Genomic DNA, 57036 nt, shown 5'->3' with positions numbered 1-57036 from the left:
TCTGGAACATCCAGCTCCTCCTACTCCCGACCGTCCCGCCGGGGTGGTAGATCGTGCGTGCGGCCAGTGCGGTGGCACACGGTGCCTCGACCCTAGGGACGGGTGATTTCCCGGGCGTGACCCATTTGTTTCGCAGAAGTTAACCGGCCGGGGCGGGGTCACGTCCGTGGACACCCCGGCGGCCGTCCTCCTTCCAGCCTCGCAGTACCGTGGACGGGTGGACAACAGGCAAGCAGTGGGATCGTGGCTCTCCGGACCGCGCGCGGCCATGGAGGACGCGGGCGCCGACTTCGGTTACCGGGGTGAACAGCTCGGACTGCCGGAGCAGGGCCCCGGCTCGATCGCCCGGCCGGGCAGGCGGCTCGCCGCCCTGGCCGTCGACTGGGGCCTGTGCCTCCTGATCGCATACGGCCTCATCGCCGACAGTTACAACGAGGCGGCCCAGGTGTGGGGCCCGCTCATCCTCCTCGTGCTGATGGTGCTCACCCTCGGCACGGTCGGCTGCACCCCCGGCAAGCGGCTGCTCGGGCTGCGGGTGGTCGCCCTCGGCACCGGCCGCGTCCAGCCGCTGCGCGCCCTGCTGCGCACGGTGCTGCTCTTCCTGGCCCTCCCGGCGCTGATCTGGGACCGCGACGGCCGTGGCCTGCACGACCGGCTCGCGGGCACGGTCGAGGTCCGGCTGTAGGGGCTGTGGGGGCTGTGGGGGCTGTGGGGGCTGTGGGGCTGTAGAGCCCCGGCGGCCGCGGCCCGCCCAAGGCGGCACGGCAACGACGACGAGAGGGGCGCCCGGATCACTCCGGGCGCCCCTCTCGTCGTACGTCGCTCGTACGCTGTCCGCTCGTACGGCGGGGAAGGCTCAGCGCGCCTTCGGGCCGCCGCCTCGCGGCATCCGCATGCCCTTGGGCATCGGGCCCTTCGGCAGCGGCATGTTGCTCATCAGGTCGCCCAGGGCGCGCAGCCGGTCGTTGGTGGCGGTCACCTGGGGGCCGGTCAGCACGCGGGGGAACTTCAGCATGGTCGTGCGCAGCTTCTTCAGCTCGACCTGGCCCTCGCCGGTGCCGACGATCACATCACGCACGGGGACGTCCGCGACGATGCGGTTCATCTTCTTCTTCTCGGCGGCGAGCAGGGTCTTCACCCGGTTCGGGTTGCCCTCGGCGACCAGCACGATGCCGGCCTTGCCGACCGCGCGGTGCACCACGTCCTGGCTGCGGTTCATGGCGACGGCCGGGGTGGTGGTCCAGCCGCGGCCGATGTTGTCCAGCACCGCGGCGGCGGCGCCCGGCTGCCCCTCCATCTGCCCGAAGGCGGCCCGCTCGGCCCGGCGGCCGAAGACGATCGCCATCGCCAGGAAGGCGAGCAGGAGGCCCAGGATGCCCAGATAGACGGGGTGGCCGATCAAGAAGCCGATCCCGAGAAGGACACCGAAGACGACGATGCCGACAGCCGCGAGTACGAGACCGATCTTCGGATCGGCCTTGCGGGTCATCTTGTACGTCAGGGCGATCTGCTTCAGTCGCCCCGGGTTGGCAGCCTCGGCTGCGGTTTCCTTCCTCGCCATGCCACGAAGTCTACGTGCCCCCGCGAGTGGCCGACGACGCAGTGCCCGGCCCCCGGCCGCGGGCGCACGACGGGGCGCGGCGCGGGCGTACGGCGGGGCGCGGCGCAGGTGTACGGCGGGGGCGCGCGCTACGGGCGTACGGCCGGGAAGCGGTCGAGGACGCGCTGCGCCTCGACCCGGTCCTTGGCGCGGCGGCGGTCCTCCAGCACGGAGGTCCAGGCGTTGCGGCGGGCGGTGCGCTGGCCGCCGCTCATGAGCAGCGACTCGACCGCACGGAGTGCGACCGAGAAGGACGGGATGGCGGTGGCACGGACGGGCGCGGCCTGCATGGTGGAGGTCCCCCCTCGTAACGGCTCCGGACGCGGATGGTGTGGAACCAGGGTCACTGTCTGGTGTTACCAGGGCGTGACCGACCGGTCAAACAGCGGTGAAGCCCTGACATCGCGGGCCAAAAGGGCGACGCGGCCCCGGTCGGCGCCCTCATCTGCGGGGACGCCCGGGACCGCGTCGTCTCGGCCGCTACTGCGCGGTAAGTTCTTGTGCTCGAATTCACACAGTCCCGGCGGCTCCGTCGGAGGCGGCGGAGCGCGGCGGTTGACGGTGCGTCAGGCGGCGAGGACGGTTCAGACGGCCTGCGCGGCGACGAAGGCGCCCCGCTTCTCGATCGCCATCTGGTACAGCCGCCCGGCGCGGTAGGAGGACCGTACCAGCGGCCCGGACATCACGCCCGAGAAGCCGATCCGCTCGGCCTCCTCCTTCAGCTCCACGAACTCCTGCGGCTTGACCCAGCGCTCCACCGGGTGGTGGCGCACGCTCGGGCGCAGGTACTGCGTGATGGTGACCAGCTCGCAGCCCGCCTCGTGCAGCTGCTTCAGCGCCTCGACGACCTCCTCGCGGGTCTCGCCCATGCCGAGGATGAGGTTGGACTTGGTCACCAGGCCGAAGTCGCGGGCCTCGGTGATGACCTTCAGGGAGCGCTCGTAGCGGAAGCCGGGGCGGATCCGCTTGAAGATCCGCGGGACCGTCTCGACGTTGTGCGCGAAGACCTCGGGCCGGGACTCGAACACCTCGGCGAGCTGCTCGGGGACCGCGTTGAAGTCGGGGGCGAGCAGCTCGACCTTGGTCCGGCCGCCCTCGCGCTCCGCCGTCTGCGCGTGGATCTGGCGCACGGTCTCGGCGTACAGCCAGGCGCCGCCGTCCGCCAGGTCGTCGCGGGCGACGCCGGTGATGGTGGCGTAGTTCAGGTCCATGGTGACCACGGACTCGCCCACGCGGCGCGGCTCGTCGCGGTCCAGCGCCTCGGGCTTGCCCGTGTCGATCTGGCAGAAGTCGCAGCGCCGGGTGCACTGGTCGCCGCCGATGAGGAAGGTCGCCTCGCGGTCCTCCCAGCACTCGTAGATGTTCGGGCAGCCGGCTTCCTGGCAGACCGTGTGCAGGCCCTCGCTCTTCACGAGGTTCTGCATCTTCGTGTACTCGGGACCCATTTTCGCCCGGGTCTTGATCCACTCGGGCTTGCGCTCGATGGGGGTCTGGCTGTTGCGGACCTCCAGGCGCAGCAACTTGCGTCCGTCGGGTGCGACTGCGGACACATCGGCTCCCTGTAACTTCGATTCTTCGGCGTACCCAGCGTACGCCCGTGTTCCTTGCGCCCTGTCGGTGAGGCCAACCTTCGACCCGCGGAGATCATTCCCGTCGCCGGGCGAGTGCCGCGGGTCCGCCGGACCGCGCCGTCAGACGGCCGCCGTCCTCTCGACCGCGCGCGGCCTGAGGTCGGCGTTCTCCAGGACGTCCCGCAGATGCCGCTCGACCACGGGCAGCACCTCGGCGATGGTGACGTCCCGGCCCAGCTCGCCCGCGAGCGAGGCGACGCCCGCGTCCCGGATCCCGCAGGGGATGATCTTGTCGAACCACTTGTTGTCCGGATTCACGTTCAGGGCGAAGCCGTGCATCGTGACGCCCTTGGCCACCCGGATGCCGATGGCGGCGATCTTCCGGTCCTCGCGGCGCTGGCCGGCGTTGGAGGGCGCGTACTCGGGACCGTTCAGCCGGGGGTCGAACTCCTCGTCGGCCAGCCGCGGGTCGAAGTCGAGGGAGAGGCCGCCGAGCGCGGGCCGCAGCTCGACCGGGTCGCCGAGCACCCACACCCCGCTGCGGCCCTCGACCCGGGTGGTCTCCAGGCCGAACTCCGCGCAGGTGCGGATCAGCGCCTCCTCCAGGCGCCGCACGTGCGCCACCACGTCCACCGGGCGGGGCAGCTTCTGGATCGGGTAGCCGACCAGCTGTCCGGGGCCGTGCCAGGTGATCTTGCCGCCGCGGTCCACGTCGACGACGGGGGTGCCGTCGAGCGGGCGCTCGCTGTCCTGGGTGCGCCGGCCCGCCGTGTACACGGGCGGGTGCTCCAGCAGCAGCACGGTGTCGGGGATCTCGTCCGCGAACCGGGCCGCGTGCACCCGCCGCTGCTCGTCCCAGGCCTCCTGGTAGTCCACGGCCTCGGCACCGAATCCCCTGCGGACGAACCGCACCTCACTCACGGCAAGCGCCTCCCTGGAAGGTCGTCAGGCACGTCATGCGCCCACGCCACTGTACGTCCGGCCGCCTCGCGTCAGCCGCGCGGGCAATCCTCACACGATCGGATGAATAGATGCCGAAGAGCGCGGCCGGCTGCTCACTCTCCGCTACATTCGCGCCGTTCATGAGGCCATAAGGGCTGCTCACAGGCAATCCGGGCACCACGCACCCGCGTGCGGGCCCGAAAGGCAGGAGACCGCACCGCAGATGACGGAACGACCCGCGCAGCGCACCCCCAACCGCCAGCTCGCCGCGCTCATCGCAGAAGCGGGGTTCTCCAACGCAGGTCTGGCCCGTCGTGTGGACCAGCTCGGCCTCGAACACGGCCTGGACCTGAGATACGACAAGACCTCGGTCACCCGCTGGCTCCGCGGCCAGCAGCCCAGAGGGACCACCCCCGCCCTCATCGCCGAGGTCTTCACCCGGCGCCTGGGCCGCCGCCTCACCGCGCAGGACCTCGGCCTGGACGCCTGCGCCCCGGTGTACGCCGGGCTGGAGTTCGCCGCGGCCCCCGAGGAGGCCGTCGACATCGTCAGCGGGCTGTGGCGCAAGGACTCCGGCAGCCAGGCCGAACTCCGCAAGATCGCCTTCACCCCGGCCGGGCTCGTGGTGCCCAGCCGCGACTGGCTGATCGGGCGGGCCGACGACCGGGTCGCCCGGACCGAGCAGCCCGCCGTGCCCCGGGTCCCCGCCCAGGGCCGTACGGCCGCCGCGCCCGCGTCCCAGCCCGCGCCGCCGCCCGCGCCCCCGCTCGCCGGGGCCGGGCAGCCGGTCCCCGGCGTGCCCCGCCAGCGCGGTCGGGCCGAGCGGGCCCAGACCGAGCAGGAAACCGGCCGGCGGGTCACCCCCGGGGACATCGCCGCGCTGCGCTCGGTGGGCGAGCTGTTCCGCAGCCTCGACGACATGTACGGCGGCGGGCACGCCCGGCAGGCCCTCGTGCGCTATCTGGAACACGAGTGCGAGCCGATGCTGCGCGGCAGCTACGGCGAGCAGACCGGACGCCGCCTGTTCGCGGCGGCGGCCGACCTCACCCGGCTCGTCGGCTGGACGTCGTACGACATCGCCGCGCACGGCCTCGCCCAGCGCTACTTCGTCCAGGCGCTCCGGCTCGCCCAGGCCGCCGGGGACCGGGCCTACGGCGCCTACGTCCTGGTCACCATGAGCCGGCAGGCCGTCTACCTGGCGCACGGACGGGAGGCCGTCCAACTGGCCCGGGTGGCGCAGCAGGGCCTCGGCGGCTCCGCGCCGCCCGCCGTGCAGGCGCTGCTGCACGCGGCCGAGGCACGCGGGCACGGGGTGCTCGGCGAGGTCCGCGCCTGCACCGCGTCGCTGGCCCGCGCCGAACGCGCCCTGGAGGCGGCCAGGCCCGGCGACGAGGTCCCCTTCTGGGCGCGCTCCTACGACGAGGGACAGCTCGCCGACGAACTGGGGCACTGCCACCGGGACCTCCAGCAGTACCGCGCCGCCGCCCAGCACGCCGAACGCGCCCTCCAGCTGCGCGCCCCGGCGTACGCCCGCAGCCGCCTGTTCAGCCGGGTCGTCCTCGCCACCGCCCGCCTCGGCCTCGGCGACCTCGAACAGGCCTGCCGCCTGGGCGCCGAGGCCGCCGCCCAGGCCGCCGACATGCGCTCGGTCCGCGCCGACGAGTACGTCCGCGACTTCGAACGCCGCCTGGAGCCCTACAAGGACGCGCCCCCGGTCCGCACGTACCGCGACAAGGTGGCGTCCCTGGGCTGAGAAGCCGGGAGCGCGGTGGGGGAGGTGCTGCCGCGCCGTGTGAGCCGGCGCGGCGGTGCCCGGTCGCGGGCGGGGTGGGTGGTGGGTGTTGGTCGGTCGCGGGTGTGGCCGGGTGGCCGGGAGGGGGCGGTGCCGGGTGGCCGGGGAGGGTGCTGCCGCGCCGTGTGGGCTGGTGTGGTGGTGCCTGGTCGCGGGCGGGGTGGGTGGTGGGTGCTGGTCGGTCGCGGGTGCGGCCGGGTATCGGGCGCGGGCGGTGCCGGGAGGGTGCTGCCGGGCGTGTGGGTCGGCGTGGTGGTGCCCGGTCGCGGGTGCGGCGGGCGGTGGGCGTCTGTCGGTCGCGGGTGGTGCCTGCCGCCTGCTCGGCGGAGCGGGCGTGGACCGGCCGCCGTCCTCGCGGCCGGGGCGGCACCGGCACCGTCCGTGTCGCGCCCGGCCGACCGCTCGGCTCCCGTCGGCACCGACCGGACGGCGTCGCCGTGACCGTCCCCGGCCCGGCCGCCCGGTCGTGCCGGCGGCGGTCTCGGGAGGCCCCGCGGGCCGCCGCTGACCCCCGCCGAGGGGCAGGCCCGGGTGCTCTCGGGCGAGCCCGCGGGGTCCAGGGGCGGAGCCCCGGTGGGGTCGAAGGGGCGAAGCCCCTGGGAACGGGACGGGAAGGGGCGGCGGGGGCGAGAACCCTGGGCCCACCGGCCGGTGCCCCGGGCCCACAGGGCTCCGGCTTCTGGGCCACCGGCCACCCGGGCTTTGCCCCCCGGGCCACACCGGCCTCCGACGTACCCGCCTCCGGCTCAACGGCCCCGGCCCGTCGGCCTCCGACGTACCCGCCTCCGGCTCAACGGCCCCAGCCCGTCGGCCTCCGACATACCCGCCTACGGCTCACCGTGCCGTCCGCCGCACGGGCCCGCCCCCGGGGGCCCTTCCCCGGGCCCTTCCCCGGGGCCTCCTCCGTCCACCGCCCCTCCCGAGGGCCCCGTCTCCTCCCGCACCCCCCGGAGGGACCCCCCCTCAGGCCGCCGCCGCCCGTGGCGTAGTCGTCGGGAGGGGATCCGCGCTGTGCATCGGGCGGCCCGTGCCGAGGTCGGCGAGGATCGCGGCGGCGGCGCGGTGGGCCGAGTGCAGGGCGCCCTGGAGGGTGCTGGTGTCGCGGTGGTCGCCGCAGACGTAGAGGCCGGCGAGCAGCCGCACCGGCCGCCGCAGATCGTGCGGCGCGCCCATCGCGGGCACCGCCTCTGCGTGGTGGTGGACGGCGAGCGTCTCCCAGCGGTCGGTCGAGGTGCCGTAGAGGCGGGCCAGATGACGGCGTACGGCGGTGTCGACGTCGGCCGAGGGCGTGCCCAGGACCGTGGAGGAGACCAGGGCGCGCCCGGCCGGGGCGCGGGACGGGTCCACGCGGCTCACCACGGCCGTGTGCGCGACCGGCCCGCCCCGCTCCGCGTCGAGCAGCAGGTGCGCGCCCGTCTCGGGCGGCTCGTCCGTGGTGTGGTGCACCACGGTCACCGGGTGGAAGCCGGGGACCCGCAGTCCGGGCAGCAGCGTGGCGGCGGTCCGCGCGCCGGTGGCCACCAGCACCGCGTGGCAGCGGATTTCGCCGTGCTCGGCCGTGGCCACCGTGTTGGTGGACACGGAGGTGACCCGCACGCCGGTGCGCACGGTGCCCGGCGGCAGCGTGCTCGCGAGGAGTTCCGGCAGCACCTCCGCGCCGCCCTCCGGCAGGCACAGCCGCCCGGTGGCGAAGGCGCGCAGCGCCAGGTCGGCGCAGCGGCTGGACGTGGTGAGGTCCGGGTCGCACAGCAGCGCGGACAGCAGCGGCCGCAGGAAGCCGTCGACGGTGCGGGCGGGCAGCCCGCGCTCCGCGAGGGCCTGGGCCGCGGGCACGTCCGGGCGGGCCAGGAGGCGTTCGACCGGGGTGGCGGCGATCCGGGCCAGGGCGGCGCGCACCCGCAGCGGGGTGCCGATGCCGAAGGGCTGGGCGCGGTCGGCCGCCGGTGCGAAGCGGCCGGGCCGGGCCGGCGCCGCGGAGCCGGGCGCGGCGAAGTCGTCGGGCCGGGCCGCCCGGGACCACGGCGGCGGCACGGGGCGCAGGGCACGGACGCCCCGGCCGCCGGGCAGCGCCGCGGAACGGGGGGCGCTCGCCAGGGCGCGCACGGCATGCAGTGCGCTCCGCGCGCTTCCGCCGCCCGCCGGGGCACCCGCCCGGTGGCGCCGCCCGTCGTGGTGCAGCAGGACCCCCGGCGCGAAGGGACGCAGCACGAGCGCGTCCAGCCCGGGGCTGCGGGCCAGTTGGGGATACGACGTGAACAGCGGCTGCCCGATCCGGTCGAGCCGGAACCCGTCGATCTTCTCCGTCGCCATGCGACCGCCCACGAAGGGGGCGGCCTCCAGGACCACTGTCGTCACTCCTGCGCTGGTCAGCCGATGTGCCGCGGAGAGTCCGGCGACCCCGGCTCCCACCACCACGACATCCACCTGGTACGCGGGCTCAAGCACGTGCCCCTCCTCGAGGTTGCGCGACCGGTGGGGCGGTGATGCCCTCGACCGGCTTGAGGAATACCCGAGTTCGGCACGAGATTAGGGCGCCGTCCGGTCAGGGACAGTCGCGCATGGACAGGGCACGGTCGCACGGCGGTCGCATACGGCCGTACGCGCACGGCGCCCGCCCCGAGGGCACCGCCCCCGGCCCACCCCGCCCGCCCCACCGCGCCCACCGCCTCCCGTACGCCCCTCCCCGCACCACGGCCGCCGGTACGCCCCACCCCGCACCACGGCCTCCCGTACACCCTCCCGGGCCACGGCCGCGCCCGCCCCGGCGCCGCCCCGGCGCCGCGCCCACGACCCGCCACTCCCGGCGACTTCCGGCGGCTCCCGGCGCGGCCGCCTACGGGACCCGGACGTCCCGTCCGCGGGACCGCGCGCGGAGCGGCCTCCGCCCCCAGGACGGTGTCCTCACAGCGCCGCCCGCACCGCGTCCTCGATCCCGGGGAAGGCGAACACGAACCCGGACTCCAGCAGCCGCCGCGGCAGCACCCGCGCGCTGCCCAGCACGTCCCCGGCCATCTCCCCGAGCGCGGCCCGCAGCACCGGCGCCGGGACCGGCAGCAGCGCGGGCCGGTGCAGCACCCGGGCCATCGCCGCGGTGATCTCACGGTTCGTCAGCGGCTCGGGCGCGGTCAGATTGACCGGCCCGGACAGCGACTCGGTGTCGATGAGATGCCGCAGCGCCGCCACCTCGTCGTGCAGCGCGATGAACGACCAGTACTGCCGCCCGTCGCCCATCCGCCCGCCGAGCCCGGCCCTGAACAGCGGGAACAGCCTCCCCCACGCGCCGCCCTCACGGGCCACCACCAGACCGGTGCGCGCGAACACCGTCCGCACGCCCGCCTCCTGCGCCGCGGCCGCCGCCTCCTCCCACTCCACGCACAGCGCGGCCAGGAACCCGTCGCCGGGCGGCGCGTCCTCGTCCACGGCCGTCCCGCCCGTGTCGCCGTAGAAGCCGATCGCGCTGCCGCCGACGAAGACCCGCGGCGGGGTGTCCAGGGCGGCGGCGGCCTCGGCCAGCGCCGCCGTGCCGAGCACGCGGCTGTCGCGCAGCGTCCGCTTGTACGCGTCCGTCCAGCGGTGGTCGCCGACCCCGGCGCCCGCCAGGTCGACCACCGCGTCGCAGCCGATGAGCCCCGCCGTGTCCACGTACTGCCGCTCCGGGTCCCAGCGGACCTCGTCCGCGCCGCGCACCGGCCGGCGCACCAGACGCACCACCTCGTGCCCGTCGGCGGTCAGGGACCGCACCAGCGCGCTGCCGATCAGACCGGACGCCCCGGCCACCGCGATGCGTGAACGTTCCATGCGCCCCATCCTGCCCCGGCGTGCCCCTCCCACCCCCGCGCCCCGCCACGGAAATCCCCGGGACAGCCACCCGGGCCGCCCCTACAGTGCCCCCATGCCCGACAGCACAGACAGCACAGACAGCACCGACAGCACCCGCATATCCGACGGCGCCGTCCCCGCGCCCGGCGCCGCCCCCCACACGCCCCCGGCCGCTCCGCGCATCCGCCGGGCCCGAGCGGCGGACGAAGAGGCCCTGGCCCGGCTCGACGGGGCCACCTGGTCCCCGCTGCACTCGGTGCAGCCGCGTCCCGAGGAGCCGTACCCGCCGTTCTTCACCGAACGCACCGGACCGGACCACCACCTGGTCGCCGAACTCGACGGCCGCCCGGTCGGCTACGTCCGCCTCGGCCACCCCACCGAACTGGCCGCCAACACGCACGTCCAGCAGATACGCGGCCTCGCCGTCGCCGAGGAGGCCCGCGGCGCCGGAACGGGCCGCGCCCTGGTGCGCGCCGCCGTCGAGGAGGCCCGCCGCCTCGGCGCCCGCCGCATCACCCTGCGCGTCCTGGGCCCCAACACCCCCGCCCGCAGGCTCTACGAGTCCGAGGGCTTCGTCGTGGAGGGCGTCCAGCCCGGGGAGTTCTTCCTGGACGGCGCCTATGTCGACGACGTCCTGATGGGCCGTCCGCTGGTCTGAGCCGCACGCGGCCCGGTGCCTCAGGCGGCGACGAGGCGGCCCGTGTCCACCGCCGCCGTGGCGGCCGCCGCCCGCCGCGCGTCCGCGGCGACCTCACCGGCGGTCAGCGCGTACCCCGTCTCGGCGTCCGAGGTGGAACGGGCGAACACCATGCCGTAGACCCGGCCGTCCGTGGTCAGCAGCGGGCCGCCGGAGTTGCCCGGCCGGACCGTGGAGCGGATCGAGTAGATCTCCCGGGTGACGGAGGCGTCGTTGTAGATGTTCCGGCCGGTGGCCCGGATCCGGTTCGCCACCGTCGCCGCCTGGAGATCGAGGCCGCCGTCCTGCGGATAGCCGGCGACCACGGCCGCGTCGCCGCGCCCGGCGGTGTCGTCGAACCGCAGCACGGGGGCGCGCAGCCCGGGGACGTAGAGCACGGCCACGTCCCGGTCCGGGTCGAACAGGACCACCCGCGCGGCGTACGTGTGCCCGACGCCGCCGATCTGCACGTACGGGGTGTCGATGCCCGCCACCACGTGCGCGTTGGTCATCACGCGCTGGCGCGCGAACACGAAGCCGCTGCCCTCGCGGCCCTGGTCGCCCGACGAGCCCTCGATCTTCACCGTGCTGAGCCGGGCGGCGTTCGTCGCGCTCGCCGTGACGCTGTCCCCGGAGGGCCGGGCGACACCGGCCGCCGGTTCGTTCTCGAACGGGTTGAAGACCTGCGGGAAGCCCGCCTCGGTCAGCGCGGAGGTGGCCCGCGAGAACCAGGCCGGGGTGGTGTCCGGCATCGCGTCCTGCACCGCGCCCAGCAGCTTCGAGTCCCGTATCGCCGTCGTCACCAGGGGGGAGGAGGAGGCGCCCAGGACGCTCGCCGCCACCCAGGCCACGATCAGCACCGCCACCGCGTTGGCGGCGGCCCCGCCGATCCCGTCGGCCGCCCGCAGCGAGCCGCCACCGGCGCCCTCCAGCCGGCTCCGCAGCCGCAGCGCGAGGCGCCCCGCCAGTTCGTGCCCGGCGACCGCGGGCACCAGGACCGTGACCACGGCGGTCACCGTCGCCGCCGTGCTCCCGCGCGTGACCAGGTCCATCACCCACGGCAGCACCCAGACGCCGACGGCCGCGCCGCCCACGAAACCGGCCAGCGAGACACAGCCGGCCACCAGACCGCGCCGGTAGCCGGACGCCGCGTACAACACGATGACCAGCAGCAGCACGAGGTCGAGCAGATCCACGCAGGCCGCCTTTCTCTCGGGCCCGGACACGCCCCGGGACGGACCCGGTGAGCGGCGTGACCGGTCACGCACAGGGGGTCGGGAACCGGCCGTGTGTACGTGTATCCGGAGAAACGCCCCGGACCAGGACGATGGTTCCACCAGGTGGCACAGCACACATCGCGGACGGCGCGGATGGGGGTGATCGTGAAGCCATGCGTGGAGTGGGAGATCCCGGGCCGCCCGAGCGTGCCCGAAGACCGTGGCGGTGGAGTGCCGGACGATGGCGAGGGCCCCGGGGCCGGTGGAGCGGGCGGGGCGGGGGCCGGAACCGGAACCGGAACCGGTGGAACGGCGGCGGACCGGACGGGGCGTGGCGGCTGACGGCCGTGCGCCGGCGGACACGGCGCCTGCGACGCGCCCTCGTCGCGCTGCTGTGCTTCCTGCCGGCCGCCGCGGCCGTCGGCGCGCTGCTGCTGGGCGCGGAGGGCGTCGGCCGCATCGTGACCGGACGGGCGCCCGCCGGAGCGCACGCGCAGGAGCCCGGCGCCCGGCCCGAGCAGGCGGCGCCGGCCGGCTCCGCCGTCGCGCACGGAGCGCCCCGGCCGCGCATCGTGCCCCGCTCGGTCTGGCTGGACGCCACCGCGCGGCGCGTGCAGCCGCCGCCGCGCTACGACGACAAGGTCGTCGCCGTCTTCGTCCACCACACCGACTCGCCCAACGGCTACGCCTGCGCCGAGGCCCCGCAGATCATCCGCCACCTCTACGCCGGCCAGACCGGCGCCCGCCGCTGGGACGACATCGGCTACAACTTCCTCGTCGACCGCTGCGGCACGATCTACGAGGGCCGCGCCGGGGGCGTCGACCGGGCGGTCACCGGCGCCCACACCCAGGGCTTCAACCACCGCACGGCGGGCATCGCGGCCATCGGCACGTTCACCGCGGGGACGCCCGTGCCGCGCGCCATGACCGACGCGATCGCCGCGCTGGCCGCCTGGAAACTCGGCCTCGCGGGCGTCGACCCGCGCGGCAGCGTCGCCCTGGTCTCCAGCAACCGGCTCGCCCGCTACACCGCGGGCACCACCGCGCTGCTCCCGGCCCTGGCCGGCCACACCGACGGCTTCCGCACCAACTGTCCGGGCGCCGCCCTCACCGTCCGCCTCCCCGCCATCCGGCAGACGGCGGCCCGCCTCCAGGGCCGTATCTGAATCCGACCCGGTGCGGAGCGCGTGTTCCCGCCCGCCCGGAACCGCCCGCCCGCGCGCCGTCGGTCCCGCGAGCGCGTCTGTCAGTCCCGGAAGCGTTCCCACAGGCGCGGATAGCGCCGGGCCAGCTCGTCGTCGTCCTCGAACGCGACCGGGGTGCCCTCCGGTTCCGCCGGGGCGGGCGGGATGCCCAGGTCGGGGGCGACCGTGCCGGTGAGCTGCTCGTAGGCCTCGTCGGCCGCGTACCCCAGCTCCTCGCCGTCGCCGTCGATCTCCTCGTCGAAGTCGTCGAGCAGACCGGCCAGCGCGTCCGGGTCGTGCAGCGCGCCCTCGAACACCTCCCGCCCCTGGCCGATCAGCCAGCACCGGAAGAAGTCGAAGGCGTCGTCGCTGGCCCCGTCCAGCAGCACCCATGCGGCACCCCACAGGTCCCAGCGGTAGGCGCGGTGGTAGCGGGACTCGAAGTGCCGGGCGAAGTCCAGGACCCGCTCGGGGTCGAACGCGAGCAGCCGCTCCACGAGCAGGTCCGCCTGCTCCTCGGGATCACCCTCGGCGGCCCCGCGCGTCGCGTCGATCAGCTCCCAGAACTCCGTCTCGTCCATCACGGTGTCCAGCATCGGCCCTGCCCCCGCGCGCCGCACGCGGAGCCCGCGGAAGGGCGTCCGCCGCCGCGTCCCCGCCCCCGCCTCCGGGCTCGTGCCCGCCTCCGGGCTCGTGCCCGTCCCCGGGTCCGTACAGCCGCGCCAGGCGCCGGGCGTCGCGGGCGAGGCGGGCGCGCAGGGACGGCGGGGCCAGCACCTCCGCCTCCGGGCCGAGCGCCGTGAGCTGGGCGTGGGCGACCTCCTCGGACTCCACCGGCAGGGTCACCGTGCGCCGGCCGTGCTCGTCGGCGGGAGGGGCACCGGCCAGCGCCGCGCGCGCCGCCACCGGGTCGACCACCTGCGCCAGCCGCCGCGCGCCCTCCTCGGACAGCCGTACGACGGCCTCGGCGCGCAGGATCGAGCGGGCGAACTGCTCGGCGCGCTCCGCCCAGAAGGCGGGCAGGTCGAAGCTCTCGTCCCGCGCGAACCCCGCTCCGTCCCCCTCCCGCGCCTCCACGGCCGTGAAGCGGTCCACCCGGTAGACGCGGAACCCCAAGGGGACGGAAGACGGTTCCCCGCCCGCCGCATGGGCCCCAGCGACCCGCGCGCACAGGTACCAGACCCCCGCCTTCAGCACGAGCCCGTACGGCTCCAGCTCCCGCGCCACCTCGGTCCCGCCGCCGTCCTCGCCCGCCCCGCGCCGGTACCGCACGGTGACGACCCGGTCGGCCCGGACCGCCTCCGCGACGGCGGGCAGCAGCTCGGGCACCTCGGGCTCGCGGAACCAGGCCGGGGCGTCCAGATGGAAGCGCTGTGCCGCCGTGCGCGGGGCGTCGCGCACCGAGGGGAGCAGCGCGGCCGACACCTTCAGCCGGGCGGCCGAGGCGGCGTCCGCCAGCCCCATGTCGCGCAGCGCGTCCGGTACGCCGCTGAGGAACAGCGCCTCCGCCTCGTCGCGCGCCAGACCGGTCAGCCGGGTGCGGTAGCCGCCCACCAGCCGGTAGCCGCCGGCCCGCCCCCGGTCGGCGTAGACCGGCACCCCCGCCTCCGACAGCGCCTGCGCGTCCCGCGTGACGGTCCGCTCCGACACCTCCAGCTCCCGGGCCAGCTCGGCGGCGGTCATCGGCTGCCGCGCCTGGAGCAGCAGCACCATCCTGATCAGCCGGGCGGCACGCATACGGCCATCATGCCGGGCCCCACCGACAACGACGACAACGGCGAGGGCGGCGAGGACGACGGCGGAGGACGAAGACGGCGGCGGAGGGGTACGGCAGTTGCTGCCGCACCCCTCCGCCGCCTGTCGCGTCCGCCGGCCCCTACAGGCCGTACTTCTCGCGGGCCTCCTTGACCGCCGAGGCCTTCACCTCGCTGCGCCGGGCCAGCTGGGCCAGCGCCGCGACGACGATCGACTCGGCGTCCACACCGAAGTGGCGGCGGGCCGCGTCACGGGTGTCCGACAGGCCGAAGCCGTCGGCGCCCAGCGAGGACCAGTCCTGCTCGACCCACTGCGCGATCTGGTCCGGGACCTGGCGCATGTAGTCGGACACGGCCAGCACCGGGCCCTCGGCGCCCTGGAGCGCCTGCCGTACGTACGGCACCCGCTCCTCGCCGCGCAGTAGCGCCGTGTCGGCCTCCAGGGCGTCCCGGCGCAGCTCGGTCCAAGAGGTCGCCGACCACACGTCGGCGGCCACGCCCCACTCCTCGGCCAGCAGCCGCTGCGCGGTCAGCGCCCAGTGGATCGCGGTGCCCGAGCCGAGCAGCTGGATCCGCGGGGCGTTCGCCGGGGCGGACAGACCGGCCGACTCCGCCGTGTTGAAGCGGTACAGGCCCTTGACGATGCCCTCGTCGATGCCGAGACCGGACGGCTTGGCCGGCTGCGGCAGCGGCTCGTTGTAGACGGTGAGGTAGTAGAAGACGTTCTGGTCCTCGCCCTCGGCCGCCTCGCCGTACATCCGGCGCAGGCCCTCCTTCACGATGACCGCGATCTCGTACGCGAACGCCGGGTCGTAGGAGAGCGCCGCCGGGTTGGTCGCGGCGATGACCGGCGAGTGGCCGTCGGCGTGCTGGAGGCCCTCGCCCGTCAGCGTGGTGCGGCCGGCCGTCGCGCCGACGAGGAAGCCGCGGCCGAGCTGGTCGCCGAGCTGCCACATCTGGTCGGCGGTGCGCTGCCAGCCGAACATCGAGTAGAAGATGTAGAACGGGATCATCGCCTCGCCGTGCGTCGCGTACGACGACGAAGCGGCGATGAAGTCGGCCATCGAACCGGCCTCGGTGATCCCCTCGTTGAGGATCTGGCCGTTCTCGGCCTCCTTGTAGTACATCAGCTGGTCGCGGTCGACCGGCTCGTACGTCTGGCCCTTGGGGGAGTAGATCCCGAGGGACGGGAAGAGGCTCTCCATGCCGAAGGTGCGCGCCTCGTCGGGGACGATCGGCACCCAGCGCCTGCCCGTCTCCTTGTCGCGGACCAGGTCCTTGACCAGGCGGACGAAGGCCATGGTGGTGGCCACGTTCTGGGTGCCGGAGCCCTTGTCGAAGGAGGCGAACGCCTTGTCGGCGGGGGCGGGCAGCGGCGCGAGCGGGTGCACGCGGCGGGCCGGGGCCGGGCCGCCGAGGGCCGCGCGGCGCTCCTGGAGGTAGCGCACCTCGGGGGAGTCGGCGCCGGGGTGGCCGTAGGGCACCTGGCCGTCGACGAAGTCGCTGTCCCTGATCGGCAGGTCGAGGCGGTCGCGCATCGCCTTGAACTCGTCCACCGTCAGCTTCTTCATCTGGTGGTTGGCGTTCTTCGAGGCGAAGCCGTCGCCGAGGGTGTGGCCCTTGACCGTCTGGGCCAGGATCACCGTCGGGGCGCCCTTGTGCTCCAGGGCCGCCTTGTACGCGGCGTAGACCTTGCGGGCCTCGTGGCCGCCGCGGGAGAAGTGGAAGCACTCGACGATCTTGTCGTCGCTGAGCAGCTTCGCCATCTCGGCCAGCGCCGGGTCGGCGCCGAAGAAGTCCTGGCGGATGTAGGCGGCGTCCCGGGTCTGGTACGTCTGGACCTGGGCGTCCGGCACCTGGCGCAGCCGGCGCAGCAGCGCGCCCGTGGTGTCGAGCTGGAACAGCTCGTCCCAGGCGGTGCCCCACAGCGACTTGACCACGTTCCAGCCGGCGCCGCGGAACTGGGCCTCCAGCTCCTGCACGATCTTGAAGTTGGCGCGGACCGGGCCGTCCAGGCGCTGGAGGTTGCAGTTGATGACGAAGGTCAGGTTGTCCAGACCCTCGCGGGAGGCGAGCGCGAGAGCCGCCGTCGACTCCGGCTCGTCCATCTCGCCGTCGCCGAGGAACGCCCACACGTGCGAGGACGAGACGTCCTTGATGCCGCGGTTGGTGAGGTACCGGTTGAAGCGCGCCTGGTAGATCGCCGACAGCGGGCCGAGGCCCATGGAGACGGTCGGGAACTCCCAGAGCCAGGGCAGGCGCCGCGGGTGCGGGTAGGACGGCAGGCCGTTGCCGCCGGCCTCCTGGCGGAAGTTGTCCAGGTGCTGCTCGGTGAGCCGGCCGTCGAGGAAGGCGCGGGCGTAGATGCCCGGGGAGGCGTGGCCCTGGATGTACAGCTGGTCGCCGGAGCCGTCGCCTTCCTTGCCGTGGAAGAAGTGGTTGAAGCCGGTCTCGTACAGCCAGGCCGCCGAGGCGAAGGTGGCGATGTGGCCGCCGACGCCGTACTTGGAGCCACGGGTCACCATCGCCGCCGCGTTCCACCGGTTCCACGCGGTGATACGGGCCTCCAGGGCCTCGTCACCGGGGACGGCCGGCTCCGCGGCGGTCGGGATGGAGTTGACGTAGTCCGTCTCCAGCAGCTTGGGCAGGGCGACACCAGTGCCCTCCGCGCGCTCCAGCGTGCGGCGCATCAGGTACGCCGCGCGGTGCGGCCCGGCCGCCTGGGCGACGGCGTCCAGGGAGGCCTGCCACTCGGCGGTCTCCTCGGGGTCGCGGTCCGGGAGCTGGTCGAGCTCGCTCGGCTGGATGGCGTTGGGGTCGGTCATGTCGCCGCCTTCCTCAGTCGAAGGGGGTTCCCTCATCTGGTAAGGGTTCGGGGGTGCCCTAGGTCTTTGGCAGGACAGGGCTGAGGGCCCTGGTCAGAGCCCGTCGCCGACTGTAACCCCCTGATCGATGATCGATCAAAGGGTTGAGGGGGAAAACCTCTCGATTCCGAGAAAGTCGGCACCCGGTGCCTTTCGGGCAGGCACGCCGTGCCGCATTTTCGAACTGTTTCCGCAGGTGAGCGGGGAAGTGCTCGACTGGCGTCAGGGGCGCGGAGCGCACCCCAGGACATGCGCCTTGACCAGTTCCGCGATCCGTGGATCACGCCGCCGGAACGCCTGCACCAGCTCCTCGTGCTCCTCCGCGTACGACTGCTGCACCGTGCCGAGCCAGCGGATCGACAGCGCCGTGAACACCTCGATGCCCAGCCCCTCCCAGGTGTGCAGCAGCACCGAGTTGCCGGCCGCGCGCACCAGCTCCCGGTGGAAGCCCACGGTGTGCCGCACCTGCGCGGTCCCGTCGGCGCGCCGGTCGGCCTCGTAGAGCGCGGACACGTGCGGCTCCAGGGCCGAGCAGTCCTCCGCGAGCCGTCCGGCGGCCAGCTCCGCCGCTATGGCCTCAAGACCGGCCCGGACCGGGTAGCTCTCCTCCAGGTCGGCGGCGGTCAGATTGCGCACCCGGACGCCCTTGTTGGGCGCCGACTCGATCAGCCGCAGCGACTCCAGCTCGCGCAGCGCCTCCCGCACCGGCGTCTGGCTGACCTCCAGCTCGGTCGCGATCCGCCGCTCCACGATCCGCTCGCCCGGCTTCCAGCGCCCGCTGACGATCCCCTCCACGATGTGCTCGCGGATCTGCTCGCGCAGCGAGTGGACGACGGGCGCGGTCATGGAGGCTCCTTAAAACGGGACCGAAGACGGCCCCCGGGGGCATTGACGCTTAGACAATACGGCGGTCCGCGCGCGGCGGAAGGGCGCATACGGGCGCTTTCACGCAGGTGAGACGAGGCTTACACGCCGTGATGGCCAAGAAACGGCAAACGGCGGCGCCCCCGCCCGGAGTGCTCCGGACGGGGGCGCCGCACCAGCTCCCGGCGGGGAGCGGAGAGGTCAGAGACCCAGCTCGACCTCGAACTCGCCCGCCTCCAGGATCGCCTTGACCGCCGTCAGGTAACGGGCCGCGTCGGCGCCGTCCACCAGGCGGTGGTCGTAGGAGAGGGTCAGGTAGGTCATGTCGCGGACGCCGATGACCGTGCCCTCCTCGGTCTCGATGACGGCCGGACGCTTGACCGTGGCACCGATGCCGAGGATCGCGACCTGGCCCGGCGGCACGATGATCGTGTCGAAGAGCGCGCCGCGCGAACCGGTGTTGGAGATGGTGAAGGTCGCACCGGACAGCTCGTCCGGCGTGATCTTGCTGGCCCGCACCTTGCCCGCCAGCTCGGCCGTGGCCTTGGCGATACCGGCGATGTTGAGGTCACCGGCGTGCTTGATGACCGGGGTCATCAGGCCCTTCTCGGAGTCCACCGCGATACCGACGTTCTCGGTGTCGAAGTAGGTGATGGTCCCCTCGGCCTCGTTGATCTTGGCGTTGATGGCCGGGTGGGCCTTCAGCGCCTGCGCGGCGGCCTTGACGAAGAACGGCATCGGGGAGAGCTTGACGCCCTCGCGCGCCGCGAAGGAGTCCTTCGCCTGCGCGCGCAGCCGCATCAGCCGGGTCACGTCGACCTCGACCACCGAGGACAGCTGCGCCTGCTCGTGCAGGGCCTTGACCATGTTGTCGCCGATGACCTTGCGGATCCGCGGCATCTTCACGGTCTGGCCGCGCAGCGGGGAGGCCTCCAGGGCGGGGGCCTTCTTCGCGGCGGGCGCGGCAGCGGCGGCCGCCGGGGCGGCGGCCGGGGTCTTCGCGGCCTCGGCCGCGGAGAGCACGTCCTGCTTGCGGATGCGTCCGCCGACGCCGGTGCCCTTGACGGCGCCCAGGTCGACGCCGTTCTCGGCGGCGAGCTTGCGCACCAGCGGGGTCACGTAGGCACCGTCGTCGGTCGCCTGGGCGGCCGGGGCGGGGGCGGCCGGAGCGGCGGGAGCCTGCGGGGCCGGGGCGGGGGCCGCGGGGGCGGCCGGAGCCTGCGGGGCGGCCGGTTCCGGAGCCGGGGCCGGGGCCGCGGGGGCCGGGGCGGGGGCGGCCGGAGCCGGGGCGGCCGCGGGAGCGGCACCCGGGGCACCGATGACGGCGAGCTTGGCGCCGACCTCGGCGGTCTCGTCCTCGCCGACCACGATCTCCAGGAGCACGCCGGAGGTGGGCGCCGGGATCTCGGTGTCGACCTTGTCCGTGGAGACCTCCAGCAGCGGCTCGTCGGCCTCGACGGAGTCGCCGACCGACTTCAGCCAGCGGGTGACGGTGCCCTCGGTGACGGACTCACCGAGCGCGGGCAGGACCACGTCCGTGCCCTCGGCGCCACCGGCGGGGGCGGCGGGCGCCTGAGCGGCAGGAGCCGGGGCCGGGGCGGCGGGGGCCTCGGCGACGGGGGCCGGGGCGGGCTCGGCGGCCGGGGCGGGAGCGGCCTCGGCGGCGGGCGCCTCGGCAGCGGCGGGGGCGCCCGAGCCGTCGTCGATGACGGCCAGCTCGGCGCCGACCTCCACCGTCTCGTCCTCGGCGACCTTGATGGAGGCCAGCACACCGGCGGCCGGCGAGGGGATCTCGGTGTCGACCTTGTCGGTCGAGACCTCGAGCAGCGGCTCGTCGGCCTCGACGCGCTCGCCCTCGGCCTTCAGCCAGCGGGTGACAGTGCCCTCGGTGACGCTCTCGCCGAGCGCCGGCAGGGTTACGGAAACCGCCATGGTTTCGGTTGCTCCTTACGAAGTACGGAAGTCTGTGTCGTCGCGCCCGTTGACCGAAGGCTCAGTCGTGGGAGTGGAGGGGCTTGCCGGCCAGGGCCAGGTGGGCCTCGCCGAGCGCCTCGTTCTGCGTCGGGTGGGCGTGGATGAGCTGCGCGACCTCGGCCGGCAGCGCCTCCCAGTTGTAGATCAGCTGCGCTTCGCCGACCTGCTCGCCCATGCGGTCGCCGACCATGTGGACGCCGACCACGGCACCGTCCTTGACCTGGACGAGCTTGATCTCGCCCGCGGTCTTGAGGATCTTGCTCTTTCCGTTGCCCGCCAGGTTGTACTTCAGGGCGACGACCTTGTCCGCGCCGTGGATCTCCTTGGCCTTGGCCTCGGTGATGCCGACGGAGGCGACCTCCGGGTGGCAGTACGTGACCCGGGGGACACCGTCGTAGTCGATCGGGACGGTCTTCAGACCGGCCAGACGCTCCGCCACCAGGATGCCCTCGGCGAAGCCGACGTGCGCGAGCTGGAGGGTGGGGACCAGGTCGCCGACGGCCGAGACGGTCGGGACGTTGGTGCGCATGTACTCGTCGACCAGGACGTAGCCGCGGTCCATGGCGACCCCGGCCTCCTCGTAGCCCAGGCCCTGGGAGACCGGGCCGCGGCCGATGGCGACGAGCAGGACCTCGGCCTCGAACTCCTTGCCGTCGGCGAGGGTGACCTTGACGCCGTCCTGGGTGTACTCGGCCTTCTCGAAGAAGGTGCCCAGGTTGAACTTGATGCCCCGCTTGCGGAAGGCGCGCTCCAGCAGCTTGGAGCTGTTCTCGTCCTCGACCGGGACGAGGTGCTTGAGCCCCTCGACGATGGTGACGTCGGTGCCGAAGGACTTCCACGCGGAGGCGAACTCGACGCCGATGACACCGCCGCCGAGGATGATCGCGGACTTCGGCACCCGGTCCAGCACGAGGGCGTGGTCGGAGGAGATGACGCGGTTGCCGTCGATGGTCAGGCCGGGCAGGGACTTCGGCACGGAACCGGTCGCCAGGAGGACGTGGCGGCCCTGGATCCGCTGGCCGTTGACATCGACGGAGGTCGGGGAGGACAGCCGGCCCTCACCCTCGATGTACGTCACCTTGCGGGAGGCGATCAGCCCCTGGAGCCCCTTGTACAGGCCCGAGATGACCTCGTCCTTGTACTTCTGGACGGCCGGGACGTCGATGCCCTCGAAGGTGGCCTTGACACCGAACTGCTCGCTCTCGCGGGCCTGGTCGGCGATCTCGCCCGCGTGCAGCAGGGCCTTGGTGGGGATGCACCCCTTGTGCAGGCAGGTACCGCCGACCTTGTCCTTCTCGATCAGGGCGACGTCCAGGCCCAGCTGCGCCCCGCGCAGGGCCGCGGCGTAACCGCCGCTGCCACCGCCGAGGATCACTAGGTCGAAAACGGTGCTGGCGTCGTTCGCCACGTCACGTCCTCCATGCATGTGCGCCGTGCCGGTCGTCGGTGACCGGCGGGCGGCTTGTGTCCGGCCGCTCGTTCTTCGGCCCTTTGGGTGGGGGCCCTGTCCTGCCGACGCCCATCTTCGCACTTGTCGGGGGTGAACGAGACGCGGGGCCGGGGTGTGAGACATACCACCCGCCACGCGCGCCGGGACACGGGGGCGCGCCGCGCGCCGGACGCGGCGGCCCCGGGTGCGCCGGGCACCCGGGGCCGCCGCGGTGCGGGAGCGGGCCTCAGCCCAGGTCGCCCGCGGCCGTCAGCTCGGCCAGCCGGACCAGGGTGCGCACCGCGCTGCCCGTGCCGCCCTTGGGGGTGTAGCCGAAGGGGCCCTGCTCGTTGAAGGCCGGACCGGCGATGTCCAGGTGCGCCCAGGTGATGCCCTCGCCGATGAACTCGCGCAGGAACAGACCGGCGACCAGGCCGCCGCCCATCCGCTCGCCCATGTTGGCGATGTCGGCGGTCGGGGAGTCCATGCCCTTGCGCAGGTGCTCGGGCAGCGGCATCGGCCACGCCTCCTCGCCGACCTCCTCGGCGGCCTCGTGGATCGCGGAGCGGAACGCGTCGTCGTTCGCCATGATCCCGAAGGTGCGGTTGCCGAGCGCCAGCACCATCGCGCCGGTCAGCGTCGCGACGTCCACGATCGCGTCCGGCTTCTCCTGCGAGGCGGCCCACAGCGCGTCCGCGAGCACCAGCCGGCCCTCGGCGTCGGTGTTGAGCACCTCCACCGTCTTGCCGCTGAACATGCGCAGCACGTCACCGGGGCGGGTGGCGGAGCCGGAGGGCATGTTCTCGGCCAGCGCCAGCCAGCCGGTCACGTTGACCTCCAGGCCCAGCCGGGCGGCGGTGACGACGGCGGCGAAGACCGCGGCGGCACCGGCCATGTCGCACTTCATCGTCTCGTTGTGACCGGCCGGCTTGAGCGAGATGCCGCCCGAGTCGTAGGTGATGCCCTTGCCGACGAGCGCCAGGTGCTTCTTCGCCTTCGAGCTGGTGTACGACAGCTTGACCAGGCGCGGCCCGGCCGCCGAACCGGCGCCGACGCCCAGGATGCCGCCGTAGCCGCCCTTGGCGAGCGCCTTCTCGTCCAGCACCTGGATCTTCAGACCGTGCGCCTTGGCCGCGTCCTGCGCGACGGCGGCGAACGAGGCCGGGTTCAGGTCGTTGGGCGGGGTGTTGATGAGGTCGCGGGCGCGGTTCAGCTCCTCGGCGAGGGCGGTGGCGCGCTCGATCGCCGCCTTGAACGCCTTGTCGCGGGGCTTGCCGCCGAGCAGCACGGCGTCGGCCAGCGGCGCCTTGCCGCCGCGGTCCTTGGCGTCCTTGCCCTCCTCCTTGTACGTGTCGAAGGAGTACGCGCCCAGCAGCGCGCCCTCGGCGACCGCGCCGGCGTCGGCGGCGTCCGCGAGCGGCAGCGCGAACGCGGCCTTCTTCGCGCCGGTGAGGGCGCGGGCGGCCACACCGGCGGCCCGGCGCAGCGCCTCGGGGTCGAACCCGGCGTCCTTCTCGGGCGCGGCGCCCAGGCCCACCGCGAGGACGAGCGGGGCCTTGAAGCCGGACGGCGCGGGCAGCTTCGTGACCTCGCCCTCGGCCCCGGAGGCGCCGAGGGTCTCCAGGACGGCGGCGAGCTTGCCGTCGTAGGCCGCGTCGACGGCCTCGGCACCCGGTGCGAGGACCAGGGCCCCGGACCTGGATGTGCCCTTGGCGACACCGACGACGATCGCGTCGGCGCGCAGGCCGGGCGCCGCGGCGGTGCTGAGAGTGAGAGCAGTCACGGTGGTGATTTCTCGCTTCCCTGTGAAAGGTGGTTGGCCGAATACGGGTGGGTCGACCGGGCCCGACGACCGACCTCAGGCCCTGTCGGACCCGACTCCATCTGCGGTGCGGTCTGCACCCGGGCAGGCAATCACCCGGCACGAGCCTACGCGCGTCCGCGCGCCGGTCCGTCGCGTGGTCTTCACCCGGCGGCGGCACGGCCGTCACCGGATGCCCCGCGCGCCGCCGCACCATGCGTGCGCGGGACGCCGCCGGGAAGCCAACTGCCCTGGCGGCGGGGTGCGGTGGGGCATCGGCGATGATCGAATGGTGCACACCCCCACGGATCACCCCACCACCCGTCCTGCCCGCCGTCCCGCCGCTCCCCCCGGATTCCGGTCCGCGGCCCGCCCGGCCGCCCTCGTCGCGCTCCTCCTCCTGCTGCTCGCCGGATGCGGGAGCGGCACGCGCGACGACGGCGACGGCGGTGGGGGCGGTGGGGGCAAGGCGCGTGCCGGGAAGGCCACCGCGTCCCCGGCGGACCGCTGGCGCCCCCGGCCGGGCACCAGTTGGCAGTGGCAGCTCAGCGGCCGGCTCGACACCTCGGTGGACGCGGCGGTCTACGACATCGACGGCTTCGACCACTCGAAGGAGACGGTCGCCGCACTGCACCGCGCGGGCCGCAAGGTCATCTGCTACGTCTCCACCGGCGCCTGGGAGGACTTCCGGCCCGACGCCGCCCGCTTCCCCGCCTCGGTGCTCGGCGAGGGCAACGGCTGGAAGGGCGAGCGCTGGTTCGACATCCGCCGCACCGACGTCCTTCAGCCCCTGCTGGCGGCCCGCCTCGACATGTGCCGCGACAAGGGCTTCGACGCGGTGGAGCCGGACAACATGGACGGCTACAAGAACCGCACCGGATTCCCGCTCACCGCCGCCGACCAGCTCCGCTACAACCGCCTCGTCGCCTCCCTCGCCCACGCGCGCGGCATGTCGGTCGGCCTGAAGAACGACCTGGACCAGATCCCCGAGCTGGTGGGCGACTTCGACTTCGCGGTCAACGAACAGTGCGCACAGTACGGCGAGTGCGCCCGGCTCAAGCCGTTCGTCGCGGCCGGCAAGGCGGTCTTCCACACCGAGTACGAACTGCCCACCGGCCGCTTCTGCGCGGAGTCCCGCGAGCTGGAACTGAGCTCCCTGCTCAAGAAGTACGAGCTGGGGGCGTGGCGCCGGGCGTGCTGAACCCCGTGCCCGACGCGGGGAACCCCGGGCCGGGCGGGGGAGGGAACCCCGGGCCGCCGCCGGGCGGCGGGAACCCCGGCGCGGCGGGCGGCGGAAAGCCGGGACCGCCGCCCGGCCGGGGGAGCCCCTGCCCGCCGCCGGGCGCGGGGAAGCCCGGCGCGGCGACCGGCGGGTACCCCGGGTCCGCGGGCGGCGGGAACGCCGGGCCGACCGGTGCGTCCGGCGCGGTGGCGAGGTCCGCTGCCGTGCGGAGCGGCGCGCCGGGGGCGCCCAGCCACAGCCCGGTGACCGAGGTCCGCGCCAGCCGGTCGGCGAGCGAGCGCCGGCCGCGGAACAGCACCGGCAGCGCGTTGACCAGGAAGAGCAGCACGGCCACCGCCCACACCAGCACCGACAGCAGGAAGTGCCCCTCGATCAGCAGCACGCAGGCCACCGCGTAGACGGCGACGTCGGCCGCGGTGGTGACGGCGGCCCGGACCGCGGCCGAGCGGCCCCGCCGGGACAGCGGCGAGAGCGGGGCGACCTTCAGCCCGAGCAGCGCCTTGCCCGCCGTGCGCCCGGCCAGGGCCAGGCAGGCCCACTGGTAGAGGAAGGTGGCGAGCACCAGCAGCGCGAAGCCCTGCTCCACGTACAGCACGGCCTTGTTCCACAGCGAGAGGCCCAGGTGCTCGGAGCTGCCGACGACGTCACCGCGCGAGCCGAGCAGATCAAGGCCGCCGCGGGTGGCCAGCTCGGGCACGTCGGTGACCAGGGCGGCGATCCGGTGGAAGGTGAGCACGGCGAGCGCGGAGGCCGCCGCGACCACCAGCGCGAAGTCGATCAACCAGGCCATGACACGGCGCAGCTTCGGCACAGACGTCCCCCGATCCCGTCACCCGTTGTCTGTTCCGCCGTTCAGACTAGCGAGCGGGGGGCGGGCGGCCGAAGGGTCCGGCGGGAATCGTTTCAGCCCAGTGACACGACGAGCAGCGCGCAGGTCGCCGCCGTCTCGGCGAGACCGCCGAAGACGTCGCCGGTCACTCCGCCGAAACGGCGCGTGCAGTGCCGCAGCAGCAGCTCCGCCGCGCACAGCGCGGCGAGCACCGCACCGGCCGCGCGCCAGGCGGTGCCCGTGCCGAGGACCGCGCCCGCCGCGCCCGCCGCCAGTGTGACGGCGAGCGCCACGCCCAGCGCGGCGGGCACCGGCACCACCCCGGCGACGGCCGCGCCCAGCCCCTCGGGCCGGGCGGCGGGCACCCCGGTGCGCGCGGCCAGGGTCAGCGCCAGCCGGGCGGCGACCGCGGAGACGACGGCCGCGAGGGCGCCGCGCGCCCACGAGCCGGAGTACGCCTGGGTGAGGGCGGCCACCTGGGCGAGCAGCACGAACAGCAGCGTGATCACGCCGAAGGGGCCGATGTCCGACTGCTTCATGATGCGCAGCGCGTCCGCGGCGGGCTTGCCGCTGCCCAGTCCGTCGGCGGTGTCCGCGAGCCCGTCCAGATGCAGACCGCGGGTCAGGACGGCGGGCACGGCGGCGGTGGCGACGGCCGCGAGCAGCGGGGCGGCCCCGAGCAGGTGCAGCAGCAGACCGGCGCCCGCCGCGGCCACGCCCACCACGAGCCCCGCGACCGGAGCGCACAGCATCCCCCCGCGCGCCGCCCCCCGGTCCCAGCGGTGCACCCGGACCGGCAGCACGGTCAGCGTGCCGAAGGCGAACCGCGGCCCGTGCGTCCACGAGCCCGGCGGGGGAGAGGACGGGGAGGAGGAAGCGGGCGACGGGGACGAGGGGGACGAGGGGGACGAGGGGTCGGACACGCGGGCAGACTACGGGAGGGGCGTACGCGGCGGGCCGGTGGGCGGGCGACCGCCCGGCGGACGGGGCAGACTGCTGTCCATGGGGCACTGGCTGTACCGCAACATCGTCGAACCCGGCAAACTGCCCCTGCTCCTGGCCCTGGGCGCGTTCGTCGCCACCTTCCTGATCACCCGCGTCATCACCCGTCTCATCCGGGCCGGCCGCGGCCCCTTCGGGAACGTCAAGGCGGGCGGGCTGCACATCCACCACGTCGTCCCCGGAGTGGTCCTCGCCGTCCTGGGCGGCTTCGGCGCGATCGCCACCAGCAGCAGGCACGGCGTGGGCGCCTCGGTGTTCGCGGTGATCTTCGGTACGGGCGTGGGTCTCGTCCTGGACGAGTTCGCGCTCCTGCTGCACCTGGACGACGTCTACTGGACCGAGGAGGGCCGCAAGAGCGTCGAGGTGGTCGTCCTCACCGCGGCCCTGGTCGGACTGGTCCTCGCCGGGTTCTCCCCGTTCGGCGTCAACGACGTCACCCCCGGCGAGCTCCAGGACCGCGGGACGGTCATCGCGGGCGTGGCCGCGAACTTCCTCCTCTCCCTGGTGGCGCTCGGCAAGGGCAAGCTGCGCCTGGCGGTCTTCGGCGTGATCGTGCCCTTCGTCGCCCTGGTCGGCGCCGTCCGGCTGGCCCGGCCCGGCTCCTACTGGGCCCGGCACCTCTACCGCCACCGCCCGCGCGCCCGCGCCCGTGCCGCCCTCCGCGCCCACCGCCACGACCGCCGCTGGACGGCACCCCGCCGCGCCTTCCAGGACTGGATCGCCGGCAAACCGACCACGCTCCCGCCCGCCCTCCCGACGGCGGGCCCGCCCCCATTGACAGAACCGCGACCCACCCCGGAGACGGAGCCCACCCCGGAGACGGAGCCCACCCCGGAGACGGACCCCGCCCCGGGCGCGGAGCCGGCCCGAGAAGTGGAATCCGCCCGGGGAACAGAACCCGCCCCGGGCGCGGACCCCGCCTCGGGCCCGGAACCGGGCGGAGCCCCCGGCCGGGACGCGGAGCCGGGAACGGGCCCGGGGGAGGGACGAGGCTGGGGGAAGGGCCGAGATCCGGGAGATTCGGGTGGGGGTGCGGCGCGGACCTGAGGCCGGTCCTGGGCGGGACGTGGCGCGAGCGGTGCGGCGGGGGCCGGGTTCGGGTGGCCTGGTTCTGGCGTGGTCCGGCGTGGGTGCGGCCTGGTTCGGGCGGGATGCGGCCGGGACACGGAGCCGGGACCGGGTCTGGGGGAGGCCGGGGCGGGACCTGGCGCCGTCCTGAGGTCCGGCTCGGGTGAGGTCCGGCTCGGTTCGGCCCGGTCAGGGCGGAGGCTGTGGCCCGGACGCGGAGTCGTGGGGCCGGGTGCGGGGTGAGGTTCGGCTGGGGGGGGGTGCGGCGCGGGCCTTGGCCTGGGGTCGGACTCGGGCGTGGCCCGGCGCGAGCGGTGCGGCGGGGGCCTGGTTCGGGTGGCCTGGTTCTGGCGTGGTCCGGCGCGGGTACGGCCTGGTTCGGGCGGGAGTTCCGGCCGGGACTGCGGAACCGCGACCGGGCGCGGGTTGAGGGCAGGGTGGGCCCGGCTCGGGCAGGCGGCCCGGTTTGGGTGCCGGTCCGGCTCGGGCGCTTTGGCCCGGACGCGTCCTGGCCAGGGACTCGGAGCCCGGCGTCTGCCGCGCGTGGTGCGGCGCCGGGTCAGGTGTCACGGACGCGGCCGGACGCCGGGCCCGCTCCGGGCATCGGCCTGCCCCAGGCCCCGGCGGTGTCCCGCGCGCCTTTCCCGGCCCGGACCCAGATGACGGGCCCGTGCCCAGACGCCGTCCCGGGCCCCGGCTTGGCGGCCGCGGCCGCAGACCCTGGCTCCGCCCCGTCGCACGCCCCGCCCGCTCGACCGGATCCACCGCCCCAGCCGACCCGGCCTCCGGGACCACGACCGGTGACGCCACCTGGCCCGGCCTCGGGTCTGGCCCCGGGCCCAGCTCCTGGCCTGGCTTCCGGTCCGGTCCCTGGCCTGGCCTTCGGTCTGGCCTCCGGTCCGGTCCCGGGTCCGGCCTCCGGTCCGGTTCTCGGTTCGGCCCCTGACCCGGCTGCCGGACGGAGCCTTGGTCCGGTCCTTGGCCCGGTCCCCGGTCTGACCTCCGGTCCGGTCCCTGGCCCGGCCCCCGATCCGACCTCCGGTCCGGTCCTCGGTTCGGCCCCTGCCCCGGCCCCCGGTTCTGCCGTCGGCCGTGCCCCCGGCCCTGCCCCCGTCTCCGCCCCCGCGCGGGAAGCGGTGCCGCAGGCGGCCGCTGCCGTCGTCGGCGGGCGAGGCGGTGGGCGGCGGGGGGTGCGGCGCAGGAGCGCCGGGGCGGCGTACAGCAGGGCCGCGCCCGCGATCGCGGCCAGGTGCTCCTTTCCCGCGAGGTTGTCCTTCAGGGCGGCCTCGGCGGCCATGGCCGCGGTCACCGCGCCCGCCGTGAGGTACGCGCCGTGGCGCAGGCCGACGTACACCGCGAGCCCGACGACGGCCGCCGACGGGCCGGTGTCGACGACGTGCGCGTCGGCGGGCGGCAGGCCCAGCGGGCGGTGCGGGCCCAGGGCGAGGCCGAGCCGCGCGTACAGCGTGCCGGTGAGCGTGGCGGCGTAGGCGACGGCCAGGGTGCGCGGCCGGCCGAGGCAGACCTCGGCGACGCCGAACACGCACAGGACCTGCGCCAGCGCGCCCCACACCGGCAGGTCGGGCGCCGGGACGCACAGCGAGAGCGGGGTGTGCAGCAGGGCCCGCCACAGCGGGTCGTCGGCCCGTACGACACCGGTGCGCCGCGCCAGGGCGTCCCCCCACGGCCGGTGCTGCGCGTAGTACAGCAGCGCCGTCAGGCAGACGGCGGCCAGCGTCATCGGCACCGCACGCGGCCCGCGCCCCAGCAGCGGGACGCGTACGGTGCCGTACACCCGCGCCCACTCGGCGCCGACCCGGCGGACGGCGCGCCCCATCAGGCCCGTACGCCTTGCCCGGCGCACCGCTGCCGCGACCCCGACGGTCCAGGCGGTCCAGGCGGTCCGAACGATCCCGGTGGTCGCGGCGGCCCCGCCCTCACCGCCGGGTCTCCAGCCGCCCCCGGCGGCGCAGCCGCTCCGGCAGCCCGCGCACCGCCGGACCGGTGGTCAGGAAGCCCTCGGCGCGGGCCGCCGCGAGGCCGATGCGCGGCAGGTCCGCGCTCTTCTCGAAGAGCAGGAACCGCGGCTCCCACACCGGCCGGTACTTGGCGTTGGCGCGGTACAGCGACTCGATCTGCCACCACCGGGAGAAGAAGCCGAGCAGCGAGCGCCACACGCGCAGCACCGGACCCGCGCCCAGGCGCGCCCCGCGTTCGAAGACCGAGCGGAACATCGCGAAGTTCAGCGAGACCTGGGTGACCCGGACCTCCCGCGCCCGGCCGAGGAGTTCGATGACCATGAACTCCATGAGGCCGTTCTCGGCGTCCCGGTCACGGCGCATCAGGTCCAGGGACAGCCCGTGCGGCCCCCAGGGCACGAAGGAGAGCAGAGCCCGCAGAGCGCCGTGCGCGTCGCGGCACTCCAGCATCACGCAGCGGCCGTCGGCCGGGTCGCCGAGCCGGCCGAGCGCCATGCTGAAGCCGCGTTCGGTGGGCCCGTCCCGCCAGTCGTCCGCCCGCCGCACCAGGGAGGCCATCTCGTCCGCCGGGATGTCCTCGTGCCGCCGTACGCGCACGGTGTACCCGGCCCGCCGCACCCGGTTGTGGGCCTGCCGCACGGTGCGCATGGCCCGGCCCTCCAAAGTGAAGTCGGCGACCTCCACCACCGCCTCGTCGCCCAGTTCCAGGGCGTCCAGGCCGTGGCGCGCGTACACCGTGCCCGCCTCCTCGCCCGCGCCCATCACGGCCGGGATCCAGCCGTGCGCCCTGGCCTCGGCCAGCCACGGCCCGATGGCGCCGGGCCACGCCTCCGGGTCGCCCAGCGGATCCCCGGAGGCCAGCGACACCCCGCCCACCACCCGGTAGGCGACGGCCGCCTTCCCGGTCGGCGACCACACGACGCTCTTCTCGCGGCGCAGCGCGAAGTAGCCGAGCGAGTCCCGCTCGCCGTGCCGGTCCAGCAGCTCGCGCAGCCGCTTCTCGTCGTCCTCGGTGAGCGGGTCGACGGCGCGCCGGGAGCGGAAGGCGGCGTACAGGACGGCGAGGACCAGCGCCGTGGACAGCACGTTGACGGAGACGTCAGCCCAGGGCGGGGTGGCGATTGCGGGGAACCTGGCCTCCGGCGCGGCCACCGAGACCAGCCGCAGCGTGCCGTAGTGCCAGCGCTCCGGCCAGGTCGAACGGGCCGCGTCCGGCGCCTGGTTGGTGACCGTCACCAGCAGGGCCGCCAGCAGCGAGGCGGCCGGCAGCCCGGCCATCGCGACGAGGGCGGCGAGCTTCGGGTTGGCGCGGTCGCCCTTGGCGTAGAACTCGCGCCGCCCGAGCAGCAGGGCGGCCACGAAGGCGGCGGTGAGGATCAGCGAGACCCAGTTCTGCGCGGAGCCGCGGATCTCGGGCAGCGTCATCGCGACGGCGAACAGTCCGAGGAACGGCGCGCTCAGACCGAGGTTCAGGATCCAGGCGGCCCGCTTGCGCCGCCGCATGGTGACGGCCAGGAAGGCGGCGAACACCCCGGAGGCGAAGCCGGCGGTGAGCAGGTACGGGGTGAACAGGTTCTCCTGGTTGTGCCGCCGCACGTCCTGGCCCAGGGAGACCCACACCGCGCTGAGGAAGTTGACGAACGCGACCGCCCGCAGATACCAGACGGCCCCCGCGGCGGCCCGCCGCGAGGCCGCGCCGCCCCGGCCGCCCGGACCACTCCGCTCGCCCGGACCACTCCGCTCGCCCGGACTGCCCGGACTGGCGGAACGGGCGGGTGCAATGCGGGCATATCCCATGAATACGGATCATATGCATGGCATCGCGGCACGGTACGGACGCGCGTCACGCCGCACCGCGCCGTGTCCCGCTCCCCGCGCCCGGCGCGTCAGTCCAGGCCGGAGTAGTCCATGGGCTCGTCCTCCGGAGCGGCGGCGGCAGCGCCGGTCCCGGCGGCGCCGTCGGTCTCGTCGTCGGCGGCGGGCGCCGTCTCGGGAAGCTCGGCCGCCAGGTCCGCGGCGGCCCGCACCAGCGGGAGCGCCAGCAGCGCGCCCGCGCCCTCCCCGACCCGTACGGCGTGGTCGAGCAGCGGCTCCAGCGCCATCCGGTCCAGCGCCTTGGCCTGTCCGGGCTCCCCGCTGACATGCCCGGCCAGCCACCAGTCCGGCGCCCGGAAGGCCACCCGCTGCGCCACCAGCGCGCACGCCGCCGAGACCACGCCGTCCAGGATCACCGGCAGCTTGCGCACCGCGCACTGGAGCAGGAAGCCGGTCATCGCCGCCAGATCGGCCCCGCCGACCGCCCCGAGCAGCGCCAGCTGGTCCCCGAGCACCGGCCGCGCCCGGCGCAGCGCGTCCCGGATCGCGGCGCACTTGCGCATCCAGGCCAGGTCGTCGATCGCCTCGCCGCCGCGGCCGGTCACCACCGACGCGTCCGTCCCGCACAGCGCGGCGATCAGCACCGCCGCCGCCGTCGTCCCGCCCACGCTGACGTCACCGAGCACCACGAGGTCCGTACCGGAGTCGGCCTCCTCGTCGGCCACCGCGACCCCGGCCCGGAACGCGGCCTCGGCCTCCTCGGGGGTCAGCGCGTCCTCGATGTCGATACGTCCGCTGCCGCGCCGCACCCGGTGACGCACGACGTCCTCGGGCAGCGCCCCGGGCTCGCAGTCCAGGGCCATGTCCACCACCCGCACCGGCACACCCTGGCGCCGGGCCAGCACGGACACCGGCCGCGCGCCCTCCAGCACCGCCCGGACCGACTGCGCGGCGGTGCCCGCCGGGCGGGCCGACACGTCGAGCGCGGCGATGCCGTGGTCACCGGCGAAGAGCACGACGCGCGGCTGTTCGACCGGCCGCACCGGTACGGCACCCTGGGCCGCGGCCAGCCACTCACCCAGGTCGTCGAGGCGGCCCAGCGCACCGGGCGGCACGGCCTGACGCTCCCGGCGCGCCTCGGCGTCACGCCGCACTCCGCCGTCGGGGCGCTCGATCAGATCGGAGAAGTCGTCGAGATTCAGCGAGCTCATTCGCCGAACAGTACCGGCCCCGGCCGAACGGGACCGACCCACGTCCCGATGCCGCCGCCACCCCCCGCACGCCGGCGCCGCCACCCCCCGCAGGCCGGCGCCGCCACCCCCGCACGCCGGGCCGTCGGCACACCCGTACGGCGTCTTCCCGGCCGCGACACGGATCCCATACGTTCCCTTTTGCAGGGAATTGTCGACAGTGGCCGCACGAGAGGCCGCCCCCGGCCGCTCCCCGCCGTACGCCCGCCCGCCCACCGGGAGCCGACCATGCCGCCCCTGCCGTACGCCCCGCGGGTCTACGACCCGCGCCGCATCGGGTACGCCGCCGAACTCGCCCAGGGCACCGACCGGTTCCACGAGCCGCGCCGCGCGGACTGCCCCTGGTGCGGCTCCGCCCGGCTGCGCACCCGGCTGAGCGCGCCCGACCTGCTCCAGCGCAAGCCGGGCAGGTTCGCGCTCGACCAGTGCCGCGACTGCGGGCACGCCTTCCAGAACCCCCGGCTCACCCCGGCCGGACTCGCCTTCTACCACCGCGACTTCGACGAGAGCGACCCGCAGGCACTGCCCGACCCGGTGCTCGCCGCCCGCCGCAGCCACCGCAGGCACCGCTGGGACGCCCACCTGATGCGCAACGTGGGCGAACCGGAGAGCTGGCTCGACGTCGGCACCGGCCACGCCCACTTCCCCGCCGCGGCCCGGGAGATCTTCCCGTACACCTCCTTCGACGGGCTCGACCCCACGCCCCGGGTGGAGGCCGCGCGCGCGGCCGGGCGGATCGAGGAGGCGCACATCGGGCATCTGTCCGACCCGCGCGTGGCCGAACGGCTGCGCGGACGCTACGACGTGGTCAGCATGTTCCACCACCTCTCCCACGCCCCCGACCCCCGGGCCGAGCTGCGCGGCGCCCTCACCGCGCTGCGCCCCGGCGGCCACCTCCTGATCGAACTGCCCGACCCGCGCAGCGCGTTCGCCCTGCTGCTGGGCAAGTGGTGGCTGCCGCACGGGCAGCCGCGCCATCTGCACCTGCCGCCCGCGCGCAACCTGCGCGCCGCGCTGGAGTCCGCGGGCTGCACGGTCCTCGTCACCGACCACCGCACCCCGCACACGCCGAACGACCTGTCGGCGGCCCTCGCCCTGGCCCTGGCCCGCCTGCTGCCCGCCCCCGACGCCCCCTGGCGGCAGACCCCGCCCAGCACCCCGCGGCGCGCGCTGCGCGCGGTCCTCGCCGCCGCCACCAGCCCGCTGGTCGACCTGGCCGCTCTCCTCGACCTGGCCCTCGCCCCGCTGCTGCGCCGCACCCCGGGCTGCTCGAACACCTACCGGCTCGTCGCCCGCCGCGACACGGCCGGACCCGTCTGACCCGTCTGACCCGTCTGACCCGTCTGATCCGTCCGGCCCGTCCGGCCCGTCCGACCCGCGCGGATTCGCCCCGCCCCGGCGGCTTCCGCCACTTCAGCCGCGCAGACGCAGCGCCTGGCCCGCCACCACCAGCAGCACCTGTTCGCACTCGGCGGCGAAGGCCGCGTTCAGCCGGCCCAGTTCGTCACGGTAGCGGCGGCCCGAGGCGGTGGCCGGGACGATGCCCGAACCGACCTCGTTGGAGACGGCGACCACGGTCCGCCGGGCGGCCCGCACCGCCGACGTCAGCGCGGCCGTCCGCCCCCGCAGCGCCCGTTCACCGCCGTCCGCCCACTCGGCGTCGTCCCAGGCGCCCACGGAGTCCATCGCGTCCGTCAGCCACAGCGACAGGCAGTCGATCAGGAGCGGCGGACCGTCCTGCGCGAGCAGCGGCACCAGGTCGCACGTCTCGGACGTACGCCACGAACCCGGCCGCCGCTCCCGGTGCAGGGCCACCCGCGCCGCCCACTCCGTGTCCCCGCCCCGGGTGCCGCCGGTGGCCACGTACAGCACGTCGGGAAAGGCCGCCAGCCGCCGCTCGGCCTCCACCGACTTGCCCGAACGCGCCCCGCCCAGCACCAGCGTGCGCCGGGGCACGTCCGGTACGGCCGCCATGTTCTCGTACGCCCCGATCACCAGCGTGCTGCCGTCCGGCACCGCCCGCGCCCCGGCCGCCGCCAGCCGCCGGGACAGTTCGGGGCCCGGCGGCACATCGTGGTCGAGATGGACCGCGACGACATCGGTCGCCCGCCCCACCGCCCCCACGGCCCGCAGCTTCGCCAGCGCGTCCGGCCGCCCCGTCACATCCGCGACGACCATGTCGTACGCCGGTACGGAACCCTCCTCCAGACCGGCCGGGGCGCCGCCCGGCGGCAGATACAGCAGCCGCTTGCCGTCCGGCCCGGTCACCGCGTACCCCGTGCCCGGCGCGTCCAGCGCCACCGCCCGCACCCGATGCCCGGTCAGCAGCGCCAGCTCCCGCCCGTCCGGCACCCGGCCCGGCTGCGGCAGCCCGGCGGGCACCTCCACGGTCGGACCGTCGTGCGGATGGGACAGCAGCACCTGGGCCACCTGCCCCAGCGACTGCCCGGCCCGAGCGGCGGCGAACGCCACGCCGGGCGTCAGGTCCAGCAGCAGCGACCCGTCCACGAGCAGCGCCGTCGCGGCGCGGGCCTGCGCACCGAGAGCCGTCGCGCAGGCCGCGCACGGGCAGTGGGGGCGGGGCAGCCCCGCGGGGGCGCCGGTACCGAGCAGTGTCACGTCCACGGACCCGATTTTCCCGTGCCGGTGCGGGTCGTGCGCATCCGGCTAGGCTGCTGCGGGCGGAACCGGATCATGATCCGCGTGATCCGGCTGCCGATGGGCAGTGTGTGCAGTGGGCGCGCGGTGCGCCCGCAGACGTGTGCCCGTACTCGTGTGCTCGCATCAGGGAGGCGTACATGGTGGCATGGACGTGGCGGTTCGAGACGGCCGACGGGACGGAGGTCCAGCCCGCGGTGCAGCCGGAGGAGTTCACCACGCAGGGCGACGCCGAGTCCTGGATCGGGGAGAACTGGAAGGCTCTGGCCGACGGCGGCGCGGACCAGGTGCGGCTGTTCGAGGACACCGCCGAGATCTACGGTCCGATGAGCCTGCACGCCGACCAGGCCCAGGCGTAGGGCCTTCGGCCGGTCCGGAGCGTTCCGGGGTTCCGGGCCGGTCCGGGGCGCCGCCGAACCGGACGAAGGCTGACGAGAGCTTCGGGGGCCGGGCCACCGCGCCGGGCTCCCGCATCGGGCCCCGCGCCGGGCCGCCCGAGGCGCCCCGCTCACTGCTCGCCCAGCGTCACGTCCACCGTCCGCTCGGCGCCGTCGCGGGAGTACGTCACCTTCGTCCGCTGCCCCGGCTTGTCCCCGGCCAGCGCCTCCGACAGCGAGGTGATGTCGGTGATGCCGGCGCCGCCGACCTTGAGGATGATGTCGCCGGGCCGGATCCCCGCCCGGTCCGCCGCGCCACCGGACTTCACCTCGACGACCGCGACCCCGGCGGGCTGGTACGAGGTGTCGATGACGGTGCGTCCGGTGATGCCGAGCGCGGCCCGCCCCGAGTCGACGACCTTGCCGTACTTCACGATCTGCCCGGCGATCGTCCTCACCATGGACGAGGGGATCGCGAACCCGATGCCGGGCGCCGCGCTGCCCCCGAGCTGCGGGTCGGTGGCGGCGAGCGTCGGGATGCCGATGACCTGGCCGTCCAGGTTCACCAGCGCGCCCCCGCTGTTGCCGGGGTTGATCGCCGCCGAGGTCTGCACCATGTCGGCGATCGTCGCCCCCGTGCCGCCGCCGCTCTGCCCCTCGCTGACGGTCCGCCCGGTCGCCGACACGATCCCCTGGGTGACGCTCGACGAAAGGCCCAGCGGCGACCCCATGGCGAGCACGATCTGCCCGACCGCGACCTTGTCGGAGTCCCCGAAGGTGGCCGCCTTCAGCCCGTCGGGCACCTTGTCCAGCTTGACGACGGCGAGGTCCTGCTCCGGATAGGCGGACGCCAGGGTCGCGGTGAGCGTCTCCTCGCTGCCCGCCGTGGTGACGCGGAAGCGCTTCTCGTTCCCGACGACGTGCGCGTTGGTGACGATGTGCCCCTTGTCGTCGAAGACGACCCCCGAGCCGAGGTCGCGGCTCGCCTGGATCTGCACGACCGAGGGCAGGACCTCCTTGATCACCCGCTGGTAGTCGCTCTGGAGGCCGTCCGCCGCCGCCGGGGCGGCCACCTGCCGCCCGCCCGAGGAGGGCGTCGGGGCGCCGGAGGCCGCCGTCTCCTCGGGCCCGGTGGGACCGCTGCACCCGGCCAGCGCGGCGGCACAGCACACGAGCGCGACCAGCGGACCGGCCGTCCGGCGGCCCCGGACACACGGACGGCCACGGGTGCGCGTACGGCCGGGCGCGGCACCGCTGGTACGGCTGACGGAGCTGGTACGGCTACGGAAAGCGTCCATGAGCCGAGTCTGTCGCCGAGACGGACGCCGGGCCCTGCCGACGCACCCGATCGGGCGGCCGGGGCGGCCTGCCCGGGGGAGTGCTAGCCCCGCACCCCGCACAGATGCAGCAGCGCCGCCACCGCGCGGTACGGGTCGGTCCGGCCGGCCCGCTCCTCCGTGTCCAGCAGCGTCGCCACGTCCGCCGGCGGCTCGGCGCCGTCCGCAGCCGTGTCCGTGAAGACCCGCACCCCGTACCAGGCGTGCAGCGGCGCGCCGATCCCGGCGAGGGTCGCGGTCAGATCGGCGAGCCGGTCCGCCCGTACGTCCAGGCCCAGCCGGTTGCGGTACACCGTCGAGTCGAACGCGGCCAGCGCGGTCGGCCAGTCGCCCATGAGCCCCGGCCGCAGCGCCAGCGCGTCGGCGTTGCGCACCAGCAGCGACAGCAGACCGCCCGGCGCGAGCATCCGGGCCAGCCCCGCCAGCAGCGGGTCGGGCTCCTCGACGTACATCAGCACGCCGTGGCAGAGCACGACGTCGAAGCTGCCGGGCAGGAAGTGCACCCCGGTGTCCTGGCCGTCGCCCTCGACGATCCGCATCCGCGCCCGGATGCCCTCGGGCTCGGCGGCCAGCGCCTCCCGCGCCACGGCGATCATCTTCTGGTCGCGCTCCAGGCCGGTGACCTGGTGCCCCGCACGGGCCAGCCGCAGCGCCTGCGTGCCCTGGCCCATCCCGACGTCGAGCACCCGCAGCCGCTGCCCGACCGGGAAACGCCCCGCTATCTGCTCGTCGAGCTGCCGGGCGACCAGCTCCTGCCGTACGACGTCACGCAGCCCGCCCAGCTTCTGCAGCCAGGCGTCGGCCGCGCCTCCGGAGAAAGCGGTCGTACTCAGGGCCGCTCTCCACGCTTGACCTGCGGCTTGGGCAGACGGAGCCGGCGCATCTGGAGGGAGCGCATCAGCGCGTAGGCGACGGCGCCCTTGCGGCTCTGGTCCGGGAAGCGCTCCGCCAGCCGCTTCTTCAGCCGGAAGACGCTGAGGACCGAGTCGAGCACGATCAGCACGATCACCACGAGCCACAGCAGCAGCGCGAGGTTCTGCAGATAGCCGACGCGCACCATGCTCAGCACCAGGATGACCACGGCCATCGGCAGGAAGAACTCCGCGATGTTGAACCGCGAGTCGATGAAGTCACGCGCGAACTTGCGCACCGGGCCCTTGTCACGGGCCGGGAGGTAGCGCTCGTCGCCGCTGGCCAGCGCCTGGCGCTGGCGCTCCATCTGGACGCGGCGCTCCTCGCGCTGCCGCTTGGCGGCCTCCTTGCGGTTGGTCGGCGTGTTGGCGACGCTGCGGCGCTGGCCCTGGGCCTCACTCCTCTTCGGCGTGGGGCGACCCTTGGGCGCCTGCGGGTCACGGGGCTGCTTGGAGATGCTCACCGTCGTCTTTTCGGCGACCGGCGCCTTCTCTTCCTTGGCACGGCTACGGAACACAAATCCCAAGGGTACGGGCTCGACCCGCATGGACCCCAGCCCGGTGGGGAACGATCCGGCAACACCGGACGTCTTCAGGGGACAGGGGGAAGACGGTCCGCACTCCGGCCGGGCCCACAGGGGGTCACCTACTCCCTACGCCGGATCGGAAACGCGGTCAGTCGTCCTTGGGGATGACCGCATCCGTTCCCGAACAGTGCGGTAATGGTTGCAGGGCCCGTACTGTGGGTTCTGTCGCAGAGCTGTGAGCTGGAGTCCGTCAGAAGGGGGCGCGCGAAGCCCATGAGCGGTGTCATGAAGCGTATGGGGATGATCTTCCGCGCGAAGGCGAACAAGGCCCTTGACCGGGCCGAGGACCCGCGCGAAACCCTCGATTACTCGTACCAGAAGCAGCTTGAGCTGCTCCAGAAGGTCCGCCGCGGCGTCGCCGACGTGGCGACCAGCCGCAAGCGCCTGGAGCTCCAGCTGAACCAGCTCCAGCAGCAGTCCGGCAAGCTGGAGGACCAGGGCCGCAAGGCGCTCGCGCTGGGCCGTGAGGACCTCGCCCGCGAGGCGCTGTCCCGCCGTGCCGCGCTCCAGCAGCAGGTGACGGACCTGGAGACGCAGCACTCCACGCTCCAGGGCGAGGAGGAGAAGCTCACTCTGGCGGCCCAGCGGCTCCAGGCGAAGGTGGACGCCTTCCGCACCCGCAAGGAGACCATCAAGGCGACCTACACGGCGGCCCAGGCGCAGACCCGGATCGGCGAGGCGTTCTCCGGCATCTCCGAGGAGATGGGCGACGTCGGCCTGGCCATCCAGCGCGCCGAGGACAAGACCCAGCAGCTCCAGGCGCGCGCCGGCGCGATCGACGAACTGCTCGCCTCCGGTGCCCTGGACGACCCCACCGGCATGGCCAAGGACGACATCGCCGCCGAGCTGGACCGCATCTCCGGTGGTACGGATGTGGAGCTGGAGCTTCAGCGCATGAAGGCCGAGCTGGCCGGCGGCTCCTCCGCGGACCGCCAGGCCATCGAGGGCAGCCAGGGCCAGGCCGAGACCCAGCAGCAGCCGCAGGACACCCCGCGCTTCGACAAGCAGTGAGCACCGTGGCCCCGGCCACGCCGCCGAGGAGGGCGACATGATCGTACGGATCATGGGGGAGGGACAGGTGAGGCTGGCCGACGGCCACCTCGCCGAACTGGACGAGCTGGACGACGAGCTCCTGGCCGAGATGGAGAAGGGCGACGGCCCCGGCTTCCGCCGGACCCTGTCCGCCCTGCTCACCAGGGTCCGGGAGCTGGGCGAGCCCCTCCCGGACGACGCCCTGGAGCCCTCCGAGCTGATCCTGCCCGCCCCGGACGCCAGCCTGGACGACGTACGCGCCATGCTCAGCGACGACGGCCTCATCCCCAACTGAACCCCGCCCCGCGACCGGCCCCCGCCAGACCGCGGGGCCCGACCGCCGGGCCGGGCACGCCGCCCCGCCACCCCCCGGCCGCCCGAGCGCGCGCCGGTCCGCGCACCGGTCCGCGCACCCGGCTTGCGGCCCGGTGCCGGTCGGGCCGGGGGGTCCACCGCTCCACCGCCGGTCTGCGCTGATCGCTTGCGCCGAGCCCTGCGCCGGGTCGGTCGGGTGTGACGGTCGCCGGGTCCTCGTGCCGCAGCGGCCTAGGAGACCTGGGCCGGTTCGCGGGCCCCGTCCCCGGCCCGCTCGGCGCGTCCGCCGCCGCCGTGCGTCGCGCCCTGCGCCGGGTCGGCAGGCGCGCCCTTCGCGACGGTCGCCGAGCCCCGTATCCGCAGCGCCCTGAGAGGCCCTGAGGCTGTCCACGGGCTCCGCGTCCCCCCACCGGTCGCTCGCGCCAGCCCACGGGCCCCGTGCCAGCCCACGGGCCCGGCTCCGCCCCACGGGCCCCGTGCCAGCTCACGGGCCCGGCCCCGCCCCACCGGTCGCTTGCGCCGGGCGTACGCCCGCGAGTTCTGGCGGCCGGGCCCCGGCCGCCCGTACGCCGCCCTCTCCCCTCGGCACCCCGCGGGCGCGGCAGCGTACCCCGCTTCCCGTCGGGCGTCCCCGTGTCCGGTGTCGGCCCCGTACCGTTGGCAGGCGTGAGCCGACTCGACCGCATGCGCAGCCGCCTGACCGCGCACCCTTGCGCGCTGGACGCCGCCATCGCCGCGGGCGCCCTGGTCTGCATGGTCGCCGGTTCCTTCGTGGAGCCGCGCGGCGAGCACGGCGTCAGCTGGGCGGTGCGCCATCCGGAACCGATCAGCCTGGTGCTGATGGCCCTCGGCGCCGCCGCGCTCGTCTTCCGCCGCCGCGCCCCGCGCGCCGTGCTCGCGGTCACCGGCGCCGTCTCGCTGGCCGGCTGCCTCACCGGCGACCCGCGCGCCCCCGTCGCCATGGCGGCCGTCATCGCCCTGTACACCGTCGCCGCCACCACCGACCGCCCCACCACCTGGCGCCTGGGCCTGTCCACCATGACCGTGCTGACCGGGGCCGCCATGCTCGGCGGCCCCGAGCCCTGGTACGCCCAGGAGAACCTCGCCATCTTCGCCTGGACCGGCATGGCCGCCGCGGGCGGCGACGCCGTCCGCAGCCGCCGCGCCTTCGTCAGCGCCATCCGCGAACGCGCCGAACGCGCCGAACGCACCCGTGAGGAGGAGGCCCGCCGCCGCGTCGTCGAGGAGCGCCTGCGCATCGCCCGCGACCTGCACGACGTGGTCGCCCACCACATCGCGCTGGTCAATGTGCAGGCCGGGGTCGCCGCCCACATCATGGACAAACGCCCCGACCAGGCCAAGGAGGCCCTCGCCCATGTCCGCGAGGCCGGCCGCTCCGCGCTGAACGAACTGCGCGCCACGGTCGGGCTGCTGCGGCAGTCCGACGACCCCGAGGCCCCCACCGAGCCGGCCCCCGGCCTGGACCGGCTCGACGACCTCGTCGGCACCTTCCGCAGCGCCGGCCTGCGCGTCGAGGTCGCCCGCTCCGACGGCGGCGCCCCGCTGCCCGCCGCCGTCGACCTGGCCGCGTTCCGCGTCGTCCAGGAGGCCCTGACCAATGTGCAGAAGCACGCGGGCAGCGGGGCCGCGGCCGAGGTCAGCGTCGTACGGGTCGGACCGAACGTGGAGATCACCGTGCTGGACGACGGCGCGGGCGCGGACGGCGCCCCGGGCGCCGACGGCGGCGGCCACGGGCTGCTCGGCATGCGCGAGCGGGTCACCGCCCTGCGCGGCACCCTCACCACCGGCCCCCGCTACGGCAGCGGCTTCCGCGTCCATGCGATCCTTCCCGTCAGGACCGACACCGGCACCACCGCCCGTACCGCCGACACCACCGCCCGTACCGCCGGCACCGGCACCACCGCCCGTTCCGGTGGCACCGGAACCACCGGAACCCGCACCCCCGGTGAGCCCGGCACCGGTCCCCGCACCGCCCGCACCCGCACCCGCGCCCCGGGGGACGCCGTATGACCATCCGTGTCCTGCTCGCCGACGACCAGGCACTGCTGCGCAGCGCCTTCCGCGTGCTCGTCGACTCCGAGCCCGACATGGAGGTGGTCGGCGAGGCGACCGAGGGCACCGAGGCGGTGCGCCTGGCCAAGGAGCGGCGCGCCGACGTCGTCCTCATGGACATCCGGATGCCGGGCACCGACGGCCTCGCCGCCACCCGCCTGATCAGCGCCGACCCGGCCCTCGACCAGGTACGCGTGGTCATCCTGACCACCTTCGAGGTCGACGACTACGTGGTGCAGTCGCTGCGCGCGGGCGCCTCCGGCTTCCTCGGCAAGGGCAGCGAGCCCGAGGAACTGCTGAACGCCATCCGCATCGCCGCCGCCGGGGAGGCCCTGCTGTCCCCGGCGGCCACCAAGGGACTCATCGCCCGCTTCCTCGCCCAGGGCGACGGCACCGACGACGGCCGCGACCCCATCCGCTCCGCCCGCCTCGACGCGCTCACCGGCCGCGAACGCGAGGTGCTCGTCCAGGTCGCCGGCGGCCACTCCAACGACGAGATCGCCGAACGCCTCACGGTCAGCCCGCTGACCGTCAAGACACACGTCAACCGGGCCATGGCCAAGCTGGGCGCCCGCGACCGCGCCCAGCTCGTCGTGATCGCCTACGAGTCCGGTCTGGTCCGCCCCCGGGTGGACTGAGCCCCCTCCACCCTCGGTACATCCAGGGGTGGAGCGGCCTCTACCCGGGCGTACTGCGGCCGGAGTAGGCGTACCGCGCGGAATTGGACCAGGGGGTTACGGATCACCGGGTGTCCATGCCTGAGGGTGTAAGGGTGGGCGCTGCTGCGCGCCCGTGCCGCTCCTGCCGCTCCCGGCGCTCACAGAAGAGAGACCCTGACCCATGTCCTGGCTGTCCAGATTCAGCCTCGCGCAGCGGGCGCTGATCGGGCTGATCTCGATCGTCGCGCTCGTCTTCGGGGCCATCGCGATCCCCCAGCTCAAGCAGCAGCTGCTGCCCAGCATCGAACTTCCCGTGGTGTCCGTCCTCGCGCCCTACCAGGGTGCCTCCCCGGACGTCGTGGAGAAGCAGGTCGTCGAACCCCTCGAGAACAACATCAAGGCCGTCGACGGCATCACCGGCGTCACCGCCACCGCCAGCGAGGGCAGCGCCGTGATCACGGCGTCCTTCGAGTACGGCAACGACACCCAGCAGCTCGTCGCCAACGTCCAGCAGGCCGTCAACCGCTCCCGCGCCCTGCTCCCGAACGACGTCGACCCGCAGGTCGTCGCCGGTTCCACCGACGACATACCCACCGTGGTCCTCGCCGTGACCTCCGGCAAGGACCAGCAGGCGCTCGCCGACCAGCTCGACAAGACGGTCGTCCCGGCCCTGAAGAACGTCGACGGCGTCGGCCAGGTCACCGTGGACGGCGTACGCGACCTCCAGGTCACCGTCACCCCCGACGACGCGAAGCTCGCCGGTGCGGGCCTCACCACCGCCGACCTGGCCCAGGCGCTCCAGGCGGGCGGGGCCACCGTCCCGGCCGGATCCTTCGACGAGGGCGGCGCCGGCCGGACCGTCCAGGTCGGCGGCGGTTTCACCTCGCTGAAGCAGATCGAGGACCTGCGGATCGCCGGGCAGACCGGAACCGGGCAGGCAGGCGCCGGCACGGGCAAGGCACCGGCCCGTCTCGGCGATGTCGCCACCGTGCGGCAGCAGCCCGCCAAGGCCGACTCCATCACCCGCACCGACGGCCGGCCCAGCCTCGCCGTCGCGGTCACCCTGGACCACGACGGCAGCGCGGTCGCCGTCTCGGACGCCGTCCGGGACAAGCTGCCCGAGCTGCGCAAGAGCCTCGGCTCCGACGCGAAGATCACCACGGTCAGCGACCAGGGCCCGGCCGTCTCCAAGTCCATCGAGGGCCTGACCACCGAGGGCGCGCTCGGTCTGCTCTTCGCCGTCCTGGTCATCCTGGTCTTCCTGGCGTCGCTGCGCTCCACGCTGGTGACGGCGGTCTCGATCCCGCTCTCCGTGGTCATCACCCTGATCGTCCTGTGGACCCGCGACCTGTCGCTGAACGTCCTGACCCTGGGCGCCCTGACCATCGCCATCGGCCGCGTCGTCGACGACTCGATCGTGGTCCTGGAGAACATCCGCCGCCACCTCGGCTACGGCGAGGAGCGCCGCGAGGCCATCCTGGGCGCCGTGCGCGAGGTGGCCGGGGCGGTGACCTCCTCGACGCTGACCACGGTCGCCGTGTTCCTGCCGATCGGGCTGGTCGGCGGTCTGGTGGGCGAGCTGTTCGGCCCGTTCAGCATCACCGTGACGGTGGCGTTGCTGGCCTCGCTGCTGGTGTCGCTGACGGTCGTGCCGGTCCTGTCGTACTGGTTCCTGCGCGCCCCGAAGAACACGCCGGCCGATCCGGAGGAGGCCCGCCGCAAGGCGGAGGAGAAGGAGGCCGGCAGCCGTCTCCAGCGCTTCTACGTGCCGGTCCTGCGCTTCGCGACCCGCCGCCGCCTCACCAGTGTGCTGATCGCGGTGGTCGTGCTGGTCGGCACCTTCGGCCTGGCCCCGCTGCTGAAGACCAACTTCTTCGACCCGGGCGACCAGAAGGTGCTCAGCGTCAAGCAGGAGCTGAAGCCGGGCACCAGCCTGGCGGCCACCGACGCGCAGGCGAAGAAGGTCGAGAAGCTGCTCTCCGGCACCGAGGGCGTCAAGGACTACCAGGTGACGGTCGGTTCCTCCGGCTTCCTGGCGGCCTTCGGCGGCTCCACGGATGCCAACCACGCCTCCTACCAGGTGATGCTGGAGGACTCCGCGTCCGCCGAGGACGTGCGCAAGGACATCGAGTCCGGGCTGCACAAGCTGTCCGGCATCGGCACCACCACCGTCAACGCCGGTGACGGCTTCGGCGACCAGGACCTCAAGGTCGTCGTCAAGGCGCCGGACGCGAAGTCGCTGCGGGACGCGGCCGAGCAGGTCCGCAAGGCGGTCGCCGGACTCGACGACGTCAGCGACGTCACCAGCGACCTGTCGCAGAGCGTGCCCCGCGTCTCGGTGCGGGCCAATGACAAGGCGGCCGCGGCCGGTTTCACCCAGCAGACCCTCGGCGCGGCCGTCGCCCAGGCGGTGCGCGGCACCACGGCCGCCAAGGCGGTCCTGGGCGACACCGAGCGGGACATCGTGATCAAGTCGGCGAAGCCCGCCGAGACCCTGTCCCAGCTGCGGAACCTGCGTCTCGGACCGGTGAAGCTCGGTGACATCGCCACCGTCGAACTGGTCGACGGGCCGGTCTCCATGACCCGTATCGACGGACAGCGCGCGGCGACCGTCACCGCCAAGCCGGTCGGTGACAACACCGGCGCGGTCAGCTCCAAGCTCCAGTCGAAGGTCAAGGCGCTGGACCTCCCGGCGGGCGCGACCGCCGAGATCGGCGGTGTCACCTCCGACCAGGACGACGCCTTCAAGAACCTGGGCCTGGCCCTGCTGGCGGCCGTCGCCATCGTGTTCATGCTGCTGGTGGCGACCTTCCGCTCGCTGGCCCAGCCGCTGATCCTGCTGGTGTCCATCCCGTTCGCGGCCACCGGCGCGCTCGGCCTGCTCATCGCCACCGGCACCCCGCTGGGCGTGCCCGCGATGATCGGCATGCTGATGCTGGTCGGCATCGTGGTCACCAACGCGATCGTGCTGATCGACCTCATCAACCAGTACCGCAGACAGGGTTACGGCGTCGTCGAGGCCGTCGTGGAGGGCGGCCGCCACCGCCTCCGCCCGATCCTCATGACGGCCCTGGCGACGATCTTCGCCCTGCTCCCCATGGCCCTCGGCGTCACCGGCCAGGGCGGCTTCATCGCCCAGCCGCTCGCCGTGGTCGTGATCGGCGGCCTGATCACCTCCACCCTCCTGACCCTCCTCCTCGTCCCGACCCTCTACGCCATGCTCGAACTCCGCAAGGAACGCCGGGCGAAGAAGCGCGCGGCGAAGCGGACCACCAGGACGGAGACGGAGGACCTGGAACCGGCGGGCGTCTGACACCCCCTCACCACAGGAAACGGCCGGGCCTCCGCGGAGGCCCGGCCGTCTCGTTTCGCGCGTGCGCCCGCCCGCCTACGCCTTCAGGGAGCGGACGAAGGCGTCCCAGACACCGTCCGGGACGACGATGACGGGACCGTGGGGGACCTTGCTGTCACGGACGGGGACAGTGCCGGGGAAGTCCTCGGTGATCTCGACGCAGCTGCCCCCGTTGGCGTTGCTGTGACTGCTCCGTCGCCAGCGGGCGGAACTCAGTTCGGGGGTGTGTCGCATGGGCGGTAGTCCTCCATTGCCTTTCGGATCAGCTCCGCCGAGGCGGCCGGGGAGAGAGCGCGGGCGCGGAGTACGTCGTACCGCCATCGCCACTTCTTGGCCGAATCCCGGTCCTCATAGAGGCGGCTGACCTCGATGCCCTCTTCGTAGGCCAGGGTGGAGCCGTTGGGAAGAGTCAGCAGGTTCAGCACGCCGCCCATCAGGTAGTGCGCACCAGCACTGAACGGCATCACCTGGACCTTGCTGTGCGCAGTATCCACCTGCCTGAGCAGCGAGGCCAGTTGATTGTAGGTGCACTCCCGGCTGCCCATCTGCCACCGGAGCACGGACTCGTCGATGATGGCCCAGTGCAGCGGAGGATGAGCGGAGTTGAGCCGCTCCTTACGGAACATGCGCGCGTCTACGAGCGCCGCCTGCCTCTCCGCGGGAAGTTCCTCCTGGAGGCTGAGCTGTGCCTGTGCGTACTGCCTGGTCTGCAACAGTCCGGGGACGACCTGTGAATCGTAGGTCTCGATCACCTCGGCCTGCGCCTCGAAGTCCATGAACCGCCGGTACTGGTCGGGATGGGCCTCGCGCTTGGCGAGTTCGTACAGCCCGCGGAGGTCCGGCCCCGCAGCCGAACGGCCGGACCTCACCGGAGGGAGCGACGCGATGATCCGCGAAGGACGGGACGGCACACCACTGCGGCTGCTGCCGTGGACGAGGCCGGACGGTGCCCCGTGCTACCTGAGCACGGACAAGCCGGACAGCCGCCTGTCGCGCCTGGCCGACCGGCTGGAGGCGGACCTGCTGGACTCGGCCGAGTTCGTCCTGACCGAGGGGAGGGCGCTGCTCGCGGACGCGGCCACGGAGGCGGGCGAACTGCGCTTCGTGGGAGCCCAACTGGCAGCGGCCCTGGCGGACACCCTGAGGATCGCGGCGAGCCGGGGAGCGCGGTTGCCGGGGGCCTGAAGGCGACCGGAGCGCCGGACGGACATATCGTGGCGTCAGTTGTGGTGTGGGACCCGCACGAATCGGCGAAGTCCCGCCGGGAACAGGAGAGGTGATGCTGCGTTTCGTATGGGCTGTGGCGATCTTTGTTCTCGGTTCACTGACAGCCCTGGACTACCGCGATCCGGCCCTCCGCGTCTACGACCTCATCGCGACGGTCATGCCGGGCGGCCCACCCGGCCCCCGGTTCACCCCGGACCACCTGAGGCTCGTGTGGGGCTGCCTCGCGGCGGTCGGCGCGGTGGTGTGCTGCTTCTCGGGGGATCGGTCGGTTGCGACGTGGCCGGTCTGCACTCCGCCGAGCACGCCGGGCCGTTCCCGCACGAGTCCCCGGCGGACACCGCGGACGTCAGCCTCGAACAGGCGCTGTCCGACTACGAAGTACGCCTTCCGAAGACGGCCGAGGACATCACGTACGGCGCCCTGAAGGCGCTGGACGGCTATCCGTTCCGGGTGGAGTTCTCGATCCCGTGCGACAGTGTTCCGGCGTTCGTACGGGACAACAGGCTCGCTCCCAGGGGGACGGAGACTCCCGACGCGGTGCGGGTGGACGCGACGGACGCGGGGTTCGCCCTGGACTTTGGCCCCGTCTACGGCCGGGCGGCCGGATCGAAGCTGCCCGAGATCGCCGGGGCGGTCTTCGAACGATCCGGTTCGTGCGCAGTGCTCCTCGCCTCGTGACGCCGAGCATCGGAGAGCGGGGATAATCCGGTGCCGCCGTGACAGGCGGATGGCCGTGACGGGCGGACGTCAGAGCAGGTCCGTCGTCTCCAGTTCGAAGGCGAAGGGCTCCGGAAGGGCCAGGGGCTTGCCGAACGGGACGGTGCAGAGCTGCCGGTAGTCCTCGTGCTCGGGGGCGCTGAACAGCGTGACGGAGGAGGCGTCCCGGTCCACGAGCAGGTACAGCGGGATGCCCGCGCGGGCATAGCCGTGGCGCTTGGCCTCGCCGTCCCTGCGCGGCTTGGTCGAGGTCACCGCCAGGACCATGGCGACGTCGTCCGAGGGCATCCAGGGGTCCGCGTCGCGGTAGAGGTCCAGGTGGGCGGGGGCGAAAGTGCCGTCCGGGATCACATGGTCCTTCGGGCAGGCGGCCGCGCAGCGCAGTTCCAGGCCCTTGTTGCCCGAGAAGTCCATGTCGGTCCGTGACCGTCTGATCACCTGCTTCGCGAGCCGGGTGATGAAATGCTCGTGCTCCCCGTCCGGCGGCGGCGTCACGACGATCTCCCCCTCGATCAGTTCGGCCCGGAAACCCTCCGGGGTGTCGAGGGACAGGAAGATGTCCAGCAGTCCCTCCGCCGGCGTGGTGGGCTCATGAGCCACGGCAGTCATGTCACGCCCCTTCTTCGGCCGTTCGCAAGAATGGGACATCGCGAGACCACCTGCCCTCGGTATCGGGAACCGTTCCCTCGATCGTGGCACGAAAGGGGCGCCCCTGGCCGCCGGAAGCGGTCGGGGGCGCCCCTTGTCGTCTCTCGGGTCCCTACGGCAGCGCCAGCATCCGTTCCAGCGCCAGCTTCGCGTAGGTCTCCGTCTCCTTGTCGACCTGGATGTGGTTGACGAGGGTGCCCTCGGCCAGGGATTCGAGGGTCCAGACGAGGTGGGGGAGGTCGATGCGGTTCATCGTCGAGCAGAAGCAGACCGTCTTGTCGAGGAAGACGATCTCCTTGCCCTCGGGGGCGAAACGGTTCGCCAGACGGCGGACCAGGTTCAGCTCCGTGCCGATGGCCCACTTGGAGCCGGCCGGGGCCGCCTCCAGCGCCTTGATGATGTATTCGGTCGAGCCGACGTGGTCCGCGGCGGAGACCACCTCGTGCCTGCACTCGGGGTGCACCAGGACGTTCACCCCGGGGATGCGGGCGCGGACGTCGTTCACCGAGTCCAGGCTGAAGCGGCCGTGCACCGAGCAGTGGCCGCGCCACAGGATCATCTTCGCGGCGCGCAGCTCCTCGGCGCTCAGCCCGCCGTTCGGCCGGTGCGGGTTGTAGACGACGCAGTCGTCCAGGGACATGCCCATGTCCCGCACCGCCGTGTTGCGGCCCAGGTGCTGGTCGGGCAGGAAGAGGACCTTCTCGCCCTGCTGGAAGGCCCACTCCAGGGCCCGCTTCGCGTTCGACGAGGTGCAGATGGTGCCGCCGTGCCGCCCGGTGAACGCCTTGATGTCGGCCGAGGAGTTCATGTACGAGACGGGGACGACCTGCTCGGCGACGCCCGCCTCGGTCAGCACGTCCCAGCACTCGGCGACCTGCTCGGCCGTCGCCATGTCGGCCATCGAGCAGCCGGCCGCCAGGTCCGGCAGGACCACCTTCTGCCCGTCGTTCGTCAGGATGTCCGCGGACTCCGCCATGAAGTGCACACCGCAGAAGACGATGTACTCGGCCTCCGGCCGCGCCGCCGCGTCCCGGGCCAGCTTGAAGGAGTCGCCCGTGACGTCGGCGAACTGGATGACCTCGTCGCGCTGGTAGTGGTGGCCGAGGACGAAGACCTTGTCCCCGAGCTTCTCCTTGGCCGCGCGGGCGCGCGCCACCAGGTCCGGGTCGGACGGGGCGGGGAGGTCGCCGGGGCACTCGACGCCGCGCTCGCTCCTCGGGTCGGCCTCGCGGCCGAGCAGCAACAGGGCGAGGGGCGTCGGCTGAACGTCGAGCTCCTGGGTCTGGGCGGTGGTCACGACACGCACCCTTTCTACTTTTCGTCTAATTGACGCTATCTATCATAACCGCTTCACGTCACTTTGACGATGGCCATCATGTCGATGTGACGTGAATCCCGGCGCCCGGCCACTGCGCGCACTTTCGGGTATGTGCGAGCATGAAGTGGACGAGCGGGACGAGCAGCACGCGCGTGGAACCGCGTGGAACACCGAAAAGCACGCGCCCGGCCCGGAATGAATGCGCGGCCCCACCGGTTGAACTCGTCGGCAAGCAGTCTCCGTACAACCCGGGAGAGATGTAGATGTCCGTATCGGACGAGACCACCACCGTCACCGACGGCATCGTCCTGACCGACGCCGCAGCGGCGAAGGTCAAGGCCCTGCTCGACCAGGAAGGCCGCGACGACCTCGCCCTGCGGGTCGCCGTCCAGCCCGGCGGCTGCTCCGGCCTGCGCTACCAGCTCTTCTTCGACGAGCGCTCCCTCGACGGGGACGTCGTGAAGGACTTCGGCGGCGTCAAGGTCGTCACCGACCGCATGAGCGCCCCCTACCTGGGCGGCGCCACCGTCGACTTCGTGGACACCATCGAGAAGCAGGGCTTCACGATCGACAACCCGAACGCGACGGGCTCGTGCGCCTGCGGCGACTCCTTCAGCTGAGCCGCACCCCCGCCGCGACGGGAAGCGAACAGACGAACGACGGAAGGCGGCAGCCCCCTCAGGGGCTGCCGCCTTCCGCTGTTCCTTCCCGCGCCGCACCGCCCGGCCCGGCGCTCCGGTCACCGCACCGGCGTCCCCGACTGGGGCAGTCCGGCGCCCGCGGCCCGGGACGGGATCGCCCGGCCGTCCGGGCCGACCACCGTCCGCTCCCCGAGCGGCCGGTCCAGGTGCACGGTCCGGTGGTACACCTTGGCGATCATGATGCAGACCTTGCCCTGCCAGGGCGTCTCGGTCACCGTGACGGTCACCCGCCCGGCGTCCTCCTTCGCCGACACCCGGTAGTCGGCGCACACACCGCCCTCGAAGGTCACCGTCAGTTCGTCGCCACTGGCGCTGTACCCGGCCGGGTGCACCTCGCGGGTGGCCGGGGCAGTGGTCGCGCCCGGTCCGCTCGGCCGGGGCTCCGGCTGCCCGGACGGCGGGGCGGGCGAGGCCAGATACTTCGGGTCGACCGCCGGATACGTCACCGTGAACGGGGACTGCCCGGCCGCCCCGCGCACCTGGAACAGCCAGGACGGCACCAGCGTCTGCCGCCCCCCGGAAGGGTGCGCCGCCAGCCCGAACACGGCCTTCTCGACGGTCAGGGTGGTCCGCGTACCGCCGCCGCCCGGAGCGGAGGAGGAGCCGCCGGCCGCCTTCCCGCCCGTGGCGGACGAGTCGCACGGCGCCGCCGGCCGGTCCTTCGTACGGTCCTTCGCCGAGTCCTTCAGCGGTACGGGAGCGGCGCACCCGCCGATGCCCCCGCCCCCGCCGGTGCGCGGCGCCGCGTTCAGCAGCTCCAGCGTGCGGCGGGCGTCCAGCACGGGGTACGTGTCGCCCTTCACCGGTGCCTTGAGCTGTCCGCCGGCGGCCAGTACCTCGCCCTGGGGACCGAGGGTCAGGCTGGTCGTCCAGCCCCGCGTGGGCAGCCCGCCGACCACCGGATCGGCCTCGACCACCCGCTGGGCGCCCTGCGTCCGGCTCGCGTCCACCGCCGCGCCCTCCTGCCCCGCCGCCTTCAGCACCGGGGCCGCCGCCTTGCGTGCCGCTGCCTCGCTCACCGGGTGCGCGGCGGGCGCCGCCGGATCGTGCCGGCACATCAGGCCCTTGCAGTCGTCGGTGCCCGGCAGATAGCGGTTGAACGTCCAGGTCCCCGGCGCCGCCCGGCCGACCCGCAGCACCGGCCCGGCGCCGTCCTTGACGTTCCCGATCCGCCACCCCTGCGCGTCGGCCACCGGGGCGCCCGCCACCCCGAGCGCCGCGGCGAGCCGCGCCGCCTCCTCGCGGGTGACCTCGCCCCGCGCCGCGTACACCGGCGCCGAACCGGGCCCCTCGGGCAGGGCGCCCGCCGCCCGGTACGTGGTGCCGTACGGGTCGGGCTCGCCGGGCGCGATGCCGTTCGAGCCGCCGTTCGGGCCACCGGTGGCGGGGCCCGAGCCGTCCGTGCCCGGTCCCGACCGGGTGACGGTCGCGGTGTGGTCGTCCAGCGCCAGCGGCGGGGGAGTGCCGTGGCCGCCGGACGCCGCGGCGTCCGTACGGCCGTCGCCCGAGCCGCCCGTCGCGCCCATGGCCAGATACGCCCCGCCGCCGCCCGCCAGCAGCACCGCGGCGGCCACCGAGGCGGCGACCAGCGGCGGACGGCCCCGCCGGAAGCGCCCGCCGTCCTCGTCGTCCGGGCTCCGCCCGCCGTCGCGGTCACCGCCTCCGCCGCCGCCCCTGCCGTCGTCACCGCCGCCGTGGTCGTCGTGCCCGCCGCCGGCACCGCCCGCGGGCCCCGCGGCATCCGCGGTCGCCGCCTTCGCCGCGTCCTCGTGGTCCGGTCGCTCGGTGTTCACCGCATCGCTCCTTCGCCTGCGCAGCCGTCCCGGTGACCCTGACCCGGCCCTGACAAAGTCGACGGCCGACGGGTCGTGTCCCGTATCCCCCTCACGGGGGACGGCCATGGGACGCGCCGGGGGAGCGCCCGGTTCCACCGGCCGCGACGGACACCGCGACGGATCCCGCGGCCCGCGACGGATCCCGCGGCCGCGCGGCCGCCGTACTCCGCTCAGTCGCCGTACTCCGACATCCCCTCCAGCAGCCGGGCGGACGTGTCCGGGACCGACACGCCGTGGATACGGGCGGCGGACACCGCCGCCGGGGCCGCTCCGGTCCTCCGGGCGGGAGCCGACCAGCGCGGGGCCATCCGGGCGCCGTCCCCGCGCAGCGACGCCAGATCGCCGTCCAGGTCGCCGCCCGGATCGCCGCCCGGGGCGGTACGGACGGGGGCGGCATGGATCTCTTCGTTCGTCATGAGGGAACCGTAAGCACGGCACACCCCGCCGAGAAAGATCTACTATCGGGTAGTTTCGCCCGCTTCAGCGCTCCGCGCCGAACGGGTAGCGTGAACTGTCAGTCCCTCCGCCCACCAGGAGCGTCCACGCCGTGCGCATCGCAGTCACCGGCTCCATCGCCACCGACCACCTCATGACCTTCCCCGGCCGTTTCGCCGACCAGCTCGTCGCGGACCAGCTGCACACGGTCTCGCTCTCCTTCCTGGTCGACCAGCTGGACGTGCGGCGCGGAGGCGTCGGCGCCAACATCGCCTTCGGCATGGGCCAGCTCGGCACCGGCCCGGTGCTGGTCGGCGCCGCCGGATCCGACTTCGGCGAGTACCGCGCCTGGCTGGACCGGCACGGCGTCGACACCGCCTCGGTCCGCATCTCCGAGACCCTGCACACCGCCCGCTTCGTGTGCACCACCGACGCCGACCACAACCAGATCGGCTCCTTCTACACCGGCGCGATGAGCGAGGCCCGCCTCATCGAGCTGAAGACCGTCGCGGACCGCGTCGGCGGCCTCGACCTGGTGCTGATCGGCGCCGACGACCCGGAGGCCATGCTCCGGCACACCGAGGAGTGCCGCTCGCGCTCCATCCCCTTCGCCGCCGACTTCTCCCAGCAGATCGCCCGGATGGACGGCGACGAGATCCGGATACTGCTGGACGGCGCCACGTACCTGTTCTCGAACGAGTACGAGAAGGGCCTCATCGAGACCAAGACCGGCTGGAGCGACGCCGAGATCCTGGACCGCGTCGGCCACCGGGTGACCACCCTCGGCGCGCGCGGCGTGCGGATCGAGCGCACCGGCGAGGACCCGATCGAGGTCGGCTGCGCGGACGAGGAGCGCAAGGCCGACCCCACCGGCGTGGGCGACGCCTTCCGCGCCGGATTCCTGTCCGGTCTCGCCTGGGGCGTCTCCCTGGAGCGCGCCGCCCAGGTCGGCTGCATGCTGGCGACCCTGGTCATCGAGACCGTGGGCACCCAGGAGTACCAGCTGCGCCGGGGCCACTTCATGGAGCGCTTCACCAAGGCGTACGGCGACGAGGCGGCCGGCGAGGTCCGCACCCACCTCGCCTGACCGCACCCGCGCCGGTCCGCCCGCGCGGCGGACAGCCCGTCAGGAGACCCGGCGGACGACGTAGGCCGAGCCCTCGTCCGCCGGCTCCTCGCCGGCGTACTCCTGCCCCCGCATCTCGCACCACGCCGGGATGTCCAGACGCGCGGCCTCGTCGTCCGAGAGGACCCGGACCGTGCCGCCGACCGGCACGTCCCCGATGACCTTCGCCAGCTCGATGACGGGGATCGGGCAGCGCCTGCCGAGCGTGTCGAGGACCAGCTCCCCGGCGCGGGTCCCTTCCGCGGCACGCGCGCCCGGCGCCTCCCGCGGCCCCGGCGCCTGCGCCTGCGGCACCGCCCCCAGCTTCTCCCGTACGCCCGCCACCACGCCCGGCAGCACCGACAGGAACCGCTCGACGTCCTCGGCCGCCGTCCCGGCGGGCAGCGACACCCGCACGTTGCCCTCGCTCAGCACCCCCATCGCCCGCAGCACATGACTCGGGGTCAGCGTGCTGCTGGTGCAGGAGGAGCCCGAGGAGACGGAGAAGCCCTCCCGGTCCAGCTCGTGCAGCAGCGTCTCCCCGTCGACATAGAGACAGGAGAAGGTGACGATCCCCGGCAGCCGGCGCACCGGGTCGCCCACCACCTCCACGTCCGGCACCAGTTCCGGCACCCGCGCCCTGATCCGCTCGGTCAGCTCCCGCAGCCGTACCGCCTCGGCCGCCGCCTCGGCCCGCACCGCCCGCAACGAGGCGGCCGCCGCCACGATCGCCGGCAGGTTCTCGAATCCGGCCGCCCGGCCCGACTCCCGCTCGTCGGCCGGTTCCCGCGGGGCGAACCGCGCGCCCTTGCGCACCACCAGCAGCCCGGTCCCGGACGGCCCGCCCCACTTGTGGGCGCTCGCCGTCAGCAGCGACCAGTCGCCGCCGACCGGCCCCCAGCCGAGCGACTGCGCCGCGTCCACCAGCAGCGGCACCCCCGCGGCGCGGCACACCTCGGCCACCTCGGCGACCGGCTGCTCGGTGCCCACCTCGTGGTTGGCCGACTGGAGGCACGCCAGCGCGGTGTCCGGGCCGAGCGCCGCCGCGTAGGAACCGGCGCTCACCGCGCCGTGCCGGTCGACCGCGACCCGGCCGACGGTCCCGCCCCCCGCCTCGTGGACCTCCGCCGAATGGAGCACCGAGGAGTGTTCGACCGCTGACACGATCAGGTGACGTCCGACCCGGCGCCGCCCGGCCAGCGCCCCCGCGACGCCGGTGTGCACGGCCCGGGTGCCGGACGAGGTGAACACCAGCTCGTCGGCCCGGCAACCCACCCCCTCCGCCGCCGCCTGGCGCGCCGCGTCCAGCAGCAGCCGCGCGCGCCTCCCCTCCTTGTAGAGCCGTGCGGGATCGGCCCACCCCTCGTCGAGCGCGGCGAGCAGGGCCTGACGGGCGACGGGGTGCAGGGGGGCGGCGGAAGCGGCGTCGAAGTAGGGCACGGGTTCACGCTAAGCGCCCCGCCGGGCGCCGGGGAACCGCGGGGCGGCACCACGGCCGCCCCGCGCCCACCATGGAACGCCTGCCTCGCCCGTACCGGCCCGCGCCCGCCGTCGAACCGCCGTGCCGGTGCGGAACACCCGCCTCCGCCCCGACCGGTCCCCGCCTGTCCCGCGCCACCCGCGCCCGCTGCCGCGTCACCGCACCCGCCACACCGCACCCGCCACACCGCACCCCCACCTCCGCCCGCCTCGCTCGCCTTGCTCGCCCCGCACCCGCCACGAACGGCCTACGCCCGCCCGGTTGGGCACCCCGGTGCGCGCCCGGCACGCCCCGGCGAAGCGCCCCACTTCAGGGCATCCCACCCGTCGGCGTGACCCGCGGCGCGTTGGGCCCCCCTCCCCGCGACCCGCCGGAAGGCGTCCAGTAGGGTTTGGTCCGCATAAACATCCAAACCCCTGCCCGACGCAGGGCGGCGACCGACCAGCGAGAAGGCAGGCCGCAGCCAACCGCGCGGGCGAGACTCTCGGGAAGGCGCTACGTGAGTCCCAACGGCTCCGACCGCTCGCCGCGGCGCCCGATGCGGCGGAAGCTGCTGCAGGCACTGACTGCGGGCCTGGTCCTGGCGACCGCAACCGGTTGCACATACAAGGACTTCCCCCGGCTGGGTATGCCCACCCCGGTCACGGAAGAGGCTCCGCGGATCCTCTCCCTGTGGCAGGGGTCCTGGGCCGCCGCGATCGCGGTCGGCGTGCTGGTGTGGGGTCTGATCCTGTGGAGTGCTTTCTTCCACCGGCGCAGCCGCACCAAGGTCGAGGTACCTCCGCAGACCCGGTACAACATGCCCATCGAGGCCCTGTACACGGTGGTCCCGCTCATCATCGTCTCGGTGCTCTTCTACTTCACGGCCCGCGACGAGTCGAAGCTTCTCGACGAATCGAAGAAGCCCGACGTCACGGTCAACGTGGTCGGCTACCAGTGGAGCTGGGCCTTCAACTACGTCACGCCGGTCGCCGGTTCGGCGGGTGACGCGAAGACCGACAAGAACCTGACGGCCATTCCGGACCGGTTCAAGAAGGACTTCCCGGCCGCCGCCGGCGGTGTCTACGACTACGGCACCCCGGGCACCCGGAACCCGCAGACCGGCAACCCGGGCCCGACCCTGTGGCTGCCGAAGGGCAAGACCGTCCGCTTCATCCTCACCTCGCGGGACGTGAACCACTCCTTCTGGGTGGTCCCGTTCCTGATGAAGATGGACGTCATCCCCGGCCACACCAACTCCTTCCAGGTGACCCCCAACCAGGAGGGCACCTTCAAGGGCAAGTGCGCCGAGCTCTGCGGCCAGGACCACTCCCGGATGCTGTTCAACGTGAAGGTCGTCTCGCCGGAGCGTTACGAGCAGCACCTCAAGGACCTCGCTAAGAAGGGGCAGACCGGTTACGTTCCCGCCGGCATCGCGCAGACGAGCCACGAGAAGAACCGGGAGACGAACAACCTGTGAGCATCCTCAACGAACCTCAGGGTGCCGCGGCGGCTGCGGGCTCATACGAGAGCGAGCTGCCGGTCCGGCGCAAGCAACCCGGCAACGTCGTGGTGAAGTGGCTGACGACCACCGACCACAAGACGATCGGCACGCTC

48 protein-coding genes and 2 pseudogenes (2 of these 50 running past the window's edge) are annotated in these 57036 nt (G+C 74.1%); 19 read left to right on the top strand and 31 right to left on the bottom strand.

The window, feature by feature from the left end; translation table 11 throughout:
- On the bottom strand, nucleotides 1–10 hold the 5' end (the start) of the coding sequence (gene glnA, locus R4Z62_RS08610; RefSeq protein WP_018567364.1) for a type I glutamate--ammonia ligase. It extends 1400 nt beyond the left edge of the window; 10 of the gene's 1410 nt are visible here — the first part of the coding sequence; the start codon lies at nucleotides 8–10; its stop codon lies off the left edge, out of view.
- Nucleotides 11–217: 207 nt separating this feature from the next.
- Between glnA and R4Z62_RS08605 the strand changes: the two genes are divergently transcribed.
- Nucleotides 218–685, top strand: coding sequence for an RDD family protein (locus R4Z62_RS08605; RefSeq protein WP_078509958.1), 468 nt, complete (start codon nucleotides 218–220; stop codon nucleotides 683–685).
- A 171-nt stretch (nucleotides 686–856) separates the two neighbouring features.
- On the opposite strand, the gene R4Z62_RS08600 is transcribed toward R4Z62_RS08605, so the two are convergent.
- The 4 genes from R4Z62_RS08600 to lipB all read right to left on the bottom strand — a co-directional run bounded on the left by R4Z62_RS08600 (nucleotide 857) and on the right by lipB (nucleotide 4092).
- Complete coding sequence (locus R4Z62_RS08600) at nucleotides 857–1561, bottom strand: DUF4191 domain-containing protein (RefSeq protein ID WP_064532707.1); 705 nt, start codon at nucleotides 1559–1561, stop codon at nucleotides 857–859.
- Between the two features lie 128 nt (nucleotides 1562–1689).
- A complete protein-coding gene (locus tag R4Z62_RS08595) occupies nucleotides 1690–1890 on the bottom strand; it encodes an SCO2195 family GlnR-regulated protein (RefSeq protein ID WP_018567367.1) in 201 nt (66 codons plus the stop codon).
- A 294-nt stretch (nucleotides 1891–2184) separates the two neighbouring features.
- Complete coding sequence (gene lipA, locus R4Z62_RS08590) at nucleotides 2185–3150, bottom strand: lipoyl synthase (protein WP_018567368.1); 966 nt, start codon at nucleotides 3148–3150, stop codon at nucleotides 2185–2187.
- 141 nt (nucleotides 3151–3291) lie between these two features.
- Entirely contained in the window at nucleotides 3292–4092 is an 801-nt protein-coding gene (lipB, locus tag R4Z62_RS08585) for a lipoyl(octanoyl) transferase LipB (protein WP_064532705.1), read from the bottom strand.
- Between the two features lie 244 nt (nucleotides 4093–4336).
- Here lipB and R4Z62_RS08580 point away from each other — a divergent pair, with 244 nt between their 5' ends.
- Nucleotides 4337–5866: an NsdA family TPR-like regulatory protein gene (locus R4Z62_RS08580; RefSeq protein WP_064532704.1), complete on the top strand. Its 1530-nt coding sequence runs from the start codon at nucleotides 4337–4339 to the stop codon at nucleotides 5864–5866.
- Nucleotides 5867–6868: 1002 nt separating this feature from the next.
- Here the strand turns inward: R4Z62_RS08580 and R4Z62_RS08575 are convergent.
- Both R4Z62_RS08575 and R4Z62_RS08570 read right to left on the bottom strand, forming a co-directional pair.
- The gene (locus R4Z62_RS08575; protein WP_385489743.1) at nucleotides 6869–8350 is read right to left on the bottom strand and encodes an NAD(P)/FAD-dependent oxidoreductase; all 1482 of its coding nucleotides are present in this window, start codon (nucleotides 8348–8350) and stop codon (nucleotides 6869–6871) included.
- 456 nt (nucleotides 8351–8806) lie between these two features.
- Nucleotides 8807–9703 carry a TIGR01777 family oxidoreductase gene (locus tag R4Z62_RS08570; protein ID WP_064532700.1) on the bottom strand — a complete coding sequence of 299 codons (897 nt, stop codon included), beginning with the start codon at nucleotides 9701–9703 and terminating at the stop codon, nucleotides 8807–8809.
- A 94-nt stretch (nucleotides 9704–9797) separates the two neighbouring features.
- On the opposite strand from R4Z62_RS08570, the gene R4Z62_RS08565 reads away from it, so the two are divergent.
- Nucleotides 9798–10382: a GNAT family N-acetyltransferase gene (locus R4Z62_RS08565; RefSeq protein WP_385489740.1), complete on the top strand. Its 585-nt coding sequence runs from the start codon at nucleotides 9798–9800 to the stop codon at nucleotides 10380–10382.
- Between the two features lie 20 nt (nucleotides 10383–10402).
- Here R4Z62_RS08565 and R4Z62_RS08560 read toward each other — a convergent pair whose 3' ends face one another.
- Nucleotides 10403–11596 (bottom strand): MarP family serine protease, encoded by a 1194-nt coding sequence (locus tag R4Z62_RS08560; RefSeq protein ID WP_385489737.1) that lies wholly within the window; start codon nucleotides 11594–11596, stop codon nucleotides 10403–10405.
- Nucleotides 11597–11964: 368 nt separating this feature from the next.
- On the opposite strand from R4Z62_RS08560, the gene R4Z62_RS08555 reads away from it, so the two are divergent.
- Nucleotides 11965–12783, top strand: coding sequence for a peptidoglycan recognition protein family protein (locus tag R4Z62_RS08555; protein ID WP_107440786.1), 819 nt, complete (start codon nucleotides 11965–11967; stop codon nucleotides 12781–12783).
- Nucleotides 12784–12863: 80 nt separating this feature from the next.
- Here the strand turns inward: R4Z62_RS08555 and R4Z62_RS08550 are convergent, their stop codons facing one another.
- From R4Z62_RS08550 to R4Z62_RS08520, 7 genes and pseudogenes are all read right to left on the bottom strand, one after another.
- Complete coding sequence (locus R4Z62_RS08550; protein WP_355482247.1) at nucleotides 12864–13382, bottom strand: DUF4240 domain-containing protein; 519 nt, start codon at nucleotides 13380–13382, stop codon at nucleotides 12864–12866.
- Nucleotides 13383–13509: 127 nt separating this feature from the next.
- Nucleotides 13510–14538 (bottom strand): annotated as a pseudogene (locus R4Z62_RS08545) (helix-turn-helix transcriptional regulator); the annotation flags it as partial.
- A 139-nt stretch (nucleotides 14539–14677) separates the two neighbouring features.
- Nucleotides 14678–17380, bottom strand: coding sequence for a pyruvate dehydrogenase (acetyl-transferring), homodimeric type (gene aceE, locus R4Z62_RS08540; RefSeq protein ID WP_385489734.1), 2703 nt, complete (start codon nucleotides 17378–17380; stop codon nucleotides 14678–14680).
- A gap of 261 nt (nucleotides 17381–17641) precedes the next feature.
- On the bottom strand, nucleotides 17642–18265 hold the full coding sequence (locus R4Z62_RS08535; protein ID WP_018567379.1) for a GntR family transcriptional regulator: 624 nt from the start codon (nucleotides 18263–18265) through the stop codon (nucleotides 17642–17644).
- 219 nt (nucleotides 18266–18484) lie between these two features.
- Nucleotides 18485–20215, bottom strand: coding sequence for a 2-oxoglutarate dehydrogenase, E2 component, dihydrolipoamide succinyltransferase (sucB, locus tag R4Z62_RS08530; protein WP_385489730.1), 1731 nt, complete (start codon nucleotides 20213–20215; stop codon nucleotides 18485–18487).
- A gap of 61 nt (nucleotides 20216–20276) precedes the next feature.
- Nucleotides 20277–21665 carry a dihydrolipoyl dehydrogenase gene (gene lpdA / locus R4Z62_RS08525; RefSeq protein WP_018567381.1) on the bottom strand — a complete coding sequence of 463 codons (1389 nt, stop codon included), beginning with the start codon at nucleotides 21663–21665 and terminating at the stop codon, nucleotides 20277–20279.
- A 268-nt stretch (nucleotides 21666–21933) separates the two neighbouring features.
- Complete coding sequence (locus R4Z62_RS08520) at nucleotides 21934–23469, bottom strand: leucyl aminopeptidase (protein ID WP_064532688.1); 1536 nt, start codon at nucleotides 23467–23469, stop codon at nucleotides 21934–21936.
- Nucleotides 23470–23776: 307 nt separating this feature from the next.
- Between R4Z62_RS08520 and R4Z62_RS08515 the strand changes: the two genes are divergently transcribed.
- Nucleotides 23777–24688 carry an endo alpha-1,4 polygalactosaminidase gene (locus R4Z62_RS08515; RefSeq protein ID WP_385489725.1) on the top strand — a complete coding sequence of 304 codons (912 nt, stop codon included), beginning with the start codon at nucleotides 23777–23779 and terminating at the stop codon, nucleotides 24686–24688.
- On the opposite strand, the gene R4Z62_RS08510 is transcribed toward R4Z62_RS08515, so the two are convergent.
- On the bottom strand, nucleotides 24648–25520 hold the full coding sequence (locus R4Z62_RS08510; RefSeq protein ID WP_355482226.1) for an RDD family protein: 873 nt from the start codon (nucleotides 25518–25520) through the stop codon (nucleotides 24648–24650). The two genes, R4Z62_RS08515 and R4Z62_RS08510, sit on opposite strands and share 41 nt — an antisense overlap.
- A 113-nt stretch (nucleotides 25521–25633) precedes the next feature.
- Nucleotides 25634–26482 carry an adenosylcobinamide-GDP ribazoletransferase gene (locus R4Z62_RS08505; RefSeq protein WP_491519462.1) on the bottom strand — a complete coding sequence of 283 codons (849 nt, stop codon included), beginning with the start codon at nucleotides 26480–26482 and terminating at the stop codon, nucleotides 25634–25636.
- 79 nt (nucleotides 26483–26561) lie between these two features.
- On the opposite strand from R4Z62_RS08505, the pseudogene R4Z62_RS08500 reads away from it, so the two are divergent.
- Nucleotides 26562–27317, top strand: a pseudogene (locus R4Z62_RS08500) (hypothetical protein); the annotation flags it as partial.
- Between the two features lie 871 nt (nucleotides 27318–28188).
- On the opposite strand, the gene R4Z62_RS08495 reads toward R4Z62_RS08500, so the two are convergent.
- The 3 genes from R4Z62_RS08495 to cobT all read right to left on the bottom strand — a co-directional run bounded on the left by R4Z62_RS08495 (nucleotide 28189) and on the right by cobT (nucleotide 32634).
- A complete protein-coding gene (locus R4Z62_RS08495; RefSeq protein ID WP_385489722.1) occupies nucleotides 28189–29466 on the bottom strand; it encodes a hypothetical protein in 1278 nt (425 codons plus the stop codon).
- A gap of 100 nt (nucleotides 29467–29566) precedes the next feature.
- Nucleotides 29567–31405, bottom strand: a complete 1839-nt coding sequence (locus R4Z62_RS08490) for a phosphatidylglycerol lysyltransferase domain-containing protein (protein WP_385489719.1) — start codon at nucleotides 31403–31405, stop codon at nucleotides 29567–29569.
- Nucleotides 31406–31494: 89 nt separating this feature from the next.
- Nucleotides 31495–32634, bottom strand: coding sequence for a nicotinate-nucleotide--dimethylbenzimidazole phosphoribosyltransferase (cobT, locus tag R4Z62_RS08485; protein ID WP_491519461.1), 1140 nt, complete (start codon nucleotides 32632–32634; stop codon nucleotides 31495–31497).
- A 267-nt stretch (nucleotides 32635–32901) separates the two neighbouring features.
- Between cobT and R4Z62_RS08480 the strand changes: the two genes are divergently transcribed.
- Nucleotides 32902–33993 carry a class I SAM-dependent methyltransferase gene (locus tag R4Z62_RS08480; protein WP_491519460.1) on the top strand — a complete coding sequence of 364 codons (1092 nt, stop codon included), beginning with the start codon at nucleotides 32902–32904 and terminating at the stop codon, nucleotides 33991–33993.
- A 93-nt stretch (nucleotides 33994–34086) separates the two neighbouring features.
- Here the strand turns inward: R4Z62_RS08480 and R4Z62_RS08475 are convergent, their stop codons facing one another.
- On the bottom strand, nucleotides 34087–35298 hold the full coding sequence (locus R4Z62_RS08475) for a bifunctional adenosylcobinamide kinase/adenosylcobinamide-phosphate guanylyltransferase (RefSeq protein WP_491519459.1): 1212 nt from the start codon (nucleotides 35296–35298) through the stop codon (nucleotides 34087–34089).
- Nucleotides 35299–35471: 173 nt separating this feature from the next.
- Between R4Z62_RS08475 and R4Z62_RS08470 the strand changes: the two genes are divergently transcribed.
- A complete protein-coding gene (locus tag R4Z62_RS08470; RefSeq protein WP_064532674.1) occupies nucleotides 35472–35690 on the top strand; it encodes a hypothetical protein in 219 nt (72 codons plus the stop codon).
- 149 nt (nucleotides 35691–35839) lie between these two features.
- Here the strand turns inward: R4Z62_RS08470 and R4Z62_RS08465 are convergent, their stop codons facing one another.
- The 3 genes from R4Z62_RS08465 to R4Z62_RS08455 form a co-directional block, all read right to left on the bottom strand.
- Nucleotides 35840–36880 (bottom strand): S1C family serine protease, encoded by a 1041-nt coding sequence (locus tag R4Z62_RS08465; RefSeq protein WP_491521853.1) that lies wholly within the window; start codon nucleotides 36878–36880, stop codon nucleotides 35840–35842.
- A 209-nt stretch (nucleotides 36881–37089) separates the two neighbouring features.
- A complete protein-coding gene (locus R4Z62_RS08460; RefSeq protein WP_064537320.1) occupies nucleotides 37090–37794 on the bottom strand; it encodes a class I SAM-dependent methyltransferase in 705 nt (234 codons plus the stop codon).
- An 80-nt stretch (nucleotides 37795–37874) separates the two neighbouring features.
- Nucleotides 37875–38504: a DUF3043 domain-containing protein gene (locus R4Z62_RS08455; RefSeq protein ID WP_078509960.1), complete on the bottom strand. Its 630-nt coding sequence runs from the start codon at nucleotides 38502–38504 to the stop codon at nucleotides 37875–37877.
- A gap of 252 nt (nucleotides 38505–38756) precedes the next feature.
- Between R4Z62_RS08455 and R4Z62_RS08450 the strand changes: the two genes are divergently transcribed.
- The 5 genes from R4Z62_RS08450 (at nucleotide 38757) to R4Z62_RS08430 (ending at nucleotide 45935) form a co-directional block, all read left to right on the top strand.
- A complete protein-coding gene (locus tag R4Z62_RS08450) occupies nucleotides 38757–39554 on the top strand; it encodes a PspA/IM30 family protein (protein ID WP_173860815.1) in 798 nt (265 codons plus the stop codon).
- Nucleotides 39555–39591: 37 nt separating this feature from the next.
- On the top strand, nucleotides 39592–39870 hold the full coding sequence (gene pspAA, locus R4Z62_RS08445; protein WP_064532669.1) for a PspA-associated protein PspAA: 279 nt from the start codon (nucleotides 39592–39594) through the stop codon (nucleotides 39868–39870).
- Between the two features lie 686 nt (nucleotides 39871–40556).
- Nucleotides 40557–41921, top strand: coding sequence for a sensor histidine kinase (locus R4Z62_RS08440; RefSeq protein ID WP_491519458.1), 1365 nt, complete (start codon nucleotides 40557–40559; stop codon nucleotides 41919–41921).
- Complete coding sequence (locus R4Z62_RS08435; RefSeq protein ID WP_064532664.1) at nucleotides 41918–42601, top strand: response regulator; 684 nt, start codon at nucleotides 41918–41920, stop codon at nucleotides 42599–42601. The genes R4Z62_RS08440 and R4Z62_RS08435 overlap by 4 nt, the downstream gene beginning before the upstream one ends.
- Before the next feature lie 202 nt (nucleotides 42602–42803).
- On the top strand, nucleotides 42804–45935 hold the full coding sequence (locus R4Z62_RS08430) for an efflux RND transporter permease subunit (RefSeq protein WP_491519457.1): 3132 nt from the start codon (nucleotides 42804–42806) through the stop codon (nucleotides 45933–45935).
- Between the two features lie 75 nt (nucleotides 45936–46010).
- Here R4Z62_RS08430 and R4Z62_RS08425 read toward each other — a convergent pair whose 3' ends face one another.
- The gene (locus R4Z62_RS08425; protein WP_355482212.1) at nucleotides 46011–46208 is read right to left on the bottom strand and encodes a DUF397 domain-containing protein; all 198 of its coding nucleotides are present in this window, start codon (nucleotides 46206–46208) and stop codon (nucleotides 46011–46013) included.
- A complete protein-coding gene (locus R4Z62_RS08420) occupies nucleotides 46187–46750 on the bottom strand; it encodes a DUF5753 domain-containing protein (protein ID WP_491519456.1) in 564 nt (187 codons plus the stop codon). Before R4Z62_RS08420 ends, R4Z62_RS08425 begins: the two co-directional genes overlap by 22 nt.
- A gap of 109 nt (nucleotides 46751–46859) precedes the next feature.
- Between R4Z62_RS08420 and R4Z62_RS08415 the strand changes: the two genes are divergently transcribed.
- Nucleotides 46860–47159: a hypothetical protein gene (locus tag R4Z62_RS08415; RefSeq protein WP_491519455.1), complete on the top strand. Its 300-nt coding sequence runs from the start codon at nucleotides 46860–46862 to the stop codon at nucleotides 47157–47159.
- 318 nt (nucleotides 47160–47477) lie between these two features.
- Nucleotides 47478–47879 (top strand): hypothetical protein, encoded by a 402-nt coding sequence (locus tag R4Z62_RS08410; RefSeq protein WP_385498794.1) that lies wholly within the window; start codon nucleotides 47478–47480, stop codon nucleotides 47877–47879.
- 69 nt (nucleotides 47880–47948) lie between these two features.
- On the opposite strand, the gene R4Z62_RS08405 is transcribed toward R4Z62_RS08410, so the two are convergent.
- Together R4Z62_RS08405 and nadA are read right to left on the bottom strand one after the other, a co-directional pair.
- Nucleotides 47949–48527, bottom strand: a complete 579-nt coding sequence (locus tag R4Z62_RS08405; protein WP_491519454.1) for a Uma2 family endonuclease — start codon at nucleotides 48525–48527, stop codon at nucleotides 47949–47951.
- A 151-nt stretch (nucleotides 48528–48678) separates the two neighbouring features.
- Nucleotides 48679–49863, bottom strand: coding sequence for a quinolinate synthase NadA (gene nadA, locus R4Z62_RS08400; protein WP_064532653.1), 1185 nt, complete (start codon nucleotides 49861–49863; stop codon nucleotides 48679–48681).
- A gap of 284 nt (nucleotides 49864–50147) precedes the next feature.
- Between nadA and erpA the strand changes: the two genes are divergently transcribed.
- The gene (gene erpA, locus R4Z62_RS08395) at nucleotides 50148–50504 is read left to right on the top strand and encodes an iron-sulfur cluster insertion protein ErpA (protein WP_018567404.1); all 357 of its coding nucleotides are present in this window, start codon (nucleotides 50148–50150) and stop codon (nucleotides 50502–50504) included.
- 119 nt (nucleotides 50505–50623) lie between these two features.
- Here erpA and R4Z62_RS08390 read toward each other — a convergent pair whose 3' ends face one another.
- Together R4Z62_RS08390 and R4Z62_RS08385 are read right to left on the bottom strand one after the other, a co-directional pair.
- On the bottom strand, nucleotides 50624–52378 hold the full coding sequence (locus R4Z62_RS08390; RefSeq protein ID WP_491519453.1) for a hypothetical protein: 1755 nt from the start codon (nucleotides 52376–52378) through the stop codon (nucleotides 50624–50626).
- 212 nt (nucleotides 52379–52590) lie between these two features.
- A complete protein-coding gene (locus R4Z62_RS08385; protein WP_491519452.1) occupies nucleotides 52591–52836 on the bottom strand; it encodes a hypothetical protein in 246 nt (81 codons plus the stop codon).
- A gap of 131 nt (nucleotides 52837–52967) precedes the next feature.
- Here R4Z62_RS08385 and R4Z62_RS08380 point away from each other — a divergent pair, with 131 nt between their 5' ends.
- Nucleotides 52968–53942, top strand: a complete 975-nt coding sequence (locus tag R4Z62_RS08380; RefSeq protein WP_064532646.1) for a carbohydrate kinase family protein — start codon at nucleotides 52968–52970, stop codon at nucleotides 53940–53942.
- A gap of 39 nt (nucleotides 53943–53981) precedes the next feature.
- Here R4Z62_RS08380 and R4Z62_RS08375 read toward each other — a convergent pair whose 3' ends face one another.
- Nucleotides 53982–55400, bottom strand: a complete 1419-nt coding sequence (locus R4Z62_RS08375; RefSeq protein WP_491519451.1) for a cysteine desulfurase/sulfurtransferase TusA family protein — start codon at nucleotides 55398–55400, stop codon at nucleotides 53982–53984.
- 539 nt (nucleotides 55401–55939) lie between these two features.
- On the opposite strand from R4Z62_RS08375, the gene ctaC reads away from it, so the two are divergent.
- Both ctaC and ctaD read left to right on the top strand, forming a co-directional pair.
- A complete protein-coding gene (gene ctaC / locus R4Z62_RS08370) occupies nucleotides 55940–56899 on the top strand; it encodes an aa3-type cytochrome oxidase subunit II (protein ID WP_018567409.1) in 960 nt (319 codons plus the stop codon).
- On the top strand, nucleotides 56896–57036 hold the start of the coding sequence (gene ctaD / locus R4Z62_RS08365; protein ID WP_018567410.1) for an aa3-type cytochrome oxidase subunit I. 1605 nt of this gene lie beyond the right edge of the window; the window shows 141 of its 1746 coding nt (coding positions 1–141); the start codon lies at nucleotides 56896–56898; its stop codon lies off the right edge, out of view. The genes ctaC and ctaD overlap by 4 nt, the downstream gene beginning before the upstream one ends.

Source organism: Streptomyces sp. PL-25 (assembly GCF_058344915.1).
This window is presented reverse-complemented; position numbering and strand designations above follow the sequence as displayed.

Excerpts from the sequence above, each read along its gene's own strand:
- R4Z62_RS08600 (WP_064532707.1), bottom strand. The coding sequence starts at position 1,561 with ATGGCGAGGAAGGAAACCGCAGCCGAGGCTGCCAACCCGGGGCGACTG.
- R4Z62_RS08595 (WP_018567367.1), bottom strand. The coding sequence starts at position 1,890 with ATGCAGGCCGCGCCCGTCCGTGCCACCGCCATCCCGTCCTTCTCGGTC.
- R4Z62_RS08580 (WP_064532704.1), top strand. The coding sequence starts at position 4,337 with ATGACGGAACGACCCGCGCAGCGCACCCCCAACCGCCAGCTCGCCGCG.
- R4Z62_RS08570 (WP_064532700.1), bottom strand. The coding sequence starts at position 9,703 with ATGGAACGTTCACGCATCGCGGTGGCCGGGGCGTCCGGTCTGATCGGC.
- R4Z62_RS08565 (WP_385489740.1), top strand. The coding sequence starts at position 9,798 with ATGCCCGACAGCACAGACAGCACAGACAGCACCGACAGCACCCGCATA.
- R4Z62_RS08550 (WP_355482247.1), bottom strand. The coding sequence starts at position 13,382 with ATGGACGAGACGGAGTTCTGGGAGCTGATCGACGCGACGCGCGGGGCC.
- aceE (WP_385489734.1), bottom strand. The coding sequence starts at position 17,380 with ATGACCGACCCCAACGCCATCCAGCCGAGCGAGCTCGACCAGCTCCCG.
- R4Z62_RS08535 (WP_018567379.1), bottom strand. The coding sequence starts at position 18,265 with ATGACCGCGCCCGTCGTCCACTCGCTGCGCGAGCAGATCCGCGAGCAC.
- sucB (WP_385489730.1), bottom strand. The coding sequence starts at position 20,215 with ATGGCGGTTTCCGTAACCCTGCCGGCGCTCGGCGAGAGCGTCACCGAG.
- R4Z62_RS08515 (WP_385489725.1), top strand. The coding sequence starts at position 23,777 with ATGGTGCACACCCCCACGGATCACCCCACCACCCGTCCTGCCCGCCGT.
- R4Z62_RS08510 (WP_355482226.1), bottom strand. The coding sequence starts at position 25,520 with ATGGCCTGGTTGATCGACTTCGCGCTGGTGGTCGCGGCGGCCTCCGCG.
- R4Z62_RS08495 (WP_385489722.1), bottom strand. The coding sequence starts at position 29,466 with ATGGGGCGCGCCGTCCGCCGGGTCGGCGCCGAGTGGGCGCGGGTGTAC.
- R4Z62_RS08490 (WP_385489719.1), bottom strand. The coding sequence starts at position 31,405 with ATGGGATATGCCCGCATTGCACCCGCCCGTTCCGCCAGTCCGGGCAGT.
- cobT (WP_491519461.1), bottom strand. The coding sequence starts at position 32,634 with ATGAGCTCGCTGAATCTCGACGACTTCTCCGATCTGATCGAGCGCCCC.
- R4Z62_RS08480 (WP_491519460.1), top strand. The coding sequence starts at position 32,902 with ATGCCGCCCCTGCCGTACGCCCCGCGGGTCTACGACCCGCGCCGCATC.
- R4Z62_RS08470 (WP_064532674.1), top strand. The coding sequence starts at position 35,472 with ATGGTGGCATGGACGTGGCGGTTCGAGACGGCCGACGGGACGGAGGTC.
- R4Z62_RS08455 (WP_078509960.1), bottom strand. The coding sequence starts at position 38,504 with ATGCGGGTCGAGCCCGTACCCTTGGGATTTGTGTTCCGTAGCCGTGCC.
- R4Z62_RS08450 (WP_173860815.1), top strand. The coding sequence starts at position 38,757 with ATGAGCGGTGTCATGAAGCGTATGGGGATGATCTTCCGCGCGAAGGCG.
- pspAA (WP_064532669.1), top strand. The coding sequence starts at position 39,592 with ATGATCGTACGGATCATGGGGGAGGGACAGGTGAGGCTGGCCGACGGC.
- R4Z62_RS08435 (WP_064532664.1), top strand. The coding sequence starts at position 41,918 with ATGACCATCCGTGTCCTGCTCGCCGACGACCAGGCACTGCTGCGCAGC.
- R4Z62_RS08430 (WP_491519457.1), top strand. The coding sequence starts at position 42,804 with ATGTCCTGGCTGTCCAGATTCAGCCTCGCGCAGCGGGCGCTGATCGGG.
- R4Z62_RS08425 (WP_355482212.1), bottom strand. The coding sequence starts at position 46,208 with ATGCGACACACCCCCGAACTGAGTTCCGCCCGCTGGCGACGGAGCAGT.
- R4Z62_RS08420 (WP_491519456.1), bottom strand. The coding sequence starts at position 46,750 with ATGGACTTCGAGGCGCAGGCCGAGGTGATCGAGACCTACGATTCACAG.
- R4Z62_RS08415 (WP_491519455.1), top strand. The coding sequence starts at position 46,860 with ATGATCCGCGAAGGACGGGACGGCACACCACTGCGGCTGCTGCCGTGG.
- R4Z62_RS08405 (WP_491519454.1), bottom strand. The coding sequence starts at position 48,527 with ATGACTGCCGTGGCTCATGAGCCCACCACGCCGGCGGAGGGACTGCTG.
- erpA (WP_018567404.1), top strand. The coding sequence starts at position 50,148 with ATGTCCGTATCGGACGAGACCACCACCGTCACCGACGGCATCGTCCTG.
- R4Z62_RS08385 (WP_491519452.1), bottom strand. The coding sequence starts at position 52,836 with ATGACGAACGAAGAGATCCATGCCGCCCCCGTCCGTACCGCCCCGGGC.